A 57,052-nucleotide genomic window follows, 5' to 3' on the forward strand; every position below is an offset into this window, starting at 1 on the left:
AAGGAGTTTGGCGTCCGCCTGCACTCCCTTGGCGACGCCGAGCAGGGGATCGTGCACGTGGTCGGTCCGCAGCTGGGCCTCACCCAGCCGGGCATGACCGTGGTCTGCGGCGACTCGCACACCTCCACGCACGGCGCCTTCGGCGCGCTCGCGATGGGCATCGGCACCTCCGAGGTGGAGCACGTCATGGCCACCCAGACGCTCTCGCTCAAGCCCTTCAAGACCATGGCGATCAACGTCGAGGGCACGTTGCGCCCCGGTGTTTCGGCCAAGGACATCATCCTGGCCGTGATCGCTAAAATCGGCACCGGCGGCGGCCAGGGCTACGTCCTCGAGTACCGCGGCTCCGCCATCAGGGCGCTGTCCATGGAAGCCCGGATGACGATCTGCAACATGTCCATTGAGGCCGGCGCCCGGGCCGGTCTGGTCGCCCCCGACCAGACTACCTTCGACTACATGCACGGCCGCCCGCACGCACCCCAGGGAGCGGACTGGGACGCCGCCGTCGAGTACTGGAACACCCTCCGCACCGACGACGGCGCCGTTTTCGACGCCGAGGTGGACCTCGACGCCGACACCCTGGAACCGTTCGTGACATGGGGAACCAATCCCGGACAGGGTGTGTCCCTGTCCGCGAAAGTGCCTTCCCCCGCGGACTTCGGCGACGAAAACGCCAAGGCCGCCGCGGAAAGAGCGCTGCAGTACATGGGGCTCGAGCCCGGCACGCCGATGAAGGACATCCGCGTCGACACGGTGTTCCTGGGCTCCTGCACCAACTCCCGGATGGAGGACCTCCGGGCCGCCGCGGACATCATCCGCGGCCGCACCAAGGACCCCACCATCCGGATGCTGGTGGTGCCCGGGTCCGCCCGGGTCCGGCTGGAGGCCGAGGCCGAGGGCCTGGACAAGGTCTTCACCGACTTCGGCGCCGAATGGCGCTTCGCAGGCTGCTCGATGTGCCTGGGCATGAACCCCGACCAGCTGGAGGTGGGGGAGCGCTGCGCCTCTACGTCCAACCGAAACTTCGAGGGCCGGCAGGGCAAGGGCGGCCGCACGCACCTCGTCTCGCCCGTTGTGGCAGCGGCGACGGCGGTGCGCGGCACGCTGAGTTCGCCGTCGGACCTGGAATCCGAGCCCGCGTCCGCCGGCCACCGCGCCGGCGCCGCATAGCGCCCGCCCGCACCGGTCCCCACAGCCAACGAAGGATCCGCCATGGAAAAGTTCACCACCCACACCGGCATCGGTGTCCCGCTGCGCCAGAGCAACGTCGACACCGACCAGATCATCCCGGCCGTCTACCTCAAGCGCATCACCCGGACCGGGTTCGAGGACGCGCTCTTCTCGGCCTGGCGCAAGGACCCGGCCTTCATCCTGAACCAGGACCCGTTCAGCGCCGGCTCCGTGCTGGTCGCCGGACCGGACTTCGGCACAGGATCCTCCCGCGAGCACGCCGTCTGGGCGTTGAAGGACTACGGCTTCAAGGCCGTGCTGTCCTCCCGTTTCGCGGACATCTTCCGGGGTAACTCGGGCAAGCAGGGCCTGCTGGCCGCCGAGCTGGCCCAGGACGACATTGAACTCATTTGGAAGGTGCTGGAAAACGCCCCGGGCACCGAGGTCAAGGTGGACCTCGTCTCCAAAACGGTCGAATGTGGCAACGTCGTCGCGCCGTTCGAGATTGACGACTACACCCGCTGGCGCCTGCTGGAAGGCCTGGACGATATTGGTCTGACCCTCCAGCACGAGGAAGACATCACGGCGTACGAGGCCACCCGGCCCGCCTTCAAGCCCACGACGCTGCCGGCCAAGCTCTCCTAGCTGTACTGCCCAGGCTGAAGGTCCAGAGCGCCGCCATCGAGTCGAAAGGCTCGACGGCGGCACTCTTTGTTTAGACGGCGGCCGATGGCGGAGCCATCCGACTCGACTATGCAGCGGGACAAGTCGAGGGTCCGGAGACCGTGACGGCCTTGGCCCTGTGTGTGAGTTTTCTAGTCTGCAACGGAGGCTTCGCGGTATCGCTGTTCCCACCGGAGCGCTGTTGTGGCCGCCGGGTGAGGCCCGTTCCGGGCAAGGGTGGGGCGGTGGAGTGGTAGGTGTGGCCGGTTGGCGTTGTGAGTTGGAGGGTGTGTCGGGGTCCGGGGCGGGGTTGGGCGTTCCAGCCGGGGGTTTCTTTGGTGTGGTTGCAGGCTTCGCAGAGTCCGGCGCCGTTGCCGAGGCTGGTGGTGCCGCCGTCGTGCCAGGGGATGATGTGGTCCAGGTGGCGGATGGGGGCGTCGCAGTACGGGGTGCGGCAGGTGTCGTCGCGGGCCTGGATGAACCGGCGCAGTGCGGGCGGGAAGAGCCGGGCGCGGGAGTCCATGGCGACGAGTTCGCCGGTGGCGGGGGCGGTGTAGAGCCGGCGGAGCCAGGTGGCGAAGGCTTGCTGGCCGGTCGCGCCGGAAGCGGTGTTGTTGCCGGCGTCGTGAAGCAGGGATCGCGCCCACCCCGCGGGCACGATCCCGTAGCCGGAGAGCCGGGCGGGTTCGCTGTCGCCCTGGAAGAGGGTGCGGTCGGTCATGACGAGTTGGATTTCGACGCCGCTGATCCCGCCGGCCTTGCCGGTGGTGCGTTCGACGAGGGCGTCGGCCATCAGCTGGCCGCGGGAGCGGGGATCGCCGTCGGCGCGGAGGGCGTCCGCGGCCCGTGTCAGGGCCGCGTGCACGGCAACACCCTGGGCGACGGGGAGCAGGGCGGTCAGGTAGCACATGGTGTCCGGTGCGGGGCGGAGGCTGACGTGGCGTTCGGTCTCAGCGTGTGCGGCGCGGTCGGTGGCGGAGCGGGGATCGCGCCGGTAGGCGGCGGCACGGGCCGCGGCGACGATGGCCCGGTCGCCGGCGCCTTCGAAGGCTCCGGTGTCGGGGGCGAGCTCCTCGTCCACGGCGGCCCGGTCGGCTGCGGGCAGGCAGGCGGTCTCACGGACCAGGAGGGTGGCGCGCCATTCGTTGAGCCGGCCGGTTTCGAGGGCGGCGAGGGTGTGTGGCATTTCGGTGACGAGGGCCTTGGCGAGGCCGAGGAGCCGGCCGCCCTTGGCGGGGGATTCGCGCCGTGCGAGGGCGATCTGAGCCCCGACGCCGGCGCCGAGCTGGTCGGCCGGCACGCCGGCGGCGGCTTGTTCGCGGCGCTGGAGCAGGTCGAACGTGACGGACAAGCGGGCTTGACGGGCGGCCAGGGCTGACTTTAGGTCCTCCAGCTTGCGTGTTTCGTCGATGAGCGCCGCGGCACTGGCCGGGGCCGGGATTCCGGCCAGGATCCGCGCAAGGTCCGCGACCGTCACGCTTTCCGTCAGAGCCACGTCGGGCCCTTGCTTGCCGTCCATGGAACCCAGTCAACCAGGCACCTACGACAATTTAGGGTCCGGCTGCGAACATCGCCCCATCAGGGTGTTCCTTCGGATCTTCTACAGGGTCCGGACGACCAAGAAGGCGGCCCGGATGGGCATTCCATTGCAACGGTCGGCTTGCGAGGATGTAATCAGCGTTCCGGTCGTCCCGGAACGGCGACCACCGGCAGCCAGAGGAGCAGTTATGAAAATCATGACCGTGGCGTGGACAGCGGCTGCGACGGCGGCTACAGCGGCGGCTGGTGGAGTGGCCACCGATCCCGACAGCAGATGGTACCGGGGGCTGCGCAAACCCGACTGGCAACCGCCTGCCATCGCATTTCCCGTGGTCTGGACCGCGCTGTACGCGGACCTGGCGGTGAGCTCCGCCGTCGCGCTTGACAGTGGCGCGGGGACAGACGCCGGCAGTAAGACGCGGCAGCAGGAATTAGCCGACTATCGGTCCGCCTTGGCAGCGAACCTCGTGCTCAATGCGTCGTGGAGCTGGCTTTTCTGGCGCGCCCGCCGGCCGTGGTTGGCCGCGGCCGAATGCGCCGTACTGACCGCGAGCAGCGCAGATCTGGTGCGGCGGACTTACAGACTCAACCGCCGTGCCGGGGTGGCCCTTGCCCCTTATGCCGCGTGGTGCGCTTTCGCCACCGCGTTGTCGACCGCGGTGGCGAGGCTGAACGGCGGCACGACGGCGAACTGAGCTTCAGGGAACGGACGATTCACAACGCCCCGCACCGCGCCGTATTTCAGATCGGTAACGCTAGCTCCTATGCTTAGCTGGAGCCTTTGTAAGGATTTGGGGGCGAGTAGTCGTGAGGAAACTGGTAAATGAGTAGTGTTCTGACAATCCGCGGAGGCGTCCCGCTGACCGGCCGCGTCACCGTTCGGGGGGCCAAGAATCTTGTCCCCAAGGCGATGGTTGCTGCCCTGCTGGGTAACGAGCCGTCCGTGTTGCGCAACGTCCCCGAAATCAAGGACGTTGAGGTTGTCACCAGCCTGCTCCAGCTCCACGGCGTCACGGTGGACAAGGACCCTGTCACCGGCGACCTCACGCTGGACCCGACCAACGCCAAGACGGCCTCGCACACGGCCATCGACGCGCACGCCGGGGACTCGCGCATCCCGATCCTGCTCTGCGGACCCCTGATCCACGCCATCGGCGAGGCCTTCATCCCGGACCTCGGCGGCTGCAAGATCGGCGACCGCCCGATCGACTACCACCTGAACGTGCTGCGCCAGTTCGGCGCCGTCGTCGAGAAGCGCCCTGGCGGCATCCACATTTCCGCCCCCAGCGGGCTCAAGGGCGCCAAGATCGCGCTGCCCTACCCGTCTGTCGGGGCAACCGAGCAGGTCCTGCTCAGCGCCACCCGCGCCGAGGGCATCACCGAACTGTCCGGCGCAGCCACCGAACCCGAGATCGTCGACCTCATCGCCGTGCTGCAGAAGATGGGCGCGATCATCAGCGTCCAGACCGACCGCACCATCCGGATCGAGGGCGTCCAGGATCTGGGCGGCTACAACCACCGGGCCCTGTCCGACCGCAACGAATCCGCGTCCTGGGCCTCCGCAGCTTTGGTGACACGCGGCGATATCTTCGTCGAGGGCGCCACGCAGCGCGACATGATGACGTTCCTGAACACATACCGCAAGGTGGGCGGCGGCATGGACATCGGCGACGACGGCATCCGCTTCTACCACCCCGGCGGCAAGCTCAGCCCGCTGGTGCTCGAAACCGATGTGCACCCCGGATTCATGACCGACTGGCAGCAGCCGCTCATCGTGGCCCTGACCCAGGCGGAGGGCGTCTCGATCGTGCACGAGACCGTCTACGAAAACCGCTTCGGCTTCACCGATGCCCTGGTCCGGATGGGCGCCAACATCCAGGTCCACCGCGAGTGCCTCGGCAGCGTTCCGTGCCGCTTCGGCCAGCGGAACTTCCTGCACTCGGCCGTCATCTCCGGCCCGACGCAGCTCAAGGGGACCGACATTGACGTGCCGGACCTGCGCGGCGGCTTCAGCCACCTCATCGCCGCCCTGGCGGCCACCGGTACGTCCCGGGTCACCGGCATCGACATCATCAACCGCGGCTACGAGCGCTTTACCGAGAAGCTCGCCGGCCTGGGTGCCGATTTCGACATCACGTCGGCCCGGTAGAGGGACGAAGTGAAGGAAACGGCCAAGAGCCACATCACCTTTGTCATCGTGGCCGGGATCGTCCGGCCGGTCATGAACCTGCTGATGAACAAGAAGTGGGAGGGACTGGAAAAACTCCCTGCCGGCGGGTTCATTGCCGTGCCCAACCACTGCACCGAGATCGATCCCCTGGTGATCGGGCACATGCTCTACAACCAGAAGCGGATGCCGCACTTCCTCGCCAAGGGCAGCCTCTTCAAGGTTCCCTTGCTGGGCTCGGTGTTGCGCAACACCAAGCAGGTCCCGGTGGAACGCTCGACGGCGGGTGCCAACCGCTCGCTTCAGGTCGCCAGGGAAGTGGTGGATGAGGGCGGCGCCATCATTATCTATCCCGAGGGAACGCTGACCCGCGACCCCGAGCTCTGGCCGATGAAGGGCCACACCGGCGCGGCGAGGATGGCGCTGGAAAGCGGCATCCCGGTTGTCCCGATGGCGCACTGGGGGGCGCATGAGGTCTTCCCGCGCTACGCCAAGCGGTTCCACGTCTTCCCGCGGAAAACGTCCAGGGTCCTCGTAGGCGACCCGGTGGACCTGAGCGCGTTCGCTGGCCGGCCGCTGGACAAGGCGACGCTGACCGAGGCGACGAACGTGATCATGGACGCCATCACCGAACTGCTGGCCAGCCTGCGCGGCGGGCAGCCGCCGCTGGTGCGCTGGGACCCCTCGGCGCACAACCAGTCCACCCACGGGCGCTTCGTCGAACGCGGCGGCGACCCCGGCACCGCCGCTGACAGTGGCACCGCCGCAGACCCCGGCAGCGCCACGGACGGTGTCCAGTGACGGCTGAGCCCCGCGGCACGGATTCCGCCGGCTCGGCCCTGCGCGTTGCCGTGCTCGGCGCCGGCTCCTGGGGGACCACGTTCGCCAAAATCCTCGCCGACGCGGCCACCGCCTCCGGCGTGGACCGCAGCATCCGGCTCTGGGGACGCCGCGCCGCCGTGGTGGACCAGATCAACACCGAGCACCGCAACGAGCAGTACCTCAAAGGGATCGCCCTGCCCGCCAGCATCACAGCCTCCACCGACGTCGCCGAGGTCCTCGACGGCGCAGATCTGGTGGTCCTGGCCGTCCCCGCCCAGACACTGCGGCCCCAGCTGCGCGAGTGGAAGCACCTGATCGGGCACGGCGCCCTCGTCGTGTCCCTGATGAAGGGCCTGGAACTGCACTCCGACGCCCGGATGAGCGAAGTGATCCGCGAGGAGCTGGCGCTCCCCGCCGAGCGCGTTGCCGTGGTTTCCGGCCCCAACCTGGCCATGGAGATCGCCCGCGAGGAGCCGACAGCCTCGGTTGTCGCCTGCTCCGACGCCGCCGCGGCCGGCTGGGTGGCCCGCAGCTGCACGGCACCCTACTTCCGGCCGTACACGACGGCGGACGTGGTGGGCGTCGAAATCGGCGGCATCGTCAAGAACATCATTGCCCTTGCCGTTGGTATCTGCGAGGGCAAGCAGATGGGGGACAACACCAAGGCCTCCGTCATCACCCGAGGCCTCGCCGAGACCTCGCGGCTGACCCTGGCGCTGGGCGGCGAGGCCCGGACCATGGCGGGGCTGGCCGGCCTGGGCGACCTCGTCGCCACCTGTTCCTCCGCGCTCTCGCGGAACCACACCGCGGGGCGGCTGCTCGGCACCGGCCTGAGCCTGGACCAGGTCACCGCCGAGATGACGCAGACCGCCGAAGGCATCAAATCGGCGCAGGCCGTGCACGAACTGGCCGGCAAGCTGGGCGTTGAGATGCCCATCACCGCCGCCGTCGTCGCGGTCCTGGCCGGAAAACTGTCCGTAGACGAACTGGGACCGTTACTGCTGTCCCGGGACCTGAAATCCGAAGGCGATTACTAACTGTGTCGGAAAAGAATGTGACTCCAGAGGCCCAGCCCGGCCGCAAGCCCCGGGTGGCGGTGCTCTTCGGCGGCCGCTCGAGCGAACACGCCGTCAGCTGCGTCACCGCGGCCGGCGTGCTCGGCGCCATCGACCGGGCCAAGTACGAGGTGATCCCGATCGGGATCGCCAAGACCGGCCAGTGGGTGCTGGCCTCCGGCGACACCAAACAATGGTCGCTGTCCGCCTCCTCCCTGCCCGAGGTCGCGCCGTCGAACCAGACCGTGACCCTGGCCGAGATCGGCGGCGAACACCAGCTGATCGTGGCCGCGCCCAACCAGGTCCCGCGGGAGCTGGGTTCCGTGGACGTAGTCTTCCCGCTGCTGCACGGGCCCTTCGGCGAGGACGGCACCATCCAAGGTCTGCTGGAGCTCTCCGACACGCGCTACGTGGGCGCCGGCGTCCTCGCGTCGGCAGTCGGCATGGACAAGCACTACATGAAGGTGGTCTTCGAAGCAGCCGGGCTGCGCGTGGGTCCCTACATCGCGGTGACGGACCGGCAGTGGCTCACCGACCCGGAGCTCGTGCGCAAGCGGGTGGACGCACTCGGTTTCCCGGTCTTCGTCAAGCCGGCCCGGGCGGGCTCCTCGATGGGCATCTCCAAGGTGGATTCGCTCGAGGACCTGGACGCCGCGATCGAGGCGGCCCGGGAACACGATCCCAAACTCGTGATCGAGGCCGGCATCGTCGGCCGGGAGATCGAATGCGCCGTGCTAGAAGGCCGCGGGACCGACGCGCCGCGGACCTCGATGCCGGGCGAGATCTCGGTGGCCGGCGGCGCCCACGACTTCTATGACTTCAACGCCAAGTACGTGGAGGACGACGCCGCCGCGCTCAGCTGCCCGGCCGACCTCCCCGAAGAGGCCATCGCCCGGGTCCGTGAGCTCGCGGCGGTCGCGTTCGACGCCGTGGGCGCCGAGGGCCTGAGCCGGGTGGACTTCTTCTACACGCCCGAGGGCGACCTGATTATCAATGAGATCAACACCATGCCAGGCTTCACGCCCAAGAGCATGTACCCGCAGATGTGGAAGGCCTCCGGGCTGGGCTACGCGGAGCTGATTGATGAACTGATCCACCTGGCCCTGCACCGCAGGACCGGCCTGCGCTGACCCCACCGGCACCCTAACCTCGCTCCGCTTCGGCCAGGGAACCCTGCCGGCGTGGGCCCACCCACCGGCACCCTAACCTCGCTCCGCTTCGGCCAGGGAACCCTGCCGGCGTGGGCCCTGCCTACTTGCCGGTGGGCAGGTTCTGCAGGTCGGCCTGGCCCACGCAGTTCCGCGTCGCTTTCACCTTGGCGGCGGCGTTGGCAAGTTCGGCCAGGACCGTCGCCGAGCTGATCTTGTCCGGATCCATCAGGATCTCCGTGGCGGGTTCACGCCCGAAAGTGGTGAGCGTCCACACCGGGTTGCCCTCCTTGATCACCCAATCGACGCCGTTCACGCTGACGCAGCGGTCCGTGGTGGGGCCGGGGACATTAACCCCGCAACGCAGGACCACAAGCGACGGATCGCCCCAAGCGGCCGTCGCCTGGCTGTTGGTCTTGCGCAGCTTCGCCTCGCCCAGGCTGTCCGGCAGAGCCAGCATCATGGGGGCACACGCGGCGTTCGCCGCATCCTTGGCCGGGGCGACGTCGACGACCGGGGAGCAGGCACTGAGCACGAGCGTGGCAGCGGCAGCAGCGGCCAGAAGGCGGAGCGGAGGAAGGGGGCCGGACGGGCGGAGCTGGGGCATCCATCCAGCCTATCCCGACCCGGGACCAGGAGCAGTCGGCGGCCAGGACGTCCCGGCTACGGTTCCAGCAGGCCCAGCGGCCCGGGTGTAACCGCCGTTGTCGGCCCCACGCGGTAGCGTAGGGCTGTGCCTGAACAGCTGACCCAACCGCCCCCGTCATCGCCGCTGACCGTGGCCGAGCTCTCCGAATCGGAACTCCTCGCCCGCATCTTCCCGCGGCTGCACGGCGGCGACTCCACCCCGGGCACCGGCACCCTGCTGCTGGGCCCCGGGGACGACGCCGCGATCGTGGCGGCGCCGGACGGCCGGACCGTCGTCAGCATCGACACCCAGGTGGCGGACCAGGACTTCCGGCTTGAATGGAACAACGGCTACCGGACGTCCGGCTACGACGTCGGCTGGAAGGCCGCCGCCCAGAACCTCAGCGACATCAACGCCATGGGAGCCCGGGCCACCTCGATGGTGGTGAGCCTGACCATGCCCCCGGAAACCCTCGTGTGCTGGGTGGAGGACTTCGCCGACGGGCTGAGCGCCGGGATCCGCGAACTGGGCGCCCCTGACTGCGCGGTGGCCGGCGGGGACCTGGGCCGCGGAAAGGAACTGGCCGTCAGCGTCGCCATCCTCGGCACCCTGGACGGACATGCTCCGGTGTTGCGCTCGGGCGCCCGCCCGGGCGACACCCTGGCGCTTGCCGGCAGCGTCGGACGGGCTGCCGCCGGCCTGGCCCTGCTGGAATCCGCGACCCCCGTGCAGGCGCTCACCCACGAACAGCGGGCCCTGATGGACACCCAGTGCCGCCCCCGGCCGCCCCTCGCAGCCGGGCCGCTGGCACGGGCAACCGGCGCCAGCGCCCTGATGGACATCTCCGACGGGCTCGTCCGGGACGGGCAGCGGATGGCTGCCGCCAGCCACGCCGTCCTGAACCTTGATCCGGCGGCGCTCCGGGAGCTGGCCCTACCCCTGGAGCCGGCCGCGGCCCTGCTGGACGCGGACGCGATGGGCTGGGTCCTGGGCGGCGGCGAAGACCACGGCCTGCTGGCAGCCTTCCCGGCGGGCGTTCAGCTGCCTCACTGTTTCACTGCGATAGGCTCGGTAGAGGCCCCTGCACCAACAGACAGCACGGGCGTGACGATAGCGGGCCGGCCCGCTGACACTGTGGGATGGGATCACTTTGCAGACTAAAATTGCCGCCAACGCGCAAGCGATGAAGCGGTGGTTGGGCAAGGCGGAAACAACGCTTGGAAACCACAGCGACCGCCTGAACGCCATCAACATCTTCCCCGTCGCCGACGGCGACACCGGAACCAACCTCTACCTCACGGTGCGCGCCGCCGCCCGGGCGCTCCACGATGTCGCCACCGACACCGCAGCCCTGCCGCAACTGGGCGCCGACAGCCAGGTGCACGCTGTGGGCGCACCAGACCCCGCCCAGAACGACGTCGGCGCGGTCCTGGCCAGGGCCGGCCAGGCCGCGATCGAGCAGGCGCGGGGAAACTCCGGCACTCTCTTCGCCGTCTTCCTGTGCGCCGCGGCCGAACCACTGGCCGGGCACTCCCGGCTCAGCTCACCGCTGCTGGCCGCCGCGCTCAACCGCGCCCAGATCCGGGCCTGGTCCGCGCTCAGCGACCCGGTCCCGGGCACCATGCTTTCCGTGATGGAGGCCGCGGCCCGCGCCGCCGCCGCCGTCGACGCCGAGCACGACGGCGACGACAGCAACCACACCCTCGGCCTGGCCCTCGACGCAGCCGTCGAAGCCGCCTTGGCGGCCGTGGTGCACACCGAGGACCAGCTCGAGGCCCTGCACACCGCCCACGTGGTGGACGCCGGCGGCGTCGGAATGCTCCTGGTGCTGGACTGCCTGCGCTCCGCCGTGCTCGGCGAGGAGCTCCAGGACCAGCTGCTGGACGGCCTGCACGGCTACGACGTCCAGGATCCCCACATCCACGCGGACATGCCGCGGGACGACGGCGTGGAGGTCATGTGCACCATCACGCTCTCGCCGCTGGACGCCGCCACCATGCGGCAGCGCCTCGACGAGATGGGCGAGTCCGTGATCATGAGCCAGGTGGGCGGCGACGCCAACGTGGAGGGCGCCTACCGCTGGCGGGTCCACGTCCACGTGCCTGACCCCGCCCCGGCCGTCGCCCTGATCCGCTCCCTCGGCGAGCCCTCGGACATCAGCGTCAGCGACCTGGCCCTGCCGCGCGACCCCGATTCCCTTTCGCTGGAAGCAGTTCCCGACGCAGGCCCACGCATCGCGGACCACGACGGACATGAACACTGAGCTTGACCTCGGCCTGGAACGCCGGATCGGGAAGCGCTCCGCGGCCGTCATCGAGAAACACCTCGGTATCACCACCGTCGGGGGGCTGCTGAACTACTTTCCGCGCCGCTACATGAGCCGCGGCGAGTTGACCCCCATCAGCGAGGTCCCGCTGGACGAGGAGGTCACGCTGATCGCCCGGGTGGTCTCCAGCAGCACCCGGCAGATGCGCGCCCGGCGCGGCTCGCTCACCGACGTCGTGATTACCGACGACGCCGGTTCCGCCGGCGCGGGGAGCGTCCCGGGCGGTGTGCCCGGGACGCTCAAGGTGAGCTTCTTCAACGGCTTCCGCGCCAAGGCAGAGCTGCAGCCGGGCCGACGTGCCCTGTTCTCCGGAAAGATCACCCGCTACGGCGGCGCGCTGGGGCTCACCAACCCCGAATTCCAGTTGCTGGATGAGGACCCGGATGTCCCGGGCATGGATCCGGAAAAGCTCGCGGCCATGCCCATCCCGGTCTATCCGGCCACCGCCAAGCTGACCAGCTGGTCCATCCAGAAGGTGATCTCCACGCTGCTGGACACCGCGGACCTCGACGCACTCCCGGACCCGCTGCCGGCGGACATCGCCGCCCGGGAGAAGTTCCTGCCGGTCGCGGCTGCGTACCGGCTGATCCACGTACCGGAGACCCCGGCCGACTGGCAGCGGGCCCGGGACCGCTTCCGCTACCAGGAGGCCCTGGTGCTGCAGTCCGCCCTGGCCCGGCGCCGCGCCCAATTGGCCGCCGAGGAGGCGACCGCCCGCCGGCCGGTGGCGGGCGGCCTGCTGGCGGCCTTTGACCGGCAGCTGCCCTTCACCCTGACCGCCGGGCAGGCCGCCGTCGGCAAGACCCTCGCCGAAGAACTGGCGCTGGACTCACCGATGAACCGGCTGCTGCAAGGCGAGGTCGGCTCGGGCAAAACGATTGTGGCCCTGCGCGCGATGCTGCAGGTGGTCGACGCCGGGGGACAGGCGGCGCTGCTGGCCCCCACCGAGGTGCTCGCGGCGCAGCACTTCGACTCCATCCGCCGCACCCTCGGCCCGCTCTCCCGGGACGGGCTGCTCGGCGGCCTCGGCCCCGACTCCGTGCAGGTCACGCTGCTGACCGGCTCGATGCCCACCGCCGCCCGGAAACAGGCCATGCTCGACGCCGCGTCCGGCACCGCCGGGATCGTGATCGGCACCCACGCGCTGCTCAGCGAAAACGTCTCTTTCTACGACCTCGGCCTGATCGTGGTGGACGAACAGCACCGCTTCGGCGTCGAACAGCGTGACGCGCTCCGGTCCAAGGCCAGCAAACCGCCGCACCTGCTGGTCATGACCGCCACCCCCATCCCGCGGACCGTGGCCATGACAGTGTTCGGCGACCTGGAAACCTCGGTCCTCGACGAACTGCCGGCCGGCCGCGCGCCGATCACCACCCATGTAGTGGGTCTGGCCGAACACCCCGCCTGGGCGTCCCGGATCTGGTCCCGCTCGCGGGAGGAGATCGACGCCGGCCACCAGGTCTATGTCGTCTGCCCCAAGATCGGCACCGACGACGACGGCGACTTCAGCCCCGGGGAGGCCGAGCCCACCGATGCCGACCTGGCGGAGGCCGGCACCCGGGAGCTCGCCTCCGTCACCGGAGTCGTCGAACTCCTGCGGGACGAGCCGGCGCTGGCCGGTGTGCCCGTGGCGCCGCTGCACGGCCGCCAGGACCCCGTCCTGAAGTCCGAGACCATGGCCGCCTTCACCGCCAACCGGACGAAGCTGCTGGTCTCCACCACCGTCATCGAGGTCGGCGTGGACGTGCACAACGCCACGCTCATGGTGATCCTCGACGCGGACCGTTTCGGCATTTCCCAGCTCCACCAGCTCCGCGGCCGGGTGGGCCGCGGAGGCCTGCCGGGAACCTGCCTGCTCGTGACGGCCCTGGAACCGGGGCATCCCAGCCGGCGCCGGCTGGACGCTGTGGCGGCCACCACCGACGGCTTCGAACTCTCGCAGGAGGACCTCAAGCTGCGCCGCGAAGGCGACATCCTGGGTGCCTCGCAGTCCGGCGGCCGCTCGACGCTGAAGCTGCTGCGCGTCCTCGAACACGAGCACGTGATCGCCCGCGCCCGGCAGGACGCCCAGGCGATCGTCGGCGCGGATCCGGACCTGGCCCGGCACACGAGCCTCGCCGCGGCAATCGACGACTACCTCAACCCGGAGAAGGAGGCGTTCCTTGAACGCGGCTAGCCCACGAAGCGCAGCGAGTGAGACCACAGGGTCCGCCACGGCCGGACGGGTGCGCCGGCGGTGAGCCGGATCATCGCCGGCGCCGCTGGCGGGACGCCGCTGGTGAGTGTGCCCGGCTCCCTGACCCGCCCCACCACGGACCGGGTCAAGGAGGCGCTGTTCTCCCGGCTGGACGCCTTCGAGGTCATCGCCGACGCCCGGGTCCTGGACCTCTACGCCGGTTCGGGCTCGCTCGGGGTGGAAAGTGCCAGCCGCGGCGCGCGTACCGTGGACTTGGTGGAATTCGACGGCAAGGCCAGCGAGGTCTGCCAGCGCAACGCGGACCTCGTCAATACCGTAACGCGGGAGAAGACGGTCTCCGTGCACCGTTCGAAAGTCGAATCGTTCCTCGACCGGGCCGCGGAAGCGACCCGCTGGGACCTGGTGTTCCTGGACCCCCCGTACCCGCTGGACGAGGTGGCCCTGGCCGCGGTGCTCGCGAAGCTGCTCCCGCACCTGGCCGTGGGCGCCGTCGTCGTCGTCGAACGCTCGGCCCGGACCCCGGAGCCGAGCTGGCCGGAGGGGATGGAACGGTTCGCGGAGAAGAAGTACGGCGAAACCCGGCTTTGGTTCGCCGAGCCCGGCGTGGCGGCAGCGGAAGACGCCGCCGACCAGGTTTGAGGCGACGGGGACGACGGCGGAGCCTCCCGCCGTCGTCCCCGTCGCAGCATCGCGGAGCCGCTATTTCAGGATCGTGCCCGCCACGTCCGGGGCCGAGGGGACGATCCCGTACCTGGCCATCAGCTCGCCCAGTTTGCCCAGGACGGTCTCATCGAGCTTGCCGTCGAAGGACTCCAGGCGCAGGCCCTTGGCCACGGCCTCGGGCATCTTCATGAACGCAGGCAGCAGTGCCCGGACCTTGTCGGGGTTGGCTTGCGCGAGGGCCAGGGTCTCCGTCATCGCCGCCTTGAAGTCGGCAACCACCTGCGGGTTCTGCTGCGCGTAGCTGCCGCTGGTGAAAGTGACCATAGTGGGCAGGCCCGGCAGCGCTTCCTGGTTGTTGTAGGTCACCAGCTTGTTGCCCTCGCCCAGGAGCTTGGAGAGGAACGGTTCGGGAACCCAGACCGCGTCCACGTTGCCCTGGGCCAACTGGGCGCCCATGTCCTGGAACGGCAGCTCGAGGAACTGGACCGCGCCCGGGTCGCCCCCCTGCTTGGACACGACCTCCTTGATGGTCAGGTCCCCCTGCGCATTGATGGTGTTGACTGCGACCTTCTTCCCAGCAAGGTCCTTGGCCGACGCAATGCCGGAGGCCGCCTTGGCGACGACGCCGTTGATGTCATTGCCGGTGGCGAGGGAGTTCGAGTACCCGGAGACGATCTTCATGTCCAGGCCCTTGTTCTTGGCCAGGAGCACGGACAGCGGGTTCCCCACGGAGAAGTTCATCGTTCCCGTGGAAACGGCGGGCAGCATTGCCGCGCCGCCCTGCCCGCTCTGCAATTCGACCTTCAGCTTGTGCTTGGCGAAGATCCCCTCGTCGATGCCCAGCTGGACGGCGGCGGACGGGGCGATCGAGATGACCCCAACGCTGATGCTGCGGACACCGTCGCCGCCGGCGGCCGGGGCGGTCGAGGTGGACCCGGACGGCGAGCCGCCGCCGCAGCCGGTCAGCAGCAGCGCCGCGGCAACTCCAACGGCGGCAAAGGTGAGTCTCTTCATAACAGTCCACATCCTTGGGGTGAGTTATCAGACGATCGGGACGGGCGCCGGAAAACGACTGCCAGCCCGAGGTACATAAATGACAACCCACATTATTGACATTGTCAATAATAATTTTCTCAACGATGATGCCGGTGCGCGGCTGGGCCGAGGGTATCGTTGAGGCTGTCAAGCATTCCAGGCGCCAACCAGAAGCTGCGAGGATCTGTGGCCGAACCAACCCTGCACGGCGAAGACCCTTGGCAAGCCGCCCAGCCTCCGGACGTTCCCGAGCGCCTTCTCGGCAGCGATTTGGTGGACGAGATTGAATTTCTGGCGGCGCGTGCGCGTTCCCTGGGCAGCGCCCACGCCAACGCCATGCTGGCCCCGCTGGACCTGAAAGTTCGTTCGTACTCGGTCCTGGCGATGGCCTGCAGCGGCACCGAGCCATCGCAGCGCGAGCTGGCCGATTTCCTGCGCCTGGACCCCAGCCAGATTGTTTCCCTGGTCGACGCGCTGGAACAGCGAGGACTGGTCCTTCGCGCGGCCGATTCCCGCGACCGGCGGTCCAAGGTCATCCGCCCGACGGCCGCCGGCATGGAACTGTATGAACGTGCCACGGCGTCTGTCCGGGCGGCCGAAAACACGTCCCTGGCGGCCCTCGACGGGCCCGAACGGGACCAGCTCCGCGTCCTGCTGCGGAAGATCGCCTTCGGCTAACGCCCTGATTCGGCGGAGAGCACGTCCAGCTCCACACCGGAGAGCACCTTCGCCGGGTGCGGCCCGCGGGCGGTAAGGGCCGCGGTCCAGACGGCGGGCCACGGGCCCTGGGTGCCCGTCAGGATGATGTTGCCGGGATAGCGGCCGCTGAACATGCCTGTCTCGGCAAACGCTGCCACGTCCGCCATGGCCCGGCGAAGCGCCGCCACCTGGCTCCGCACCAGGGTCAGGCCCGGTTCGTCGCCGACATTGACGATCAGCACGCCGCGCTCGGTCAGCCGCACTGCGGCTTCCTGGTAGAACTCCATGCAGGCAAGGTGTGCAGGCGCCTCCGGGCCGGAGAAGATGTCCAGGATCACGACGTCGAACCGCAGTTCCGCGGGGAGCGCGCCCAGCGACTCGCGGGCGTCGCCGATCACGGTCTGCAGCGACGTCCCCTCCGGCAGGGGCAGCTGCTGGAGCACGAAGTCCAGCAGTTCCCGTTCGAGTTCCACCGCGTACTGCACGGACCCCGGCCGGGTCGCCTGGATGTAGCGTGCCAGCGTCAGGGCACCGGCTCCGAGATGGAGGGCCGTGATGGGTTCACCCCAGGGCGCCGCGAGATCCACCACATGGCCGATCCGGCGCAGGTACTCGTAGAAGATGTCGGCCGGATCGGCCAGGTTGACGTGGGACTGCTCGGCGCCGCCGATGCTCAGCACGAAGCCGCCCTCGGTGAACTCATCGGCCTCGATCACGGCATGCTGGCCCGTGGTCCGCAGGAAGCGCGTGGCCGCCGGTGTTCCGTCCGCGCTCACAGCCTGTCCCGGAGCGTGGAGAGCCGCTCGGCGGCTTCTTCCAGGATGTAGGTCTTCTTGCAGAACGCGAAGCGGAGCAGGCTGCGCGTCCGCTCGGCCCCCTCGGCGTGGCAGAACACCGGCACCGGGATGGCGGCGACGCCCACCAGTTCCGGGAGCCGGCGGGCGAGGTCCACGGAATCGGAGATTCCCAGCGGGGCGGTGTCCACATTCACAAAGTAGGTCCCCTGCGGCGTGAAGACCTCCAGCCCCGCCGCGCGGAGCCCTTCGCTGAGGATGTCGCGCTTGAGCCGCAGTGTGTCCGCGATGCCGGCGTAGAACTCGTCGGGCAGGCCCAGGCCCACCGCGATGGCGCTTTGGAAGGGCGTTCCGGAGCTGTAGCTGAGGAACTGCTTGACCGTCCGGGCAGCGGCCACGAGGTGTTCGGGGCCGCTGAGCCAGCCGATCTTCCAGCCGGTGAAGGAAAACGTCTTGCCGGCCGAGGAAATGGTCAGGGTGCGTTCGGCGGCGCCGGGCAGCGTCGCGATCGGCAGGTGCCGGGCGCCGAAGGTGAGGTGTTCGTAGACCTCGTCGGTGATGATCACGGCGTCGTGCCGGACGGCGAGCTCGACGACGCGTTCGAGCACTTCGCGCGGGAATACCGCTCCCGTGGGGTTGTGCGGGTTGTTGACCAGCACCACCTTGGTACGGTCGCTGAACGCCGCGGCGAGGGCGTCGAGGTCCGGCATAAAGTCGGGCGCCAGCAGCGGCGCGGTCACGTGCCGGCCGCCGGAGAGCCCGATGATCGCGCCATAGGAGTCATAGAACGGCTCGAACGTGAGGACCTCGTCGCCGGGCCCCACCAGGGCCAGCAGCGCGGCGGCGATGGCCTCGGTGGCGCCCGTGGTGACGATGATTTCCGTCTGCGGATCCGGAGTGAGCCCGTAGAAACGCTCCTGGTGCAGCGAAATCGCCTCCCGCAGTTCCAGGATGCCCTTGCCCGGGGCGTACTGGTTGGCGCCGGCGGCGATAGCGGCCTGGGCGGCGTCTTTGATCTCCGCCGGTCCGTCCTCGTCCGGGAAGCCCTGGCCGAGGTTGATGGCCCCGGTCCGGAGGGCCAAGGTGGTCATCTCCTCAAAGATCGTGACGCCCAGGTCCCCGCCGGGGGAGAGCAGATTGGCGCCGGTGGCCGCACGCTGCCACGGGGAGAGCGGCTGGGTGCTCACGGGGTTCCCGCCTTGTCCGTCCGTCCGGTGAACTTGTCCATCGTGGTGTAGATGCCGAAGACTTTCCCGCCAACGAAGTCCCAGGCCCGGACCGGCAGCAGGCCGCGCAGCACCTTGCCCAGCTGCGCGGTCGCCGGGGCAATCAACTGCGGCTGGCCGGCAACCGTCGCGCGCCAGGCCCGGTTGACGGCGTCGTCCGGCGTCATCAGGGGCGTGAACAGCGGGCCCCGGGCGCCGGCGAACATGCCCGTGGAGATGTAGCTGGGGCAGAACGTAGTCACCGTGAGGTGGTCATGGCCCTGCTGCTCGAGTTCCAGCCGCAGCGAGTCGCTCCAGCCGATGACCGCCCATTTGGAGGCGGCGTAGACGCTCATGCGCGGGTTGGAGACGGTCCCGGCGGCGGAAGCGATGTTCAGGATCCGCCGCGGACGGCCGGCGTCGGCCATCATCGCCGGCAGGAAGGCGTGCGTGACGTACATCGGGGCCAGGGCGTTGATGTCCATGGTCAGGGCGATGTCCCGCGCCGGATCGTGGTCCCAGAACAAGGCGCCGCGCACGATGCCGGCATTGTTGATGAGCAGGGTCAGCGGACCCTCGGTCTGCGCTTCCGCGGCGGCTTCCGCGATCGCCTCCCGGCTGGCCAGGTCCACCCGGCGGACGACGGCGCGCGCGCCGAGTGCCTTGACCTCGCCAGCGGTTTGGGCCAGGCCGTCGGCGTCGACGTCCCAGAGCACAACAACGGCGGCACCCTCACGGGCAGCGCGCAGGGCATAGAGGCGCCCCATGCCCATCGCGGCCCCCGTCACAAGGACGACGCCGCCGGCGACGGTGAACGGTTCGCGCATGGACTCGGCGGAAGAACTCTTAGATGCTGACATTCCGCCATGCTATCCCGGCCCGCGCAGCCGATGGGGTAGGTTCGGAGCATGAGACGCGCCGTATGCCCTGGCTCCTTTGACCCGATCCACAACGGCCACCTGGAAGTCATCGCCCGGGCGGCCAGCCTATTCGACGAGGTCATTGTGGCGGTGTCCACCAACTACGCCAAGAAGTACCGTTTTGGGCTCGAGGAACGGCTCGACATGGCGCGGGAGACCCTGGCCTCGTTGCGCGGCATCGTGGTGGAGCCCGTGGGGCAAGGCCTGCTGGCCGACTACTGCCGGCAGCGCGGGGCCTCCGCCATCGTCAAGGGGCTGCGCTCCTCCTCGGACTTCGACTACGAGCTGCCGATGGCCACCATGAACCGGCAGCTCACCGGCGTGGAGACCGTGTTCATTCCGGCCGAGGGCCATTATCTGCACCTGTCGTCCACCCTGATCAAGGAGGTCTTCACCCTCGGCGGGGATGTGTCCGAGTTTGTGCCGAAGTCCGTGCTGAAGCGGCTGGGGTCCGGCGAGCCGGGTCGGGGACCCGCCGCCTAGAGGGTAAGCTAGATCGGTACTCGGCGGCCTGCTGCCGGTTGCGCGGCCCTACCGGGCCCGGGGTGCGGTGCTGAGCCGCGCGCTGCCCTCCGGTTTGAGTCCGTCCGGAAGTTCAGGCTAAGATGGTACGTCGGTCATATGTTCAACAGGAGTTCTCATTAAACGAGATGCTAGTTCGCCCCTGGCGTTCGACGTCAAGGACCTCGGACGCAGTCCGGGAAGCATGCGGACACTGACGGAACATGTACCCGCGCCAAGTGATCTTGGTGTGGCGCTCATTGGCGTGCAGGAAGGCTCGGATGTCGAGCTGGATCTGCGCCTGGAGGCCGTACACGAAGGAATTCTGGTATCGGGCACCGCAAACGTCGAAGTAACCGGCGAGTGCGGTCGATGCCTGGATCCCCTTGCGTATGACCTTGAGGTCAATGTGCAAGAACTTTTCTTCTACGGGGATGCTGAATTCCCGGATGAAGAAGACGAACAAGAGCAACGTCGAGTCGAGCACGATCTGATCGATCTTGAGCCGGTGTTGCGGGACGCAGTTGTCACTATGCTGCCGTTCCAGCCGGTGTGCCGGGAAGACTGCCAGGGCCTTTGCTCCGAATGCGGAGTTCGCCTGGAAGACGAGCCGGGGCACCACCACGAGGTCGTAGATCCTCGCTGGGCTGCCCTAGCTGATCTGGCTAAGCCTGACCGGCAAAACTGATTTGTAAGTGTTGGACTAGAGAGAAATGAGTTAGCCGTGGCTGTCCCGAAGCGGAAAATGTCTCGCTCGAATACCCGCGCCCGCCGCTCCCAGTGGAAGGCAACTGCCCCCCACCTGGTGAAGACCGTGGAAAACGGACAGGTTGTTTACAGCCTGCCGCACCAGGCAAAGGTCGTTACCGACTCGGCTGGCACCGCGCTGTTCCTTGAGTACAAGGGCCGCAAGGTCGCAGACGTCTAATCCGCCAACAGGCTGACTAAGATGTCTTCAACTGAAGAGCTTCTGAAGCGTCTCGGTGTCTCTATTGACGCCGGGACGCTTCGTCTTGCTCTGACACACCGTTCCTACGCCTACGAAAACGGCGGCATCCCCACCAACGAACGGCTCGAGTTCCTGGGCGACTCCATCCTGGGCTTCTCCGTGACCGACGCGTTGTACCGCGACAACCCGGACCTGCCCGAGGGGGACCTGGCCAAGCGCCGCTCCGCCGTCGTGAGCACCCGGGCGCTGGCCGGCATCGGCCGCAGCATCGGGCTGGGGGAGTACATCTACCTCGGCCAGGGCGAGAAACTCACCGAGGGCAAGAACAAGGCCTCCATTCTGGCGGACACCATGGAGGCGCTGATCGGTGCCACCTACCTGTCCAACGACCTCGAGACTGCACGCCAGCTCGTGATGCGCCTGATCGGGCCGCTGCTCCAGGACGCCGCCGCGCTGGGAGCCGGCACCGACTGGAAGACCAGCATCCAGGAGCTGGCTGCCAGCCGCCAGCTCGGAACGATCAACTATCTCGTCGAGGGCTCCGGCCCGGACCACGCGCGTTCATTCGAAGCTGTGCTGCGGATCGGCGGCACCGATTACGGCACCGGCTCGGGAAATTCCAAGAAGGAAGCCGAGCAGGAAGCCGCTGCGGACGCCTGGCGCAGACTCTCCGCACCTGCCCGCACCCCGGACACTGCGCCGACCGAGGCTGCCCCGGCGGAGTCCCCGAAGCTCAAGTCCCAGACCGGCAGCTAGGCGCCGCCTTGCCTGAACTGCCCGAGGTGGAGGTCGTCCGGCGCGGCCTGGTGAACTGGGTGCGGGGCCGGACCATCACCGCCGTGGAGGTGCTGGATCCCCGCTCCATCCGCCGCCACGCGCTGGGCACCGAGGACTTCGCCGGAAACCTGGAAGGCGCCCGCGTCCTCGACGTGGTGCGCCGTGGAAAATTCCTCTGGCTCCCGCTCGCGGACACGCCTGACAGCGCAGGCGCCCCAGCCGCCCCGGTGGCGCTGATGGCCCACCTCGGCATGTCCGGCCAGCTGCTGATGCAGGACGCCGCCGTCGCGGATGAAAAGCACCTGAAGATCCGGCTGCGGCTGAGCCCGGCGGCGGGCATGCCCGAACAGCTGCGCTTCGTGGACCAGCGCATCTTCGGCGGGCTATTCCTCACGTCACTGATCCCCACGCCTGACGGCGGTCCCGGCGGCCTCGCGGAAACGCCGTTGCCGCTGATCGCGGAGGAAGCCGCGCACATCGCCCGGGACCCGCTGGACCCGCACTTTTCCTTCGAGGAGTTCTACCGCCGGCTGCGGGCGCGGAAAACCGGCCTCAAGCGGGCCCTCCTGGACCAGGGGCTGGTCTCGGGCATCGGCAATATCTACGCGGACGAGGCACTCTGGCTCGCCAAACTCCACTACGCCCGGCCCACCGATACGCTCCGCCGCTCCGAGGCGCTGCGGGTCCTCGACGCCGCCCGCGAGGTCATGACGGACGCCCTCGCAGCGGGGGGTACCAGCTTCGATTCCCTCTACGTCAACGTCAACGGTGCCTCCGGCTACTTTGAGAGGTCCCTCAACGCCTACGGCCGCGAGGGCCTGGAATGCCGCCGCTGCGCCGGTGCCGGGATCGTGAGCCTGATGAAGCGCGAGCAGTTCATGAACCGCTCCTCCTACACCTGCCCCGTCTGCCAGCCGCGGCCGCGGAACGGCCGCTGGTGATCCGCGCTGCGGGTGCCGCAAATCCGCGGGATTCCGCCGCGAACCCAGTAGATTTAGGGCAGCATACGCCCCCGCTGCCGCCACCCAGGAGACCCGAAACACCTTGCACCTCAAAAGTCTGACCGTCAGAGGGTTCAAGTCGTTCGCTTCCGCGACGACTTTCGAATTCGAACCCGGCGTCACCGCCGTGGTGGGCCCCAACGGCTCGGGCAAGTCCAACGTGGTGGACGCGCTGTCCTGGGTGATGGGCGAACAGGGCGCCAAGACCCTCCGCGGCGGAAAGATGGAGGACGTCATCTTCGCCGGAACCTCCGGCCGCCCGCCGCTGGGCCGGGCCCACGTCTCGCTGACCATCGACAACAGCGACGGCGCCCTGCCGATCGACTACAGCGAAGTCACGATCTCCCGCACCTTGTTCCGCGCCGGCGGCTCCGAATACGCCATCAACGGCGCCGGCTGCCGGCTGCTGGATATCCAGGAGCTGCTCTCCGACTCCGGCCTGGGCCGGGAAATGCACGTCATCGTCGGGCAGGGCCAGCTGGACAAGGTCCTGCACGCCACCCCGGAGGACCGGCGCGGTTTCATCGAGGAGGCCGCCGGCATCCTCAAGCACCGCCGCCGCAAGGAAAAGACGGTCCGCAAGCTCGAGGCCATGCAGGCCAACCTCGCCCGCCTCAGCGACCTCACCGGAGAAATCCGGCGCCAGCTCACCCCGCTGGGCAAGCAGGCCGAGGTGGCGCGCCGTGCCCAGATGGTGCAGTTCGAGGTCCGCGACGCCCGCTCACGGCTTCTGGCCGACGACCTGGTCCAGCTTCAATCCGTGCTGGAGCAGGACGTCGCGGACGAGACCGCGCTCAAGGCCCGCCGCGGCGTCGTCGAACGCGAGCTCGAAAGCGGCCGCCAGCGCCAGGCCGGGCTGGAACAGCTCGCCGCGGAGGCCACCCCGAAGCTCAACGCCGCGCGGGACAACTGGTACCAACTCTCCTCAGGACGGGAACGGCTGCGCTCCCTCGGCTCGCTCGCAGAGGAACGCCGACGCCTGCTCGGTGCGGCCGACGCGGCCCCCGACGCCGGCCGGGACCCCGAGCAGCTGGAGAAGCAGGCGGCCCGGGTCCGGGCCGACCAGGCCGGGCTGGAAGCGGGCATTATCGAGCGGCGCGCCGCGCTGGACGCGGCCACCGCCGCCAAGCAGGAGGCCGAAAGCGCGGCCGCCGCCGAAGACAGGCGCCTCGCCACCTTGCTGCGGGCCGCCGCGGACCGCCGGGAGGGCCTTGCCCGGCTCGCGGGCCAGGTGGGCGCCGCGAGGTCCCGGGTCGAATCCGCCCAGGCCGAGCTTGGCCGGCTGAGGGAGTCGCAAAAGGCCGGCGAGGAACGGCGCCGCCACGCCCAAAGCGAGTTCACCGCGCTCGAGTCCCAGGTTGCGGGCGTCGAGGACGGCGAGGAAACCCTCGACGCCGAATACGAGGCGGCCACCGAGGCACTGGACGCCGTCGTGGCGGAAATCGACGCCCTCAGGGCGGCCGAACGGGACGGTGAGCGGGAACGCGATGCCCTCGTGGCCCGCCGCGACGCCCTGCAGCTTGGCCTCAACCGCAAGGACGGCTCGGAGCATGTACTGGCCGCGGAGCTGCCCGGCGTGCTCGGGCCGCTGGCGGGCATGCTGACCGTGGAGGCCGGCTACGAGGCCGCCATCGCCGCCGCGCTGGGCAGCAGCTCGGACGCCGTCGTGGTCCGCGATGCCGCCACCGCCGCCACCGCGGTGCAGCTCCTGAAGGACGACGACGCCGGCCGGGCGTCGCTGCTGCTGGCCGGCGCGCCCGCGGCACCTGCCCAGGGCCGGGACGGCGGGCTTCCCGCCGGCGCCCGCTGGGCCGCCGCGCTCGTGACCCCCGCCGGGGACAACTCTGCCGGGAACAAGTCCGCCGGGAACAAGTCCGCCGGAGACACGTCCGCCGGGAACAAGTCCGCCGGAGACACGTCCGCCGGGGGCACGTCCGGCGGAGACACAGTCGGCGGCGAGGTGCCGCTTGCTCAGCTGCTGGCTGAGCTGCTCGACGGCGCCGCCGTCGTCGAGGACCTCGATGCCGCGGCGCGGCTGATCGCCGCCCGGCCGGAACTGACCGCCGTAACCCGGACCGGTGACGTGTTCACCGCGTTCACCGTCAGCGGCGGCTCCGCCTCGGCGCCGTCGCTGCTCGAGGTTCAGGCCGCCGTCGACGACGCCGCCGCCCGGATCGCCCGCGTCGGCGCGGAACTGGAACGCAACCGCTTCGCCCTGTCCGCCGCGGAATCCCGGCGCGCCGCCGCCCAAGACCGCGCGGATGCCGCCCTGGAAAGACTGCACGACTCCGACGCCCGGCTCGCCGCCGTGGCGGAACGGCTGGGCCACCTGAACTCGGTGCTGCGCAGCGCCGTTGGGGAAAGTGAGCGGCTCGCCGCGTCGCTGGCCCGGGCGGAAGCGAACATCCAGGCGGAACAGGAGGCCCTGGAGGCTGTCGCCGCCAGGCTCGCCGCCGCCCAGGAGGCCCCCGCCGAGGAAGAACCCTCGCCGGAGCACCGGGACGCCCTCGCCCAGGCGGCATCCGCGGCGCGGTCGGCCGAGATGGAGGCCCGCCTCTCGCTGCGCAGCGCGGAGGAACAGCTGACCGCCATCCGCAACCGGGCTTCCTCCCTGGAACGGGCCGCGGCCACCGAGCGCCGCGCCCGCGAGGAGGCCGCCGAACGGGCCCGCCGCCGCCGGCTCCAGGCCGGCCGCGCCGCCGCCGTGTCCGCGGCCGTGGAGCAGGTGATCGGCTTCATTGACGTCTCGGTCGAACTGGCCCGCCGCCAACGCGACCTGGCGGAGGAACGCCGCGAGCAGATGGAGCGCGAACTGGCCGAGGTGCGCACCGGCAACGACGCGCTCGCCCGCGAACTGGCCGAGCTGACCGATTCCGTGCACCGCGACGAACTGGCCCGCGCGCAGCAGCGCCTCCGGATTGAGGCCCTCGAACTGCGCAGCGTTGAGGAACTCGGACTCACCGCGGACCAGCTCGTCGCCGACTTCGGCCCCGACCGGCCCGTGCCGGTGCCGGCCGGCGAATCCGGGGACAAATGGGCGGCGCTCCGCGCCCCGGTGGACGAGGACGGGCAGGACATTGTCGAAGGCAAACCGTTCGTCCGCGAAGAACAGGAAAAGCGGCTCCGCAAGGCCGAACGCGACCTCTCCGCGCTGGGCCGGGTCAACCCGCTGGCGCTGGAGGAATTCGCTGCCCTTGAGGAACGCCACCAGTTCCTGAGCACGCAGCTGGAGGACCTCAAGTCCAGCCGCAAGGACCTGCTGGACATCATCAAGGAAGTCGATGAGCGTGTGCAGACGGTCTTCGCCGAGGCCTTCGAGGACACCGCCGCCCAGTTCGTCCGGGTCTTCGCCCGGCTCTTCCCGGGCGGCGAGGGCCGGCTGGTCCTGACCGACCCCTCGGACATGCTCACCACCGGCATTGAGGTGGAGGCGCGCCCGGCGGGGAAGAAGATCAAGCGGCTCTCCCTGCTCTCCGGCGGCGAAAGGTCGCTGACGGCGGTGGCCCTGCTGGTGGCGATCTTCAAGGCCCGGCCCTCGCCGTTCTACGTGATGGACGAGGTCGAGGCCGCCCTGGACGACACCAACCTGGGCCGCCTCATCACGATCTTCGAGGAACTGCGCGAGTCTAGCCAGCTGATCGTCATCACGCACCAGAAGCGCACCATGGAAGTCGCTGATGCGCTCTACGGCGTGACCATGCGCGGCGACGGCGTCTCCACCGTGATCAGCCAGCGGCTGGGTGCCGAGGTCTGAGAGCTTTGGCTTCTCGGCCATCCCGGGCAGGAGGCAGGGCCGCCCGGGGCATTTGGGGTTTATGAGAAGCTAGGGGAGTGAACGACATCCTCCCCATCATCCTGCCCATCCTCGTTGCCCTGGTGGTCCTCGGTGCGCTGATTCCGGTGCTCATGAAGACCCGGAAGAACATCACCAACTACCCCTCGCAGCGCGACGCGAACGACCCCGTGCAGGGTTCCGGCGGGGGCACGCTGCTGGAGGACCGCCCGGCCCCGCCCCGCGGGCGCACGCCGTCGGAAACCGGTGAGCTCGAAGGGCTCGAAACCGTCGAGGTGCCGGACAACGTCGCCGGCCTCGAGACCGTTCCGGTCGAGACCCCGCTGCCGGTGGCGGGCCGCCTGACCCGGCTGCGCGAACGCCTGGTCAAGTCCAACAACATCTTTGGCAAGGGCCTGCTCACCCTGCTCTCGGCGGACAAGATCGACGAGAACGTCTGGGACGAAGTCGAGGAGACCCTGCTGCTGGCTGACCTCGGCACCGAACCGACGATGCAGCTCGTGGACGCCCTCCGGGAGCGCGTGAAGGTGCTCGGCACCCGCTCGCCCGAGCAGGTCAAGGAGCTGCTGCGCGAGGAACTGATCAAGCTAGTGGATCCCAGCATGGACCGGAGCCTGAATGTCGAGCGGCACGCGGACAAGCCGGCGGTGATGATGGTTGTGGGCGTAAACGGCGTCGGCAAGACCACCACGGTGGGCAAACTCGCCCGCGTGCTTGTCGCCGAGGACAAGGACGTGCTGCTGGGCGCCGCGGACACCTTCCGCGCCGCCGCGGCCGAACAGCTTGCCACCTGGGGCCAGCGCGTCGGCGTGCCCACGGTCAAGTCCGACGTCGACGGGGCGGACCCGGCGTCCGTCGCCTATGAGGCGGTCAAGGCCGGCATCGACCAGGAAGTCGACGTCGTGATGATCGACACCGCCGGCCGGCTGCAGAACAAGGTCGGCCTGATGGACGAGCTCGGCAAAGTCAAGCGCGTCATCGAAAAGCTCGCCGAGGTGGACGAGGTGCTGCTGGTCCTGGACGCGACCACCGGCCAGAACGGTCTGAACCAGGCCCGCGTCTTCGCCGAGGTCGTCAACATCACCGGCATCGTGCTGACCAAGCTGGACGGCACCGCCAAGGGCGGCATCGTCGTCGCGATCCAGAAGTCGCTCGGCGTCCCGGTCAAGCTGGTCGGGCTCGGTGAAGGGGCGGACGACCTGGCGCCCTTCGACCCCGAGAGCTTCGTGGACGCGCTGCTGAACTAGACCCGTCCCGGCTTAACCCGGAAGGTCTCCCGGGCCAGCAGCCAGCCGACGGCCGCGGCGAGGAGTACCCCGCCGGTGACGCCAAACGCCCAGCCGTAGCCCAGCCGGTCCGCCAGCAGCCCCGCGATGACCGGGCCCACGATCGCGCCGCTGTCCTGGGTCATCTGGAACACGGCCAGCACCTTGCCACCGGAGCGTTCGTTGCCCACGACGTCGGCGATGGCCGCCTGCTGGGCAGGCCCGAGCAGCCCGGACCCGATGCCCGCGATAGTCGAGGCGAGGAGAAACAGGGGCAGGTCGTGGGTCAGGCCGATGGAGGCGGTGGCGAGGCCGGTGACGAGCAGTCCGGCCAGCATCATTGGCTTGCGGCCTGCGCTGTCGGCCAGCCGCCCCGAAAAGGTCAGTGCGATGGCGTTGCCGGCGGCGAAGACCGCCAGCGCCCAGCCGGCGGAGGAGGAACCTGCGCCCAGCGCGGCGACGGCAAAGAGCGGCACCGTGGCCATCCGGACACCGAAGGTGGCCCAGCCGTTGGCAAAGCTGGACGCCAGGCCGGCCCGATACGCGCTGTCCTGCAGCGCGTCACGGAGCAGCATCGGCGGGGCGGCGGCACCCGCGTCGCGGGAGCCCGCGGGGACGTGGCTGAGCTGGGTCTGCACGACGGCGGCCGCCAGCACCAGCGCGGCCGCGTACGCCAGGAACGGCACCCGGAGACCGAAGCTGGCCAGCAGCCCGCCCACGATCGGCCCGCACACATTGCCGATCAGGAAGGCCGACGCGTACGCGCCGGAGACGCGCCCGCGGCTCTCCGGCGGCGCCAGCCGCACCACGAGGGCCATCGACGCCACCGTAAACATCACCGAACCGGCGCCGCCGAGGCCGCGGAACACCAGCAACTGCCAGTAGTCCTGGGCAAAAGCACAGGCGGCCGTGGACGCCGCCACGATCAGCAGCCCGGCCACGTACACCGGGCGTTCGCCCAGCCGCACGATCAGCGCCCCGCCGGCGGGTGCAAACACAAGCCGCATGAACGCGAAGATGCTGACAATCACCGCCGCCGCCGTCGCCCCGACGTCGAACGTGGTGGCGAACTGCGGGAGTACCGGCGCCACGAGGCCGAAGCCCAGCGCAATCAGGAAGGCCGCGACCAACATCACCTTGATGTCCCGGGGCAGGCGGGGGCCGGCGGGCTGCCGGAGCCAGGCCGGGCGCCGGGTTCCGGCGACGGAACGGGTTGATTTGCTCATGGTGCTGCTTTCGGTGTTACTTCTGGTGCCTCGCGGCAGGGAGGGGCGTGATTGAAGGCGTGAAACATAACCGTAACAAGCGCGAGACGCACCATTTACTTCCGGGAGGTTCTTGTAACAGCCCGGCAATGTAAATCCTCCGCCGGTGAAACACTGCACCAGCAAACTCTTCTTAGAACGCAAAAATGCGTTGGACTGGCGGACTGGTTCCGCACCTAAGAGCAAGAGAGGACGTAGACCATGGAACTCACCGCGGGTCTCGTTTGGCTCCTGGTCGCATCAGCCCTCGTGCTGTTCATGACCCCGGGCCTGGCATTCTTCTATGGCGGCATGACGCGCGCCAAGTCAGCCTTGAACATGATGATGATGAGCTTCGTCGCCATCGGCACCGTGGGCATCATGTGGGTCCTGTGGGGCGCGTCCATGGCCACCAGCAACGAAGACAACTTCTTCCAGATCTTCGCAAACCCGTTCAGCCACTTCGGGCTGCACAACTTCACCGACCCGGCGGACCTGCTCAAGGTCGGTTACGCCGCCACCTTCGCGATCATCACCGTCGCCCTCATCTCCGGCGCCGTGGCGGACCGCGCGAAGTTCTCCGCGTGGGTCATCTTCACGCCGATCTGGGCCACCCTCGTCTACGCACCCCTGGCCTTCATGGTCTGGGGCGGCGGCCTGTTCTCCAAGGACGGCTGGTTCGGCCAGACGTTCGCCCCGGTGATCGACTTCGCAGGCGGCACCGTGGTCCACATCAACGCCGGCATCGCCGGCCTGATCCTGGTCCTGGTGATCGGCAACCGCCGGGGCTTCGGCAAGGACCCGAACCACCGCCCGCACAACATCCCGTTCGTGATGCTCGGTGCCGCCATCCTGTGGTTCGGCTGGTTCGGCTTCAACGCCGGTGCCGCCGCAACCGTGGAGCAGGCGGGGCTCATCTGGATCAACACCCTTGCCGCCCCGGCCGCGGCGATGCTCGGCTGGCTCGCGGTGGAGCGCTTCCGTGACGGCCACCCGACCTCCCTCGGTGCAGCCTCCGGCGTGGTGGCCGGCCTGGTCGCCATCACCCCGGCCTGCGCCAACGTCTCCCCGCTGGGCGCCATCGCCCTCGGCGCCGTCGCCGGAGTCGCCTCGGCCCTCGCCGTCGGCTTGAAGTTCAAGTTCGGTTACGACGACTCGCTCGACGTCGTCGGCGTTCACCTGGTCTCCGGTGTCGTCGGCACGGTGGCCATCGGCTTCCTGGCCACCCCGTCCCAGGGCCCCGCCGGCCTGTTCTACGGCGGCGGGAGCACCCAGCTCGTCGCCCAGGTCCTCGCCGCGGTCTTCTCCATCATTTTCACCGCGGTCATGACCTTCATCATCGCCTTCCCAATCCACAAGCTGATGGGCTTCCGGGTCTCCCAGGAGCAGGAAGTGGTGGGCGTGGACCTCAGCCTGCACGCCGAAACCGCCTACGAGTTCGGCCTCAGCGGCCGGGGCGGAAGCTTCCAGCCGTTGCACGAACTGATCACCGGCAAGCAGATGGGCGAAACCGTGCAGGTTCCGGCCGGGGACGCCGTGAGCGTCCCGACCCTGGATAAGAAGACCGCAGCAGGCAAAGAAAGCGTGGAAGCATGAAACTGATCACGGCCATCGTCCGTCCGGAAAAACTCGACGCCATCCGCGAAGGCCTGGAAGCCTACGGGGTGCAGGGCCTGACGGTCAGCGCAGCGAGCGGCTACGGCCGGCAGCGCGGCTACACCGAGGTGTACCGCGGCGCCGAGTACAACGTGGACCTGCTGCCCAAGATCCGGGTCGAGGTGCTCGCCACCGACGAACAGGCGGACGACATCCTGGATGTCATCATCGCCAGCTCGAACACGGGCCGCGCCGGTGACGGAAAGGTCTGGACGATGGATGTGTTCGAGGCCGTGCGTGTCCGCACCGGAGAACGCGGCGCGGCCGCCATCTAGGCTGCAGCCCTCCAGCCGCACCGCGCCAGCGGATCGCGATCGGGGGTTGCGACAGCGGGCCGGATACCTGAAAAGGTGTCCGGCCCGCTTTTTGTTTACCGCTACGCCGGCCAGCCCTCCGGCCCGGGCGAGCCGGCGGCGTATTCCTCCAGCGGCACGCTGTCCCGGGCCCAGGCCTTCAGCACGGGCTCGACGATACGCCAGCAGTCTTCGGCGGTGTCCCCGCGCACGGACAGCAGCGGGTCGCCGTTAAGCACCCCTTCGAGGACTTCACCATAGGGCAGCAACTCTGAAGCGCTGAGTTCGGCCTTGAGCGTGGCCCGGTCCAGGCTCAGGATGTTGCCGGGGCCGTTGACATCGACGTCGAACTGCAGCGTGTCCGGGCCAAAGCCGATCCGCAGCTGGTTGGGGGAGTCCACGCCGGTGAAGCCGTTGGGCAAGTGCGGCACCGGCCGGAAGGTCACCACGGCCTCCTTGCGCATGGCGCCCAGCGCCTTGCCCGAGCGGAGGATGAACGGCACGCCCTGCCAGCGCCAGTTCTCGATGTCCACCTGCACCTCGGCAAGGGTCTCGGTGTTCCGGGACGCGTCCACGCCCTCTTCCTTGGCGTAGTCGGGGACCTTGCGGCCGTCGATGGAGCCGGCGGTGTACCGCGCCCGGCGCGTGTTCTTGGCATACGGGGCCTTAATGCTGCTGGCACGCAGCAGCGTGGCAACGGCGTCCCGGAGGTCCCGCTCGTCCACCGAGGCGGGAGGTTCGATCGCCATCAGGGCCATGATCTGCAACAGGTGGCTCTGGATCATGTCGCGCAGGGCGCCGGCGCCGTCGTAGTAGCGGGCCCGGCCCTCCAGCGCCAGGTCTTCGTCGAAGATGATCTCCACCTTCTCGATGTGCTGCCGGTTCCACACCGGCTCCAGGAAGGTGTTCGCGAAACGCAGGCCCAGGATGTTCAGCACCGTGGCCTTGCCCAGGAAGTGGTCCACCCGGTGGATGTGGTCCTCCGGGACCAGGGCGGCGAGTGTCCTGTTCAGGTCCCGTGCGGACTCCTCGCTGGACCCGAAGGGTTTTTCCATCACCAACCGGGTCCCGGCGGGAACCTGCTCCGGAGTCAGGGCCTCGCAGGCCAGCTGGCTGATCCGGGGCGGCAGCGCGAAGTACACGGCCACGGGACCCTCCAGGGTGGCCAGCAGCCCGGCGAGCTGGCCCTCGGCGGTGACGTCCAGCCGGTGGTAGCTGGTGTTCTCGCGGATCCGCTTCAACTCCCGCTTGCCGGCGGAGTTGGCCTGCGAATTAGCGTCGGCGAAGGAGGATTCCAGCCGCTCCAGCCACTGCTCCGGGGTCCAGTCGTCCGAGCCGGCACCCACCAGGGTGAGCCCGGGCGTGTGGCCGCGCGCCACCAGCCGGGCCAGGCCGGGGAGCAGCAGCCTGCCGGTCAGGTCGCCGGACGCGCCGAGGATGAGCAGGGTCTTTACCGTTGTTTGACTGGTCACCTACGCCAGCATGCCACCTTGAAGGCGCGTCTTGGTACCCTAGATAGTCGAGTCCCGTTGTCGAGGCAGTTCGTTCCGGCGAAACAGTCACGACTCTGGCGCGCCGCTCCGGCCGCCAGCTGTAGATCCACTGAAAGAAGTGCACGGCGCGTGTTCAATTCACTCTCTGACCGGTTGACAGCAACCTTCAAGAACCTCCGTGGCAAGGGCCGCCTCACCGAGGCGGACGTTGACGCCACGGTCCGCGAGATCCGGCGTGCCCTGCTGGACGCCGACGTTGCCGTCCCGGTGGTCCGGGAGTTCACCGCCCGCGTACGCGAGCGTGCGCTCGGCGCCGAGGTCTCCGGCGCGCTGAACCCGAGCCAGCAGATCGTGAAGATCGTCAACGAGGAACTCGTCGAGATCCTCGGCGGCGAAACCCGCCGCATCCGGCTGGCCAAGACCGGGCCCACCATCATCATGCTCGCCGGCCTCCAGGGCGCCGGTAAGACCACCCTCGCCGGCAAGCTCTCCCGCTACCTCAAGGCGCAGGGCCACAGCCCCATGCTGGTGGCCTGCGACCTGCAGCGCCCCAACGCCGTGACGCAGCTGCAGGTCGTCGGCCAGCGCGCCGGCGTCCCCGTCTTCGCCCCGCACCCGGGCGCCACCTCCACCGAGCTGGACCACCCGGCCGGGGACCCGGTCGCCGTCGCCCGTGCCGGCGTCGAGGAAGCCAAGCGCACCCTGCACGACGTCGTGATCGTGGACACCGCCGGCCGACTCGGCGTCGACGCGGAAATGATGGACCAGGCCCGCCAGATCCGCCGGGCCATCGTCCCCAACGAAGTCCTCTTCGTGATCGACTCGATGATCGGCCAGGATGCCGTCAACACGGCAATGGCCTTCGACGAGGGCGTCAACTTCACCGGCATCGTGCTCTCCAAGCTCGACGGCGACGCCCGCGGCGGTGCCGCGCTGTCCGTCGCGTCGGTCACCGGCAAGCCCGTCATGTTCGCGTCCACCGGCGAAGGCCTGGACGACTTCGAACTGTTCCACCCGGACCGGATGGCCTCGCGCATCCTCGACATGGGCGACGTGCTCACCCTGATCGAACAGGCCGAAAAGTCCTGGGACAAGGACGAAGCCGCCCGGATGGCGAAGAAGTTCGCCGACCAGGAAGACTTCACCCTCGAGGACTTCCTCGCCCAGATGCAGCAGATCCGCAACATGGGCTCGATGAAGAAAATGCTCATGATGATGCCCGGCGCGCAGAACATCCGCCAGCAGCTGGAGCAGTTCGACGAGCGCGAGATCGACCGCGTCGAAGCGATCGTCCGGTCCATGACCCCGCACGAGCGCGTGGCCCCGAAGATCATCAACGGCTCCCGCAGGGCCCGCATCGCCCGCGGTTCCGGCGTGCACGTCTCCGAGGTCAACGGCCTGCTGGAACGTTTTGCGCAGGCACAGAAGATGATGAAGAAGATGGCTGCCGGCGGCGGTATGCCCGGAATGCCGGGGATGCCCGGAATGGGTGGCGGCGGAGCCCGCAAGGGTGCCAAGAGCGCGCCGAAGAAGAAGGCCCGCTCCGGCAACCCTGCCAAGGCCGCACAGGAACTCAAGGACGCGGAGGCACGGCGTGCCGCCGGGGCCAAGGCCGTGCCCACCGGCGCAGCCTTCGGCCAGCCGGGCGGCGAGTTCGACCCGTCCCAGTTGAACCTGCCCAAGGGCTTCGACAAGTTCCTCGGCGGGAGCAAGTAGCGGAAGCCGCGGTGCCTCCGACAGGATGCCGGCGGTGAGGATGTCGTCAGCCCCGATGACGGGGCCGTGCCATAGGCTTAGGACATGTTCAAGCAGCGCGTAGTTTTCGTCCACGGGGCTGGCAGTTTTGGCGCCGCAGCGTGGCCGAAGCAGCATGGCATGGCCTTGAGCTACGACGCCCTGTTCCTGCGGCGGCACGGTTTCGACCGCGTGGCCGAACCGCTGGAAACGGACTTCGCGGCTGACTCCGGCATTGTGTTGCGGGCCCTGGCCGACGACGGCCGCGGCGAGGCCGGCGGGCACGTGGTGGCTCACTCGCAGGGCGCCATCGCGGCCATGATGGCCGCCGTCGAACGTCCCGACCTGGTGCAGTCCCTCACCCTGGTGGAACCCGCCTGCTTCTCACTGACCGCCGAATTGCCGGCGACGGCGGCGCACCGGGCCCTCATGCAGCCGCTCTTCGACGTCCGGCACCAACTTGGCGACGAGGACTTCCACCGCGAGTTCGTGCGCCGGGTCTTTGCCGCGCACGCCCCGGTCCGCGGAACCGTTGGCGCACCCGCAGCCGAGGACCGGCGGGAACAGCGCCGGCTCCGTTTGCAGGCCCCGCCGTGGGACGCGCCGCTGCAGATTGTCCCGGGGGTCCCCACCCTGGTCCTCACCGGCGGCTGGGAACCGCTGTACGAGGAAATCGCCGGTTACCTGAGGGAGACCGGGGCCCTGCACCGCACCGCCCCGGGAGGGCACCGGCCGCAGGATTCGAAGGAAGGCGACCGTGTCATCCGATCCTTCATCGCCGACGTCAACCGCAGCCGGCACGACCAGGCCTCTTAGGGTGCCGGGGCCGCGCATCGGGCCGGCGACGCCGGACGACCTCCGCGGCCTGCCGGCGCTCGAGGCCGCGGCCGACCGGCTGCTCGAGGCCGCGCTTGGGTACCAGCCGCTTCCCGCCGCCGAATCGCCGACGCCGGTTGGACTGGTCCTCTACCTCGTGGCCGGAACCCCTCCCGTGGGGTTCGCCCGTATCGATGAAGTCGAGGGCCAGGCCCATCTGGAGCAGCTCTCGGTTCATCCGGAATTCGCCGGGCGGGGGCTAGGGAGATCCCTGGTGGAGGCAGCCCTCGACGCGGCCCGCTGCCGGGGCTATGAATCCATGACGCTGTGCACGTTTGCCGACGTTCCGTTCAATGCGCCGTTTTACGCGAGCTGCGGTTTCCGCGAGGTCACCGAACCTTCAGGGGAACTGGCGGCCCTGCGTGCCCACGAGGCGCAGTTGGGGCTGGACGTTTTGGGGCGGCGGACTGCCATGCGGATTAGGCTATAAGCCGTGAGCAGCATCATTGAGTTCAGCGGCCCGGTACTCACCGCGGCGGACCAGGAGCGGCACGGGCTGTGGGCCGTGAACGGCAGGCTCACCTTCGAGCGTCCCGCGGCCGCGCCCGACCGTGTGCTGGAGGGGTGGGTCATCCCGGGCCTCGTCGACGCGCACTGCCACATCGGTCTGGGTCCCGGCGGCGATGTCACGGAGGACGTTGCGGAGCAGCAGGCGCTGACCGACCGTGACGCGGGTACCCTGCTGGTCCGCGACGCCGGCGCGGTGCACGACACCCGCTGGCTGCAGCAGCGAAGGGAGCTGCCGCGCCTCGTCCGCTCGGGCCGGCACATCGCGCGGACGCGCCGCTACCTGCACGGCTTCGCTGTCGAAGTGGAACCCGAGGGCCTCGTGGAGGCGGTCCGCAAGCAGGCCCGGGCCGGGGACGGCTGGTTCAAGCTGGTGGGGGACTGGATCGACCGCGGCGCCGGCGACCTCGCTGCGAGCTTCCCTGCCCGGGTTGTCAAGGACGCGGTCCGGGCCGCCCACGACGAAGGCGCCCGGGTTACGGCGCATTGCTTCGCGGAGGACACCCTCGATGACATGCTCGACGCCGGCATCGACTGCATCGAACACGGGACCGGGCTGCTTCCCCGGCACCTGCCCCGCTTCGTCGAACAGGGCGTCCCGATTGTTCCCACGCTGATCAACATCGCCACCTTCCCGGACATCGCCGCCCAGGCCGAGGCAAAGTTCCCCCGCTACGCGGCCCACATGCTCGGGCTCTGGGAACGCCGCGAAGAACGGATCCTCGAAGCGTACGAGGCCGGGGTGGCCATCTACGCGGGAACAGACGCCGGCAGCGTCATCAAGCACGGACGTATCGCGGATGAGGTCGAGGCGTTGCACGCCGCCGGGCTCCCCGCCGGTGCCGCCCTCGACGCCGCAACCTGGGCCGCGCGGGACTGGCTCGGGGCCGACGCCATCGCGGAAGGTGCCGGTGCTGACGTGCTGCTCTGCGCCGAGGACCCCCGCAGGAACCTCGCCACCCTGCAAACGCCCCTAGGCATCGTGCTGCGCGGCGAACTGATCCGCCACGTGGGTATCCCGCTCTAGGAATAAATTGAAGCTTCAAGTAATTTAACTCTATGTAAGGTCGCCGAAGGTCGGCGGCCACAGAACCACCGGAGCGTTTCGATGACCGCAGAAGCCAGCACCCAGGATCTCCTTCCTGCCGAACTCACCATGGGCACCGTGATGCTCAAGGTCGGCGACATGAAGCTCATGACGGACTACTACCAGCGCGCTCTCGGCCTCGACGTCGTCGCCGAGCAGGACGGGGGACTCTACCTCGGGCGCAAGGCAAAGCCGCTGGTCCACCTCGCCCCGGCCCCCGGGCTAAATCTGCCCTCCCGCCGGGAGGCCGGCCTCTTTCACACCGCCCTGCTGTTCGAGGACCAGCCCGCCCTGGCCGCCACCGTCGCCTCTGCCGCGCAGTACGAGCCGCAGTCCTTCACCGGCAGCGCCGACCACCTCGTCAGCGAGGCCTTCTACTTCAACGACCCCGAGGGCAACGGCATCGAGCTCTACTGGGACCGGCCCCGCGAAGCCTGGTCCTGGGAGGGCACGAACGTCGTCATGGATAGCCTTGCCCTGCCACCGCAGCGGTACCTGCAGCAGCACCTCACCGAAGCGTCGCTTGCCGGGCAGCGGGAGTCGGACGCCGGCGTCGGGCACGTCCACCTGCAAGTCGGCGACGTGCAGTCGGCCCATGACTTCTACGTCGGCACGCTCGGCTTCGAGAAGACCGCCGGATGGCACGGCCAGGCACTCTTCGTCTCCGCCGGAGGCTACCACCACCACATGGCGATGAACGTCTGGAACAGCCGCGGCGCCGGCCCGCGCCGCGACACGCTGGGCCTCGGCGAGGTGCTGATCGAAGTGCCCTCCGGCGACGACGTCGGCGCCCTGGCCGACCGGCTCAAGACGGCCGGTGTCCAGTCCCACCACACGGGGGCCGAACTGCGCTTCGAGGATCCGTGGCGCAACCGGATCCGCGTCGCCGTCCGCTAGCAGGTCCGGACATGCCCGTCGCTGACTGCCTGCAACGAGCATGCCCATCGCTCGGCTCCACCAATGGGCATGTCCATCCGAGCGGCGCTCCGCAGGATGAGCATGTCCATCCCCGGGCGCGGCCAAGGCGCATGTCGATCCGGTGGCGCCGCCGCTGAGCATGCTCATAATGTGCCAGCTCGGTCCGATGGGCATGTCCGGCGGGCGAACCCAGCGATGGACATAATCTGGTTATGTCCATTGCTCCACGTCAGCGAAGGGCATGCCCGTCCGTGGGCTCAAACCCCGGAAGTGCATGTCCACGCCTGGGTGCCAGCGATGGGCATGTCCCTCCATGAGGTGCCGCAGGCGATGGGCATGTCCATCCGTGAGCTAGAGCCAGCGATGCGCATGTCCCGTTCCGGGTGGCCAGGCTCAAGCGGCTAGGCTGAAAGCGACGCCCAAACCGCGGCCCAGCGCCGCCAACCCTCATGAGGAGCACTTCCTTGGGATTTACTGAAATCTTCGTCGCCACCCATGATGCCGCCCTCAAGCGCGCGGCCGCCCTCGACGGCGGCGCCGCTGCCGGTCCCGGCGCCGTCCGCATTCCGGAGATCAGCGACTTCGAAGTGGAGCGGCTGGGCGACCTTGCCGGCGCCGCCGTGCACGCCAAGGGCGCCGACTATGAACTGGCCATGGTGGACGTGGCCAGCGACTCGCTCCTGGGCGCGCCGGCCGCCATGGTCCGGGCCCTGGCCGAGCTGCTCAGCTACGAGACGGAAGGCGAGGGCGACGTCCTGGCCGACGTCGCCGAGAGCTGGGCTGCCGAGGAGGACATGCCCTTCGGAGCCGAGCAGGCTGCCGTCTACGTCCGGCAGCTCGCCGAGCTTGCCGCCGGCATCGACCCCGCCACGAAGGCCGGACTCTACGTCTGGACGTCCTGACACCGGGGCCTACGGCGCCCAAACACACCGGCAGCGGGTGCCAAGTCGAAATCCGCGCGGTGATCTGGCACAATGAACAGGTACTCGATCTGCGTGGCCCCTCTCTCCGCGTCCGGATCCTGTCCTTTAGAACCCCCTAGTACGGCCCGCCCCACGGGTGCAGAACGCCGGGCTCGACCCCGTTTCAGAAACAGGAGTGACCACAAAAGTGGCCGTAAAGATTCGCCTTAAGCGCTTCGGTAAGATGCGCGCACCGTACTACCGCATCGTCGTCATGGACGCACGCTCCAAGCGTGATGGCCGTGCCATCGAAGAGATCGGCAAGTACCACCCCACCGAAGAGCCCTCGTACATCGAGGTCGACACGGACCGTGCCCAGTACTGGCTCGGCGTCGGCGCTCAGCCGTCCGAGCAGGTTGCCGCGATCCTCAAGATCACCGGTGACTGGCAGAAGTTCAAGGGTCTCCCGGGCCAGGAGGGCACCTTGAAGACCAAGGCTCCCAAGGAAGCCTTCGTCACCCCGGAAAAGGGTTCCGTGATCATCCCGGAAGCCATCACCAAGAAGGCCAAGAAGGACGACGCAGCCGAGGCCCCCGCCGACGCCGAAGCAGAGACCACCGAGGCTGAGTAAATTGCTGGCAGAAGCGCTCGAACACCTGGTCCGCGGGATTGTTGACAGTCCCGAGGACGTCAAGGTCAGTGCGAAGAACAACCGCCGCGGGGACACCCTCGAGGTGCGCGTTCATCAGGACGACCTCGGACGGGTGATCGGACGCCAGGGCCGCACCGCACGCGCACTGCGCACCGTGGTGGCGGCACTGGCCGACGGCGAACCGGTCAGGGTCGACGTCGTCGACACCGACCGCCGCCGGTAGCGCGACCAGCATTACTTGATCTTTAGTCCGGCCCCTCCACCAGCTTATGGTGGAGGGGCCGGACTGTTTTGCGCAGCAAACGCACCAACAACCCCAAGACTTCAAGAGAACCCGAACAGAGGAACAGATGCAGCTTCAGGTGGCACGAATCGGCAAGCCCCACGGCATCCGCGGCGAAGTGACCGTCCAGGTGCTCACGGATGCGCCCGGTGACCGCTTTGTTCCCGGCACGCAGTTCGTGGTGGAGCCGGCCTCGGCCGGGCCGCTGACCGTGGAGAGCGCCCGCTGGAACAAGGACATCCTGCTGCTGGCCTTCGAGGAAGTGGAGACCCGCAACGAGGCGGAAGCCCTCCGCGGCGCGAAGCTCTTCATCGAGACCGAGGAACTGGACGAGGACGACGACGAGGGCTGGTACGAGCACGAGCTCGTGGGCCTGGAGGTCCGGGTCGGCGACGCGGTGGTCGGCAAGGTATCCGGGCTGCACACCATGCCAGTCCAGGACCTGCTGGTGGTGACCGACCAGGCCGGCAAGGAAATCCTGATTCCGTTCGTGGAACAGATCGTCCCCGAGGTCAACGTTGCCGAAAAGTACGTCCTCGTCACCCCGCCGGCCGGCCTCTTCGAGGTCAATACGGACGCCGGCGAAACCCCGGACGTCGGCGACGCCGACGCCGACGATGACAAGAACGCGGCACCCGGCGCGGCGGACCGCGCCTGAGATGCGGATCGACGTCGTCAGCATCTTCCCCGAGTACCTGGCACCGCTGGAGCTGTCCCTGATCGGGAAAGCGCGCCAGGACGGGCTGCTGGAACTCAACGTCCATGACCTCCGTGACTTCACCACGGACCGGCACCGCACGGTGGACGACACCCCGTACGGCGGCGGCGCCGGCATGGTGATGAAGCCGGAGCCCTGGGCCCAAGCCCTGACCGCGGTGGCCGAGGCTGGCCCGAAAGCACCTAGGGCGGACGCTGCCCGCAAGCCCGTGCTGATTGTGCCGTCCCCGGCGGGGGAGCGCTTCAGCCAGGCGATCGCCCACGAACTCGCGGAAGAGGACCAGCTGGTCTTTGCCTGCGGACGCTACGAGGGCATCGACGAGCGCGTCCTGGAATGGGCCGCGGAGCACTTCACCGTCCGGCCCATGAGCCTCGGCGACTACGTGCTGAACGGCGGCGAGGTGGCAGTGCTGGCCATGGTCGAGGCCGTCGGGCGGCTGCTGCCCGGCGTTGTCGGCAACCCCGAATCGCTCGTGGAAGAATCCCACTCCGACGGCCTGCTCGAGTACCCCGTGTACACGAAACCCTCCCGCTGGCGGGAACGGGAGGTTCCCGCGGTGCTGCTGAGCGGCAACCACGGCAAGATTGCGCAGTGGCGGCGGCACGAACAGTACCGGCGCACCGCCGAACGCCGCCCGGACCTGCTGGAGGCGTTCGACGCCGGGAAGCTGCCCCGCGCGGACCGCACTGCTTTCGGGGAACTCGGGTACGACGTCGTCGACGGACGGCTCCGGCGCCGCCCGGACGCCTGAGCCGGACCGCGCCGCCGGTCCCGCCCGGCGGATTCACCAAAACGAACCGGAATGTGGCAAAATTAGTCCTTGTGCCTGCTGGGTGCGAACCTGCCACAGGGGGAGCGTCACCAACAGTGCGGCACCCCGGCGCCGTCAAGTCCTGACGGAGCCGGAACGACAATACTTTCGGCGGGAATTTCCGGTGCACTGCATCCGGGCTTGGCCGCCGTGACCCAACGTGGATGACCTGTGGCGTTCACCAGGAGTGGATCAATGCATATCCTCGATTCCGTAGACGCAGCCTCGCTGCGCAGCGATGTTCCCGAGTTCCGCGCGGGTGACACCATCAAGGTGCACGTGAACATCATCGAAGGCAAGAACTCCCGTGTCCAGGTCTTCCAGGGCTTCGTCCTGGGCCGCCAGGGCGACGGCGTCCGCGAAACCTTCACCGTCCGCAAGGTCTCCTTCGGCGTCGGCGTGGAGCGTACCTTCCCGGTGCACTCCCCGATCATCGACAAGATCGAGCTCGTCTCCAAGGGTGACGTGCGCCGCGCCAAGCTTTACTACATGCGTGCACTGCGCGGTAAGGCTGCGAAGATCAAGGAAAAGCGCGACTTCCAGACCGCCAAGTAAGTCCTCCGGACTTCCCAGCGGATCCACGGAGGATCCAGGCACGCGCCCGGATTATCCGCCACTGCGCCGTTCACCTGAGAAAAGCGTTAGAGGACACGGAGCATGGAACAGACAAAACGCCAGCCCAGGAAACTGGGCTGGCGTTTTGTGCTTCTGGGCCTGGTCCTCGCGGTCGCCATCAGCGGACTGGTCCGTTCGCTCTGGCTTGACGTCTATTTCATCCCGTCGGCGTCGATGGAGCCGCTCCTCCGTGACGGGGACCGGATTGTGGTTTCCCGAACCGGCTTCGCGGCCGAACCCGTGCGGCGCGGAGACGTCGTGGTCTTTGACGGCCGGGGCTCCTTCGCCCCGCTGAGCAGCGGCAAAGGCCCGGCCGCCGACTTCCTCGCCGCGGCCGGCCACTGGCTCGGCCTGACCGGCAGCGACACCACCTACGTTAAACGCGTCATCGGGCTGGCCGGTGATCACGTGGTGTGCTGCGACGCGAAGGGCAGGCTCACAGTAAACGGCCAGCCAGTTGAGGAACCCTATGTGTATGAGGGCGACGCCCCGAGCCAGCTGAAGTTCAGCGTGCTGGTCCCGGATGGCAGGCTCTGGCTGATGGGGGACCACCGCTCCAAGTCGGCCGATTCCCGCAGCCTGCTGGGTGCTCCCGGCGGCGGAATGGTCCCGCTGGACCGCGTGATCGGCCGGCCGGTACAGATCCTCTGGCCGCTTGATAGATTTGCAGCAATACCGCGGCCCACCGAGGCCGCCACAACGATGAAGAACGGACAGTAGATGCCCGAGACCGGACCCCGGACACCTGATCAGGGGAACGACGAGCCCCGGGTGACCTCTTCGCCCATCCCGGGCGCCGACCACCCGACGACGCAGCTACCGGCCGCGCCGCGGCCCCAGCACGCCCCGAAGCCGGTGCTGCCCGAGCGTGCCGAGGACCTCCCGCAGACGGGCCCCTCGCACGCGGGCCCGTCGTCGGCCCGCGCCCGGCGCGCAAAGGCCCGGGAAGGCCGCAGCCCCGCGTTCCTCTGGCTCAAGGAAGTTGCCACCGTAGTGGTGATCGCCGTCGTGCTGTCCTTCCTGATCAAGACCTTCCTGTTCCGGGCTTTCTACATCCCGTCCGAATCGATGATGAACACCCTGGATGTCAACGACCGGATCTTCGTCAACCTGCTGGTGCCGGAGCCGATCGCCATGCAGCGCGGCGACGTCGTCGTCTTCCGGGACACCAAGGGCTGGCTGGTACCGACGTCGACCAAGCCGGCCGGTCCGTTCACCGGCGTGCAGGACGCGCTGACCTTCGTGGGCCTGCTGCCGGACAACTCCGAACAGCACCTCGTCAAGCGCGTCATCGGCCTTCCCGGCGACCACGTCGTCTGCTGCGACGGCAGCGGCCGCCTCAGCGTCAATGGCCAGCCGCTGGACGAGAAGTACATCAACAGCGCCGAGGTCCCGCAGGTGCGCGACTTCGACGTTGTGGTGCCCGCGGGCAAAGTCTGGGTGATGGGAGACAACCGGAACCACTCCGCCGACTCCCGCGCCCACATGGAAAGCAACGGCGGCTTCATCGACGTGGCCGACATTGAGGGCAAGGCCGCCGTGATCGCCTGGCCGCTGAACCGGATCACGGCCCTGGACAACTACCCGGACGTTTTCCGCGGCGTCCCGGCGGCGGGGAAGTAAGGGCGGCAGCCGTGTCCGAAGCCCCAACCCTTGACTACGAGCGCCGCTTCCGGGGCTCCGGCGGGCGGCTGCTCGCCGGGATCGACGAGGTGGGCCGTGGCGCCCTGGCCGGGCCGGTGAGCGTCGGGATCGCCGTCGTGGACCTGGACCAGCAGGAGCTGCTCGCCGATGTGCGGGACAGCAAGCTGCTCAAGGTGGCGGACCGGGAGCGGCTGGAGCCGTTGGTGCGCAGCTGGAGCGTCGCCTCAGCGGTGGGGCACGCCTCCGCCGCCGAAATCGACGCGCTCGGGATCATCGGCGCGCTCCGGCTGGCCGGAAACCGTGCCTGGTTCTCGGTGCTGGCCGCCGGTGTGAGGCCGGACGTGGTGCTGCTGGACGGCAGCCACAACTGGCTCTCGCCCGTGGCACAGGCCTCGCTGTTCGACCCCGACCCCGACGACGCCGGCCCGGAGGGTCCCGGTTGCGACGCGCCGGTCCACACCCTGGTCAAGGCGGACATGCAGTGCCTCAGTGTGGCCGCGGCATCGGTCCTAGCCAAAGTCGAACGCGACCGCCAGATGACGGCCCTGCACACCGAGTACCCGGCCTTCGGCTGGAACGAAAACAAGGGCTACGGCACCGCCGCGCACAAAGACGCGCTCCGCGCCGCGGGTCCCACGCCGTACCACCGGGTGAGCTGGCAGCTGCTCGGCGACTGAGCCGTGGCGCGCGCCCGGCGCCCAATGGTGCAAGATGGAACCATGAGTGCCGAGGACCTTGAAAACTATGAAACCGACATGGAGCTGCAGCTCTACCGCGAATACCGCGACGTCGTCGGGCTGTTCAGCTATGTGGTCGAGACCGAGCGGCGTTTCTACCTGGCCAACCACGTGGACCTGCAGGCGCGCAGCGCCGACGGCGAGGTCTACTTCGACCTGACCCTGCAGGACGCCTGGGTCTGGGACGTGTACCGCTCCGCCCGGTTCGTCAAGAGCGTCCGCGTCATCACCTTCAAAGACGTCAACGTCGAGGAACTCCCGCGCAACGAGGAGCTCGCCCTGCCCAAGGTGGAGGGCCTGGGCAACTAGGATTCCGGGCCTTGAGCCGCCCGGATTCCGGAAAGTTACCCACATAGCCAAAGTTCCGTCCGCGTCCTGGCCGCCCTGCGTTCCACGCTGGAGGCATGAGAGCTAAGGACGTGCTGGGCCGCCGCGGTGAGGACCTCGCCGCGGGCTTCCTCGAGGCCCAGGGCATGCGGATCGTGGACCGGAACTGGCGCTGCCCCGAGGGCGAGATCGATATTGTGGCACTCGACGGCGACGCCCTGGTCATCGCCGAGGTCAAGACCCGCAAATCCCTCGCCTACGGACACCCCTTTGAAGCCGTGGGCGCGGACAAGCTGGCCCGGCTGCACCGGCTGGCCTCCGCGTGGTGCCGGGACCATGAGCTGCGGATGCCGCTGCGCCGTGTGGACGTCATCGCCGTGCTCGACGACGGCACCGGCGGCCCGGCCATCGAACACCTCAAAGGGGTGGGGTAGATGGCGCTGGGACGGACCTATTCGGTGGCGCTGGTGGGGCTGAACGGCTACATCGTCGAGGTCGAGGCGGACATCGGCCAGACCCTTCCCGCCTTTGTCATCCTCGGGCTGCCGGATGCCTCGCTCAACGAGGCCAGGGAACGGATCCGCTCGGCCGCGCAGAACTCCGGCATCCCGCTCAGCCGCCGCAAAATCACCGCCAACCTGATCCCGGCTTCCCTCCCAAAGCGCGGGTCCGGCTTCGACCTGTCGATCGCCATGGCCGTGCTGCTGGCCGCCAACGACATCCGCCCCACCGGCCGGCACGTCTTCATCGCGGAACTGGGCCTGGACGGCCGGCTGCGGCCCGTCCGCGGCATCCTTCCCGCCGTTATGGCCGCCGTCCAAGCCGGGTACCCCGATGTGGTGGTGGCCCAGGCCAACGCCGCCGAAGCCGAACTGGTGCCCGGCGCCCAGGTCCGGGGCTACCGGACCCTGGCCCGGCTGGCCTTCGACTTCGGCGCCGACCCGCAGGATCTGGCGCTCGACTTCGAGCCGATGGACGAGGAGCCGGACGGCTCCGGAGGGACCTCGGCGGCACCTCTGGCGCCGGACATGTGCGACGTCTCGGGCCAGGGGGAGGGCCGCCGGGCACTGGAAGTGGCGGCCGCCGGAGCACACCACGTGTTGCTGACCGGGCCGCCGGGGGCAGGTAAGACGATGCTCGCGGAGCGTCTGCCGGGCCTGCTCCCGGACCTTGGCGACCGGGAGGCCATGGAGGTGACAGCCATCCATTCGCTGAGTTCGCTCACGTCCGCGTCTGTCACGCTGCTGCGCCGGCCGCCCTACGAAAACCCGCACCACACCGCTACCGCAGCCGCCATCATCGGCGGCGGCTCGGGACTGCCCCGACCGGGCGCGGCTTCCAGGGCGCACCGTGGCGTACTCTTCCTCGACGAAGCCCCCGAGTACGAGCGACGGGTCCTCGACGCGCTCCGGCAGCCGCTGGAAAGCGGTGAACTAGTCATCCACCGCTCCGCCGGCACGGCCGCCTACCCTGCCCGCTTCCAGCTGGTCCTCGCTGCCAACCCGTGCCCCTGCGGCAAAGCCTCCGGCAAGGGGGTGGACTGCACCTGCACGCCGATGATGCGCCGCCGCTACCTCGCCCGTATGTCGGGGCCGCTGCTGGACCGGGTCGACATCCAGCTGGAGGTTGAACGCGTAGCGCTGGCGGACTTCGGGCACGCCCGTGCCGAGGAGGGAACGGCTTCCATCGCCGCCCGGGTGCGGTCCGCCCGGGAGCGCCAGCTGGAGCGGCTGCGTCCGCTCGGGCTGGAAACCAACTCGCAGGTCCCGGGACGGGTGCTCCGTGGCCTGCTGCGCCTGCCCGGGCCGACAACCCGGATCCTCGACCACGCGCTAGAACGCGGCACCCTGACGGCCCGTGGCTACGACCGCGTGCTGCGCCTCGCCTGGACCCTGACGGACCTCGCGGGCCGCGACGGCCCCGACGCGGACGACATCGGCCAGGCGCTGGGCCTCCGTCAGGCCGCAGCAGCAGCCGCGGCTTGACCGCCCCGGCTCCGTCCCGGCGTAGACCCGACCCCGTCCCGTGCAGGGAACCACAGCGTGAAGAGAAGGCAGCACCATGACAGAGAACGAACGGACGGCACGGGCCGCCCTGTCCCGGCTCCTTGAACCCCAGGACGCAGCCGGGCTGGCGCTGGTCCAGGTCGCCGGGGCGGAGGACGCCCTGAGGATCGCCACCGGACAGCTTGCAGCCGGGCCGGGGTTGGAACAGGAACTGTCCGGGGTGCTGGAGGAGAACGGCGCCGGAGGCGGTTGGACGGGCCTGGGCATGGCCCTCAAGCGCTGGGCGCCCCGGGTTCCCGACCTGGCACCGGAACGTGACCTGGCGACGCTGCAGCGCCTTGGCGGCCGTCTGCTCATCCCGGCGGATGAACTGTGGCCCCGCCAGCTCGCCGACCTGGGGCTGCAGGAACCACTCTGCCTCTGGTGGCGCGGCGTGGAACAAGAACTGCCGGCGCTGAACAAGGCCGTCGCGCTGGTGGGATCCCGGGACAGCACCTCATACGGTTCCGCCGTCACGGGCGACCTCGCCTATGCCCTCGCCCAACGCGGATTCACGATCGTCTCCGGGGGAGCCTACGGCATCGACGCCCACGCCCACCGGGCCGCGCTGGCCGGCGCCGCCGGGGGACTGCCAACCATCGCCGTCATGGCCGGGGGAGTGGACCGTTTCTATCCTGCGGGCAACGAGGACCTGCTCCGGACGGTCGCCAACCAGGGAGCGGTGTTGGCCGAGGTCCCGCCGGGCTCGGCGCCCACACGCTACCGCTTCCTGCAGCGCAACAGGCTCATAGCCGCGCTGGCCGCCGTCACGGTGGTGGTGGAGGCGCGGTGGAGGTCCGGCGCGCTCAACACCGCCCACCATGCCGAAACGCTGGGACGGGCCGTCGGGGCCGTTCCCGGTTCGGTTCACAGTGCCAACTCGGCCGGCTGCCACCGCCTGCTGCGCGAGGGCGGGGCGGTCTGCGTCACTGACGCCGCAGAGATCGCGGAACTCGCCGCACCCAGCGGCGACTTCCTGCCGGAGCCGCAGTCCGGCCGGGTAGCGGCCCACGACGGGCTCACCCTCGAAGACCTGATCCTGCTGGATGCCCTCCCGCTGCGGATCACAAGCACCGTCGAAAAGCTCGCCACGGTCGCCGGGCTCAGCCCGGAATCAGTGCGGGCGGGCCTCGGCCGGCTCGGACTCCTGGGCCTGGCGGAAACCCGCCACGGCGGCTGGAAACGCACCCCCGCAGCGGGATGAGGGACGGTACAAGCGCTGCGGCGCAGGGATACGGGAGCGGCCGCCGATTGGTCACGGCACACCCCCCAACAAACTCCAGGTCCGCCGCACCCTCAGCGGCGCGCCGCCGGGCTCCGCCGGTACCGGACCAATTGCTGGGAGAGTTGGAGGGTGTCATCCCAGCAACTTCCCGCAGCGCTCGCCGAAGCCGCCCACGGTTTCGGCCGGTACCTGGAAGCGGAACGTGGTCGCTCGGCCCACACCGTGCGCGCCTACCTCTCAGACGTCGGCAGCCTGCTCGCGCACGCGGTCTCGGAAAACGCGGAGGACCTCGCCGATCTCGAACTCGGTACCCTGCGCCGCTGGCTCGGTGCCCAGAGCGAGTCGGGCATGTCCCGCGCCACGCTGGCCCGGCGCGCCGCCACAGCCCGGGCCTTTACCGCCTGGGCCGTCCGCGAGGAACTCATCACGGCGGACCCCGCCCTGCGGCTGAAGGCCCCGAAGCGGGAAAAGTCGCTGCCCGGCGTGCTGCAGCAGGGGCAGGTCCAGCGGCTCGTGGCCGGGGCGGAATCGGCAGCCGCTGAGGGTGAGCCGTTGGCCCTGCGCAACCGCGCGATGCTGGAACTGCTCTATGCCACCGGTGTCCGGGTGGGGGAGCTCGCCGGCCTGGACGTCGACGACCTGGACCCTGACCGTCGAACACTGCGCGTGCTCGGCAAGGGCAACAAGGAACGGACCGTCCCCTACGGCCTCCCGGCGGCGCTCGCCGTGGATGACTGGCTGCGCCGCGGACGCCCGGCCCTGGCCGCGGCCGAATCGGGACCCGCACTCTTCCTGGGCGCGCGCGGCAAGCGGGTGGACCAGCGGCAGGTCCGCAGCGTCGTGAAGGGCCTGCTCGACGGCCTGGGCGACACCTCGGCGACGGGCCCGCACGCGCTGCGGCACTCGGCAGCGACGCACCTGCTCGACGGCGGCGCGGACCTCCGTGCCGTGCAGGAAATCCTCGGTCACAGCAGCCTGGCGACCACCCAGATCTATACCCATGTCTCGGTCGACAGGCTCCGGCAAAGCTACCAACAGGCCCATCCGCGCGCCTGAACGGGCCGCCGGATACGCCGCGCCGGGCGCGGGCCGGGGTAGCATTCCGGCACCCGTCCCGGCACGCCCGCAGAACCCCGACAGGCCAAAACGGCGCGCCGGAAACGACGCGCGGAATTGCACTGGCGTAATTAGGCGGGGTACGGCAGAATAAGACTCACGCCCGGCAACTTTCAAGTGGTGCTTGAAGCTCTTGAGCATCGTTCCACCACCTGAGGTCCGGACCTATTTTTTGCATCGTGTGGTTTTGAAGAAACTGAATAGTCTGGCAGGGGCAGCCGCCCCGAACGCGGATTCACGCAGCAGACAGGCATCCAGGCAGAGGTCGTTGGGGAAGACGTACCTATAGCTATGGAGGATGGAATGTCTGTTGCACTAACCCGCGGTGTCCTGTTCGTTCACTCGGCCCCGACCGCCCTGTGCCCCCACGTTGAGTGGGCCATTGGGTCTGTCGTGGACAAGCGGACGGACCTTGAGTGGACTGCCCAGCCCGCCGCGCCCGGAATGTTCCGGGCCGAGCTGTCGTGGACCGGAACGCCGGGCACGGGGGCTCAATTGGCGTCTGCGCTCCGCGGCTGGGCGCACCTGCGCTACGAGGTCACCGAAGAGCCCAGCCAGGGCGTCGACGGCGGCCGCTGGTCGCACACCCCCGAGCTCGGCATCTTCCACGCCGTCACGGACGTGCACGGCAACATCATGGTCTCCGAGGACCGCATCCGCTACGCCTACGAATCAGGCGCCGGCGACCCTTCCGCGGTCTACCACGAGCTCTCCCTGGCACTCGGCGAGGCCTGGGACGAGGAACTCGAACCCTTCCGGCACGCCGCCGAAGGCGCCCCCGTGCGCTGGCTCCACCAGGTCGGCTAATCCTCCCCGCTGATCCTCCAGCGCAGGAGCGAACTACACTCCATAGCAACGCCAAATGACAGATGGCGGCAATGTTCACGAGGAACATTGCCGCCATCTGTCATTTGGCGTGCGGACCCATAGGCCCGGGTGGCGTTAGATGCTGCGGACGGCGATGACGGCGTTGTGGCCGCCGAAGCCGAAGGAGTTGCTCAGCGCCACGATGCTTCCGCCTGGCAGCGCGCGCTCGGAGGTGACGACATCGAGCGGGATCTCGGGATCCTGGTTCTCGAGGTTGATCGTCACGGGCGCCTTGCGCTCATGTACGGCCAGCACGGTCAGCACGGCCTCCACAGCACCGGAGGCGCCAAGCAGGTGCCCCATCTGGGATTTGGTGGCGGAGACCGCCACGTCATCCACGTGCTTGCCGAGGGCGGCCTTGAGGGCGGTGTACTCGGGCTTGTCGCCGACCGGGGTGGACGTGGCGTGGGCATTGACGTGCACTACGTCCTCGGCCTGGATCCGGCCGTCGAACATGGCCGCCTTCAGCGCACGGGTGGCGCCGAGGCCCTCCGGGTCCGGGGCGGTGATGTGGTAGGCGTCGGCGGTCACCGAGGTGCCGGCGAGTTCGGCATAGATCCGGGCGCCGCGGGCGATCGCGTGCTCCTCGGCCTCGAGGACCAGCGCGCCGGCGCCTTCACCCATGACGAAGCCGTCACGGTCGCGGTCGTAGGGCCGTGAGGCGTGCTCGGGATCGTCGTTGCGGCGCGAGAGTGCCTGCATCGAGGAGAAGGCGGCAATCGGCATCGGGTGGATGGCAGCTTCAGCGCCGCCGCAGACGACGACGTCGGCCTTCCCGGAACGGATCAGGTCCAGTCCCATGTGCACGGCCTCGGTGCCGGAGGCGCAGGCGGAGACGGGGGTGTGGGCACCGGCGCGGGCGCCCAGGTCGAGGCTGACCGCGGCGGCAACGCCGTTGGGCATCAGCATCGGCACGGTCATCGGCAGGACGCGGCGCGGGCCCTTTTCGCGCAGGGTGTCCCAGGCGTCCAGGAGGGTCCACACGCCGCCGATGCCGGTCGCGAAGGCGACGGCGAGGCGGTCGTGGTCGACCTCGGTGATGTTGGCGTCGGCCCAGGCTTCGCGGGCGGCGATGACGCCGAACTGCGTGGACGGATCCATCCGCTTGGCCTCGACGCGGCTCAGGACCTCAAGGGCGGGGGTGGAGGCGCGCGCCGCGAAGTGTACGGGCAGCTCGTATTTGGCTACCCAGTCGTCCTCCAGCGTGTGCGCCCCGGAGACGCCCTTCAGCGCGTTCTTCCACATCGTGGGGACATCGCCGCCAATGGGTGTGGTGGCACCCAGACCGGTAATGACTACTTTGCGTGCCATGGGATCACTCTCTGTCGGTGCGCCTGCCGTGTCCGGAACCCGTGAGGGCGGCCGGGGCCTGCGTGGGGAAAACTCGGTGGTCGTGCTGTAAGGAACTCAGCGGTCATGCAAGAAAGGCGTCTAGCGGTGTGTTCCGGTCCGGGGCGCCGACAAAGGCGCCCCGGACCGGCCACAGCTCCGGCTTTCGGGCCGGAGCCAGGGCTCAGGCGGGATTAGGCCTGGGCGCTGGCGATGAAGCTGACGGCGTCGCCGACGGTCTTGAGGTTCTTGACCTCTTCGTCCGGGATGCGCACGCCGAACTTTTCCTCGGCGTTGACGACGATGGTCATCATGGAGATGGAGTCGATGTCCAGGTCTTCGGTGAAGGACTTGTCCATTTCGACGGCCTCAGGGGCCAGACCGGTCTCTTCGTTGACGATTTCAGCCAGGCCGGCCAGGATTTCTTCGTTGCTAGCCATTGATGGCTCCTTTTCTTGTTGGTGCCGTGGGCTTCCGGAGGTTATTCCGGGAGATTCTGGCGAAATGATTCAAACCGAGGGATTCGGCTTGGTTTGGGAATCCGTGCTGTCGGGGAATGCCAGCAGCTCGAGAAGTGAGGTGGCCGCCTAGGGAAGCACAATCACCTGGGCGCCGAAGACCAGTCCGGCTCCGAATCCGATCTGCAGGGCCAGCCCGCCGCTCAGTTCAGGGTTTTCCTGCAGCAATCGGTGGGTGGCCAGGGGGATGGAGGCTGCCGAGGTGTTGCCTGCTTCGGCGATATCCCGGGCGACCTTGACGGTCTCCGGAAGCTTGAGCTTCTTGGCCATCTCATCGATGATCCGCATGTTGGCTTGGTGCGGGATGAAGGCCGCGAGGTCCTCGGCCTGGATACCGGCGGCGTCGAGCGCCTGCTGGGCCACCTTGGCCATTTCCCAGACCGCCCAGCGGAACACCGTCTGGCCGTCCTGGCGCAGCGTGGGCCACAGGGCCGCTTCGGTCACGGCGGCCTCGCCCTCGCTGAGGGCGGGGTCGCGCTTGCCTGCCGCGGCGAAGTCGCGGATGTCCAGCATCGAGTGGGTCATGCCGATGGCGTCCCACTTGCTGCCGTCCGAGCCCCAGACCGACGGGCCGATGCCCGGGGTGTCGGACGGGCCGATGACGACGGCGCCGGCGCCGTCGCCGAGCAGGAAGGAGATGGTGCGCTCGGTGTTGTCGATGACGTCGGAGAGCTTCTCCGCGCCGACCACGAGCACGTACTTGGCCGCGCCCGAGCGGACCAGGGCGTCGGCCTGGGCGATGCCGTAGCAGTAGCCCGCGCAGGCCGCGGAGATATCGAACGCCGGTGCCGGGGTGGCTCCGAGGCGGTCGGCCAGGCTGGCGGCGGCCGAGGGGGTCGCGTACGGGTGCGTCACGGTGGAGACGATGACGGCGCCGAGCTCGGAGGCGTCGATGCCGGCCTTCTGCAGGGCCTCGCGGGCGGCGCCTTCGGCCATGTCGATCACGCTGACGTCGGCGGGGGCCCGGTGGCGGGTGATGATGCCGGTACGCTGTCGGATCCACTCATCGGAGGAGTCGATCCACTGGCAGACGTCCTCGTTGGTGACGATCACGCTGGGCCGGTAGGCGCCGACGCCCATCACCCGGGTGTTTTCCTGCAGGGGAGCCTGCTTCAAAGTAGGAGCGCTCATTCCCCTCCCTCCAGTTCTGCGAATAGGGCCAAGGCGGCGGAAAGGTCATCCGGGGTCTTGACGGTGACGGTCTTCACGCCGGGCATGCCGCGCTTGGCCAAGCCGGCCAGCGTCCCGGCCGGAGCCAGTTCGATCACGCCGGTCACGCCGCGGTGCACGAGGGTCTCCATGCAGCGGTCCCAGCGGACCGGACGCGACACCTGGGCGATCAGGCTGTCGACGGCGGCGCCGCCGTCGGTGACCTCGGCGCCGTCGAAGTTGGAAAGCAGGGGGACCTGCGGGTTCCGCGGGTGCAGCGTGGGCCGGAGGGCCTGCAGCGCGGCGACGGCGGGGGACATGTGCGAGGTGTGGAACGCCCCGGCGACCTTCAGCGGGATCACGCGCGCCTTGGCCGGCGGATTCTCGGCGAGGGCCTTGAGCTGCTCCAGCGTGCCGGCGGCGACGGTCTGGCCGGCGCCGTTGACGTTGGCCGGCGTGAGGCCGCAGGCCTCGATCGCGGCCAGCACCTCGGCGGGGTCACCGCCGACGACGGCGCTCATGCCGGTGGGGGTGGCCGCGGCCGCCGCGGCCATGCCGTTGGCGCGTTCGCGGACGAAGGTCATGGCCTCGGTGTCGGTCAGGACGCCGGCCAGGGCCGCGGCGGTGATCTCGCCGACGGAGTGGCCGGCCAGGATGACGGGCAGGGTGCCGAGTTCGACGTCGAAGAGGGACTTGGCGGTCACCAGGCCCGCGGCGACAATCAGGGGCTGCGCGACGGCAGTGTCCTTGATGGTTTCCTCGTCGGAGGTGGTTCCGTGGGCGGTGAGGTCGATGCCTGCGATTTCGCTAAGGGAGGCCAGCTGGCCTGCGACGGAAGGCAGTTCCAGCCAAGGGGCTAGAAAACCAGGGGTCTGGGAGCCCTGTCCAGGGCAAACGATTGCAAGCACGTATCCAGCTTTCCAAATTGCCGCGTGATTCATCGGTACTCTCATGCACCAAGCTCACTGGGTCAGTTTGTAGGAAGTCTACAACGGGTCAGGAGTTGTTACGGGCCGGCTGGCGCTCCGCGGCGGGCCTTGGCGGGGTCGAAAGCCTGCCCACCACCAGCGCCGCCTGGAGCACAAAAGCCTCCCGGGGGATCAGCGGATCCCAGCCGGTGACGTCGCAGACGCGCTTGAGCCGGTACCGGACGGTATTGGCGTGGACGAAGAGTTCGCGGGCCGTCGCCTCAAGCGAATGGCCGAGTTCGAGGTAGGTCCCGAGGGTCTCCACAAGGCCGTTGGACGCGGCGAGCAGGGGCCGGTAGATGTTCTTGACCAGGGAGCGCCGGGCGGCGTCGTCGCCGGAGATCACCCGCTCCGGAAGGAGGTCGTCGGCGGCGACGGGCCGAGGCGCGGAGGGCCAGGCCCGGGCCGCGGTCAGGCCCGCGAAGGCGGACTGGGCGGAGCTGCTGGCTTCCAGCAGCGAGCCGGCCTCGGCCCCGTAGACCACCGGTCCGGGAGCGAAGAGTTCGCTAAGTTTCTGGCAGGCCGTTTCGCGGTCCTGCACGCCGCCGAGGATCAGGATCAGCCGGTCGCCCTGGATGCCGACGAGGGCGTCCTCGGCGAAGCGGCCGGCGGTGCGGCGGAGTTCGCTGACGTAGCTGGCACTCGGTTCCGACGGGGAATTTCCCACCATGACGGTGAAGCGTTCCTGGGCTTTCCAGCCCAGCGCGGCGATCCGGGAGCGCAGCGCGTCCGTGTTTTCGCCGCGCAGGATGGCGTCGACAATGAGTGCCTCCAGCCGGGTGTCCCAGGAGCCGCGGGTCTCTGCGGCGCGGGCATAGACATCCGCCGCGGCGAAGGCGACCTCGCGTGAATAGCGCAGCACGGCTTCGCGCAGCGCGGCCTGGTCGGCCTCCGGCGCGATGATCGGCACCTGTTCCTCGACCACCTCGACAACGATCCGGATCAGCTGCAGCGCCTTCTGCAGGCTGATCGATCGGGTAAGTTCGGTCGGCGCGGTGCCGAAGACATCGGAGAGAATCCACGAAGGGGAGCTGGGCCGCTCGAACCAGGTGACGAACGCGGCGATGCCGTTCTGCGCGACCATGCCCAGTGCGGACCGCTCGTCGGAGTTCAGCCGGCTGTACCAGGGCAGCGAGGCTTCCAGCTGGCGCAGGGTCGTGGTGGACAGCTGGCCCACGCTGGACCGGAGCTTTTTCAGCGTCTCGGCCTTCTCCGGGGTGAGGGCCCGCACGGACGGCTTGCGTTTTGCGGGGGTGGTGGTGGGCTCTGCCATGCAACGAGCATACGGCGCCAGCCGTCCAAGCTCCATTTGTGCAAAGGCTACAAGTGGCTTTGCGCTGCATCACAGTGGTTAACGCCCGACGGCGGCCCCCACCTGGTGGGAACCGCCGACGGGCGCTGTTCGAGTGGCGCTGTTCGACTCGCCCTAGGAGTCGCCGCCCGCGTTGCCGGTGGTGCCGGCATTGACGTTGAGCAGGCGGTACTTCTCGATGGCCTGGGCCGGGGCCTGGGCGTCGACCTCGCCGCGGCGGGCCAGCATCTGCAGCGAACGGACCACGATCGAGTGGATGTCGTTCTTGAAGAAGCGGCGCGCTGCGGCGCGGGTGTCGGAGAAGCCGAAGCCGTCGGCGCCGAGCGAGGCGAACTCGTTCGGGATGAACTGCCGGATCTGGTCCGGAACAGCCTTCATGTAGTCCGAGACCGCCACGATCGGTCCGGTGGCTCCCGCGAGCTGTTCGGTGACGAACGGGACGCGTGCCGGCTGGCCCGGTTTGAGGAAGGCTTCTTCCTCAGCGGCCATGGCATCACGGCGCAGTTCGGTCCAGGACGTCACGGACCAGACATCAGCGGAAACGCCCCAGTCCTCGGCAAGGAGCCGCTGTGCCTCGAGGGCCCACGGCACGGACACGCCGGAGGCGAGGATCTGCGTGCGCGGGCCGTCGATCTTGGCCGGTGCCAGCAGGTAGATGCCCTTGATGATGCCCTCGGTGTCGAGCTCCGCCGGCGCCGGCGGCTGGACGATCGGCTCGTTGTAGACCGTGATGTAGTACATCACGTTCCGCGACGGGTCGTTGTCAGCAATTTCTTTCCCGGCTTCGCCCGGGCCGTACATCCGGTTGAGTCCGTCGCGCATGATGACGCCGATCTCGTAACCGTAGGCCGGGTCGTAGGTGACAACGGCCGGGTTGGTCGAGGCAAGGATCGGGGAGTGGCCGTCAGCGTGCTGCAGGCCTTCGCCGGTCAGAGTGGTCCGTCCGGCGGTGGCGCCGATGATGAACCCGCGGGTCATCTGGTCGGCGGCGGCCCAGAACGAGTCGCCGGTGCGCTGGAAACCGAACATCGAGTAGAAGACGTAAATCGGGATCAGCGGCTCGCCGTGCGTGGCGTAGGAAGTGCCCGCGGCGGTGAAGGCGGCAACCGAACCGGCCTCGTTGATGCCGGCGTGCACGATCTGGCCGGCGATGGATTCCTTGTAGGCGAGGACCAGGTCGCGGTCCACGGACAGGTAGTTCTGGCCGTTGGGGTTGTAGATCTTCGCCGTCGGGAAGAACGCGTCCATGCCGAAGGTGCGTGCCTCATCGGGGATGATCGGCACAATCCGGGTGCCGAATTCCTTGTCCCGCATCAGGTCCTTGAGCAGCCGGACGAACGCCATGGTGGTGGCGGCCTGCTGCTTGCCGGACCCGCGGTTGGCGACCTCGTACGCCTTGTCGCCCGGCAGGGTGACGTCGGTGTGCTTGGAGCGGCGTTCCGGGACGAACCCGCCGAGGGCGCGGCGGCGATCCATCAGGTACTGGATTTCCGGGGCGTCGGCGCCGGGGTGGTAGTACGGCGGCTGGTAGGGGTCGGCTTCGAGCTGCTCGTCCGTGATCGGGATGCGCAGGTGGTCGCGGAAAGCCTTCAAGTCGGCCAGCGTGAGCTTCTTCATCTGGTGGGTCGCGTTGCGGCCCTCGAAGTGGGTGCCCAGGCCGTAGCCCTTGACCGTGTGGGCCAGGATGACCGTCGGCTTGCCCTTGAACTCCGTGGCGGCCTTGTACGCGGCGTAGACCTTGTTGTAGTCGTGGCCGCCGCGCTTGAGGTTCCAGATTTCCTGGTCGGTCATGTCCGCGACCATGTCCTTGGTCTGCGGGGTCTTGCCGAAGAAGTGCTCGCGTACGAACCCGCCGGATTCGGCCTTGTACGTCTGGTAGTCCCCGTCGACCGTCTCGTTCATGATCTTCACGAGAGAGCCGTCTTCGTCCTTGGCGAGCAGGTTGTCCCACTCGCGGCCCCAGACGACCTTGATGACGTTCCAGCCGGCGCCGCGGAAGAACGCCTCGAGTTCCTGCATAATCTTGCCGTTGCCGCGGACCGGGCCGTCGAGGCGCTGCAGGTTGCAGTTGATGACGAAGTTGAGGTTGTCCAGCTTGTCGTTCGCGGCGAGCTGGAGCAGGCCGCGGGATTCCGGCTCATCCATTTCGCCGTCGCCTAGGAACGCCCAGACCTGCTGGTCGGAGGTGTCCTTGATGCCGCGGTTGTGCAGGTAGCGGTTCGACTGCGCCTGGTAGATGGCGTTCATCGGGCCGATGCCCATCGACACGGTGGGGAATTCCCAGAACTCCGGCATGAGGCGCGGGTGCGGGTAGCTGGAAAGCGCGTGGCCCTCCTTGGACTTCTCCTGGCGGAAGCCGTCCAGGTCTTCCTCGGTCAGCCGGCCTTCCATGAAGGCGCGGGCGTACATGCCGGGGGAGGCGTGGCCCTGGAAGAAGATCTGGTCTCCGCCGCCGGGGTGGTCCTTGCCGCGGAAGAAGTGGTTGAAGCCGACCTCGTAGAGGGTCGCCGCGCCGGCGTAGGTAGAGATGTGCCCGCCGACGCCGATTTCGGGGCGCTGGGAGCGGTGCACCATAACGGCGGCGTTCCAGCGCAGCCAGGCGCGGTACTTGCGTTCGATCTCCTCATCGCCGGGGAACGGGGCTTCCTGGTCCACCGGGATGGTGTTGACGTAGTCCGTGGTGGTCACCATCGGCACGCCCACGCTCTG

At 68.8% G+C, this 57,052-nt stretch carries 55 protein-coding genes (2 of these 55 running past the window's edge); 41 read left to right on the forward strand and 14 right to left on the reverse strand.

The features are described 5' to 3' along the window. A protein-coding gene (gene leuC / locus ACZ5Z0_RS15750; protein ID WP_464109225.1) for a 3-isopropylmalate dehydratase large subunit crosses the window boundary here: on the forward strand, positions 1–1,170 show its 3' portion. It extends 285 nt beyond the left edge of the window; only the last 1,170 of its 1,455 coding nucleotides appear in the window; its start codon lies beyond the left edge, outside the window; it ends in the stop codon at positions 1,168–1,170. 42 nt (positions 1,171–1,212) lie between these two features. Then, positions 1,213–1,815, forward strand: coding sequence for a 3-isopropylmalate dehydratase small subunit (leuD, locus tag ACZ5Z0_RS15755; protein WP_138768993.1), 603 nt, complete (start codon positions 1,213–1,215; stop codon positions 1,813–1,815). A gap of 106 nt (positions 1,816–1,921) precedes the next feature. On the opposite strand, the gene ACZ5Z0_RS15760 is transcribed toward leuD, so the two are convergent. Beyond that, positions 1,922–3,352 carry an HNH endonuclease gene (locus tag ACZ5Z0_RS15760; protein ID WP_464109226.1) on the reverse strand — a complete coding sequence of 477 codons (1,431 nt, stop codon included), beginning with the start codon at positions 3,350–3,352 and terminating at the stop codon, positions 1,922–1,924. Positions 3,353–3,560: 208 nt separating this feature from the next. Here ACZ5Z0_RS15760 and ACZ5Z0_RS15765 point away from each other — a divergent pair, with 208 nt between their 5' ends. The 5 genes from ACZ5Z0_RS15765 to ACZ5Z0_RS15785 all read left to right on the forward strand — a co-directional run bounded on the left by ACZ5Z0_RS15765 (position 3,561) and on the right by ACZ5Z0_RS15785 (position 8,546). Next, entirely contained in the window at positions 3,561–4,067 is a 507-nt protein-coding gene (locus ACZ5Z0_RS15765) for a TspO/MBR family protein (protein WP_464109227.1), read from the forward strand. 128 nt (positions 4,068–4,195) lie between these two features. After that, positions 4,196–5,521 (forward strand): UDP-N-acetylglucosamine 1-carboxyvinyltransferase, encoded by a 1,326-nt coding sequence (gene murA / locus ACZ5Z0_RS15770; RefSeq protein WP_464109228.1) that lies wholly within the window; start codon positions 4,196–4,198, stop codon positions 5,519–5,521. A 9-nt stretch (positions 5,522–5,530) separates the two neighbouring features. Continuing rightward, a complete protein-coding gene (locus tag ACZ5Z0_RS15775; RefSeq protein ID WP_464109229.1) occupies positions 5,531–6,340 on the forward strand; it encodes a lysophospholipid acyltransferase family protein in 810 nt (269 codons plus the stop codon). After that, positions 6,337–7,398: an NAD(P)H-dependent glycerol-3-phosphate dehydrogenase gene (locus tag ACZ5Z0_RS15780; protein WP_464109230.1), complete on the forward strand. Its 1,062-nt coding sequence runs from the start codon at positions 6,337–6,339 to the stop codon at positions 7,396–7,398. Before ACZ5Z0_RS15775 ends, ACZ5Z0_RS15780 begins: the two co-directional genes overlap by 4 nt. Positions 7,399–7,400: 2 nt before the next feature. Continuing rightward, positions 7,401–8,546 carry a D-alanine--D-alanine ligase family protein gene (locus ACZ5Z0_RS15785; protein WP_464109231.1) on the forward strand — a complete coding sequence of 382 codons (1,146 nt, stop codon included), beginning with the start codon at positions 7,401–7,403 and terminating at the stop codon, positions 8,544–8,546. Between the two features lie 121 nt (positions 8,547–8,667). Here ACZ5Z0_RS15785 and ACZ5Z0_RS15790 read toward each other — a convergent pair whose 3' ends face one another. Further along, positions 8,668–9,171, reverse strand: a complete 504-nt coding sequence (locus tag ACZ5Z0_RS15790) for a DUF3515 family protein (protein WP_464109232.1) — start codon at positions 9,169–9,171, stop codon at positions 8,668–8,670. A gap of 126 nt (positions 9,172–9,297) precedes the next feature. Between ACZ5Z0_RS15790 and thiL the strand changes: the two genes are divergently transcribed. From thiL to rsmD, 4 genes are read left to right on the forward strand one after another with little or no spacing between them, the layout of a single operon-like run. Beyond that, positions 9,298–10,353: a thiamine-phosphate kinase gene (gene thiL, locus ACZ5Z0_RS15795; protein WP_464109233.1), complete on the forward strand. Its 1,056-nt coding sequence runs from the start codon at positions 9,298–9,300 to the stop codon at positions 10,351–10,353. A gap of 22 nt (positions 10,354–10,375) precedes the next feature. Further along, a complete protein-coding gene (locus ACZ5Z0_RS15800) occupies positions 10,376–11,455 on the forward strand; it encodes a DAK2 domain-containing protein (protein ID WP_464109234.1) in 1,080 nt (359 codons plus the stop codon). Further along, positions 11,445–13,694: an ATP-dependent DNA helicase RecG gene (locus ACZ5Z0_RS15805; protein ID WP_464109235.1), complete on the forward strand. Its 2,250-nt coding sequence runs from the start codon at positions 11,445–11,447 to the stop codon at positions 13,692–13,694. The genes ACZ5Z0_RS15800 and ACZ5Z0_RS15805 overlap by 11 nt, the downstream gene beginning before the upstream one ends. Before the next feature lie 60 nt (positions 13,695–13,754). After that, positions 13,755–14,354: a 16S rRNA (guanine(966)-N(2))-methyltransferase RsmD gene (rsmD, locus tag ACZ5Z0_RS15810; protein WP_464109236.1), complete on the forward strand. Its 600-nt coding sequence runs from the start codon at positions 13,755–13,757 to the stop codon at positions 14,352–14,354. 60 nt (positions 14,355–14,414) lie between these two features. Here the strand turns inward: rsmD and ACZ5Z0_RS15815 are convergent, their stop codons facing one another. Then, complete coding sequence (locus tag ACZ5Z0_RS15815; RefSeq protein WP_464109237.1) at positions 14,415–15,392, reverse strand: ABC transporter substrate-binding protein; 978 nt, start codon at positions 15,390–15,392, stop codon at positions 14,415–14,417. A gap of 207 nt (positions 15,393–15,599) precedes the next feature. On the opposite strand from ACZ5Z0_RS15815, the gene ACZ5Z0_RS15820 reads away from it, so the two are divergent. Continuing rightward, entirely contained in the window at positions 15,600–16,091 is a 492-nt protein-coding gene (locus tag ACZ5Z0_RS15820; protein ID WP_464109238.1) for a MarR family winged helix-turn-helix transcriptional regulator, read from the forward strand. On the opposite strand, the gene ACZ5Z0_RS15825 is transcribed toward ACZ5Z0_RS15820, so the two are convergent. The 3 genes from ACZ5Z0_RS15825 to ACZ5Z0_RS15835 are packed head-to-tail and all read right to left on the reverse strand — an operon-like array spanning position 16,088 to position 18,971. Continuing rightward, a complete protein-coding gene (locus ACZ5Z0_RS15825; protein WP_464109239.1) occupies positions 16,088–16,888 on the reverse strand; it encodes a spermidine synthase in 801 nt (266 codons plus the stop codon). The two genes, ACZ5Z0_RS15820 and ACZ5Z0_RS15825, sit on opposite strands and share 4 nt — an antisense overlap. Further along, complete coding sequence (locus ACZ5Z0_RS15830; RefSeq protein WP_464109240.1) at positions 16,885–18,093, reverse strand: aminotransferase class I/II-fold pyridoxal phosphate-dependent enzyme; 1,209 nt, start codon at positions 18,091–18,093, stop codon at positions 16,885–16,887. The genes ACZ5Z0_RS15825 and ACZ5Z0_RS15830 overlap by 4 nt, the downstream gene beginning before the upstream one ends. Then, positions 18,090–18,971 (reverse strand): SDR family NAD(P)-dependent oxidoreductase, encoded by an 882-nt coding sequence (locus tag ACZ5Z0_RS15835; RefSeq protein ID WP_464109241.1) that lies wholly within the window; start codon positions 18,969–18,971, stop codon positions 18,090–18,092. The genes ACZ5Z0_RS15830 and ACZ5Z0_RS15835 overlap by 4 nt, the downstream gene beginning before the upstream one ends. Positions 18,972–19,019: 48 nt before the next feature. On the opposite strand from ACZ5Z0_RS15835, the gene coaD reads away from it, so the two are divergent. From coaD to ftsY, 7 genes are all read left to right on the forward strand, one after another. After that, positions 19,020–19,514, forward strand: coding sequence for a pantetheine-phosphate adenylyltransferase (gene coaD / locus ACZ5Z0_RS15840; RefSeq protein WP_138769009.1), 495 nt, complete (start codon positions 19,020–19,022; stop codon positions 19,512–19,514). A gap of 181 nt (positions 19,515–19,695) precedes the next feature. Then, positions 19,696–20,220: a YceD family protein gene (locus ACZ5Z0_RS15845; protein WP_146337283.1), complete on the forward strand. Its 525-nt coding sequence runs from the start codon at positions 19,696–19,698 to the stop codon at positions 20,218–20,220. Between the two features lie 36 nt (positions 20,221–20,256). Continuing rightward, a complete protein-coding gene (gene rpmF, locus ACZ5Z0_RS15850; protein ID WP_056738282.1) occupies positions 20,257–20,460 on the forward strand; it encodes a 50S ribosomal protein L32 in 204 nt (67 codons plus the stop codon). 21 nt (positions 20,461–20,481) lie between these two features. Then, on the forward strand, positions 20,482–21,237 hold the full coding sequence (gene rnc, locus ACZ5Z0_RS15855) for a ribonuclease III (protein ID WP_464109242.1): 756 nt from the start codon (positions 20,482–20,484) through the stop codon (positions 21,235–21,237). Between the two features lie 8 nt (positions 21,238–21,245). Next, entirely contained in the window at positions 21,246–22,199 is a 954-nt protein-coding gene (gene mutM, locus ACZ5Z0_RS15860; RefSeq protein ID WP_464109243.1) for a bifunctional DNA-formamidopyrimidine glycosylase/DNA-(apurinic or apyrimidinic site) lyase, read from the forward strand. Positions 22,200–22,302: 103 nt separating this feature from the next. Continuing rightward, a complete protein-coding gene (locus tag ACZ5Z0_RS15865; protein WP_464109244.1) occupies positions 22,303–26,013 on the forward strand; it encodes a chromosome segregation SMC family protein in 3,711 nt (1,236 codons plus the stop codon). Between the two features lie 77 nt (positions 26,014–26,090). Continuing rightward, positions 26,091–27,299, forward strand: a complete 1,209-nt coding sequence (ftsY, locus tag ACZ5Z0_RS15870) for a signal recognition particle-docking protein FtsY (RefSeq protein WP_464109245.1) — start codon at positions 26,091–26,093, stop codon at positions 27,297–27,299. Here ftsY and ACZ5Z0_RS15875 read toward each other — a convergent pair. After that, a complete protein-coding gene (locus tag ACZ5Z0_RS15875; RefSeq protein WP_464109246.1) occupies positions 27,296–28,543 on the reverse strand; it encodes an MFS transporter in 1,248 nt (415 codons plus the stop codon). The genes ftsY and ACZ5Z0_RS15875 overlap by 4 nt on opposite strands. A gap of 240 nt (positions 28,544–28,783) precedes the next feature. On the opposite strand from ACZ5Z0_RS15875, the gene ACZ5Z0_RS15880 reads away from it, so the two are divergent. Next, entirely contained in the window at positions 28,784–30,157 is a 1,374-nt protein-coding gene (locus tag ACZ5Z0_RS15880; protein WP_464109247.1) for an ammonium transporter, read from the forward strand. Next, positions 30,154–30,492, forward strand: a complete 339-nt coding sequence (locus ACZ5Z0_RS15885) for a P-II family nitrogen regulator (RefSeq protein ID WP_136322366.1) — start codon at positions 30,154–30,156, stop codon at positions 30,490–30,492. Before ACZ5Z0_RS15880 ends, ACZ5Z0_RS15885 begins: the two co-directional genes overlap by 4 nt. 101 nt (positions 30,493–30,593) lie before the next feature. Here the strand turns inward: ACZ5Z0_RS15885 and ACZ5Z0_RS15890 are convergent, their stop codons facing one another. Next, positions 30,594–31,982: a glucose-6-phosphate dehydrogenase gene (locus ACZ5Z0_RS15890; RefSeq protein ID WP_464109248.1), complete on the reverse strand. Its 1,389-nt coding sequence runs from the start codon at positions 31,980–31,982 to the stop codon at positions 30,594–30,596. A 150-nt stretch (positions 31,983–32,132) separates the two neighbouring features. Between ACZ5Z0_RS15890 and ffh the strand changes: the two genes are divergently transcribed. From ffh to ACZ5Z0_RS15990, 20 genes are all read left to right on the forward strand, one after another. Next, entirely contained in the window at positions 32,133–33,719 is a 1,587-nt protein-coding gene (gene ffh / locus ACZ5Z0_RS15895) for a signal recognition particle protein (protein ID WP_138769017.1), read from the forward strand. A gap of 84 nt (positions 33,720–33,803) precedes the next feature. Continuing rightward, positions 33,804–34,553, forward strand: coding sequence for an alpha/beta fold hydrolase (locus ACZ5Z0_RS15900; protein ID WP_464109249.1), 750 nt, complete (start codon positions 33,804–33,806; stop codon positions 34,551–34,553). 1 nt (position 34,554) lies between these two features. Beyond that, a complete protein-coding gene (locus tag ACZ5Z0_RS15905; RefSeq protein ID WP_464109250.1) occupies positions 34,555–35,043 on the forward strand; it encodes a GNAT family N-acetyltransferase in 489 nt (162 codons plus the stop codon). Between the two features lie 3 nt (positions 35,044–35,046). Then, the gene (locus tag ACZ5Z0_RS15910) at positions 35,047–36,147 is read left to right on the forward strand and encodes an amidohydrolase family protein (protein ID WP_464109251.1); all 1,101 of its coding nucleotides are present in this window, start codon (positions 35,047–35,049) and stop codon (positions 36,145–36,147) included. Positions 36,148–36,228: 81 nt separating this feature from the next. Beyond that, on the forward strand, positions 36,229–37,104 hold the full coding sequence (locus ACZ5Z0_RS15915) for a VOC family protein (RefSeq protein WP_464109252.1): 876 nt from the start codon (positions 36,229–36,231) through the stop codon (positions 37,102–37,104). 485 nt (positions 37,105–37,589) lie between these two features. After that, on the forward strand, positions 37,590–38,027 hold the full coding sequence (locus ACZ5Z0_RS15920) for a hypothetical protein (RefSeq protein WP_464109253.1): 438 nt from the start codon (positions 37,590–37,592) through the stop codon (positions 38,025–38,027). A 208-nt stretch (positions 38,028–38,235) separates the two neighbouring features. Next, positions 38,236–38,658 carry a 30S ribosomal protein S16 gene (gene rpsP / locus ACZ5Z0_RS15925; RefSeq protein WP_138769023.1) on the forward strand — a complete coding sequence of 141 codons (423 nt, stop codon included), beginning with the start codon at positions 38,236–38,238 and terminating at the stop codon, positions 38,656–38,658. 1 nt (position 38,659) lies between these two features. Continuing rightward, a complete protein-coding gene (locus ACZ5Z0_RS15930; protein WP_056426755.1) occupies positions 38,660–38,902 on the forward strand; it encodes an RNA-binding protein in 243 nt (80 codons plus the stop codon). Positions 38,903–39,029: 127 nt separating this feature from the next. Then, on the forward strand, positions 39,030–39,620 hold the full coding sequence (gene rimM, locus ACZ5Z0_RS15935; protein ID WP_464109254.1) for a ribosome maturation factor RimM: 591 nt from the start codon (positions 39,030–39,032) through the stop codon (positions 39,618–39,620). Between the two features lies 1 nt (position 39,621). Next, positions 39,622–40,431: a tRNA (guanosine(37)-N1)-methyltransferase TrmD gene (trmD, locus tag ACZ5Z0_RS15940; protein ID WP_464110806.1), complete on the forward strand. Its 810-nt coding sequence runs from the start codon at positions 39,622–39,624 to the stop codon at positions 40,429–40,431. A gap of 255 nt (positions 40,432–40,686) precedes the next feature. Continuing rightward, positions 40,687–41,046, forward strand: a complete 360-nt coding sequence (rplS, locus tag ACZ5Z0_RS15945) for a 50S ribosomal protein L19 (RefSeq protein ID WP_090953186.1) — start codon at positions 40,687–40,689, stop codon at positions 41,044–41,046. A 102-nt stretch (positions 41,047–41,148) separates the two neighbouring features. Further along, entirely contained in the window at positions 41,149–41,826 is a 678-nt protein-coding gene (gene lepB / locus ACZ5Z0_RS15950) for a signal peptidase I (RefSeq protein ID WP_464109255.1), read from the forward strand. Further along, positions 41,827–42,729, forward strand: a complete 903-nt coding sequence (gene lepB, locus ACZ5Z0_RS15955) for a signal peptidase I (RefSeq protein WP_464109256.1) — start codon at positions 41,827–41,829, stop codon at positions 42,727–42,729. Positions 42,730–42,740: 11 nt separating this feature from the next. Beyond that, positions 42,741–43,427: a ribonuclease HII gene (locus tag ACZ5Z0_RS15960; protein WP_464109257.1), complete on the forward strand. Its 687-nt coding sequence runs from the start codon at positions 42,741–42,743 to the stop codon at positions 43,425–43,427. A 42-nt stretch (positions 43,428–43,469) separates the two neighbouring features. Continuing rightward, positions 43,470–43,796 (forward strand): DUF2469 domain-containing protein, encoded by a 327-nt coding sequence (locus ACZ5Z0_RS15965; RefSeq protein WP_349411448.1) that lies wholly within the window; start codon positions 43,470–43,472, stop codon positions 43,794–43,796. A 95-nt stretch (positions 43,797–43,891) separates the two neighbouring features. Then, the gene (locus ACZ5Z0_RS15970; RefSeq protein WP_464109258.1) at positions 43,892–44,248 is read left to right on the forward strand and encodes a YraN family protein; all 357 of its coding nucleotides are present in this window, start codon (positions 43,892–43,894) and stop codon (positions 44,246–44,248) included. Further along, on the forward strand, positions 44,249–45,799 hold the full coding sequence (locus tag ACZ5Z0_RS15975) for a YifB family Mg chelatase-like AAA ATPase (RefSeq protein WP_464109259.1): 1,551 nt from the start codon (positions 44,249–44,251) through the stop codon (positions 45,797–45,799). A gap of 76 nt (positions 45,800–45,875) precedes the next feature. Then, complete coding sequence (gene dprA, locus ACZ5Z0_RS15980) at positions 45,876–47,063, forward strand: DNA-processing protein DprA (RefSeq protein WP_464109260.1); 1,188 nt, start codon at positions 45,876–45,878, stop codon at positions 47,061–47,063. Positions 47,064–47,213: 150 nt separating this feature from the next. Beyond that, positions 47,214–48,140, forward strand: coding sequence for a tyrosine recombinase XerC (locus ACZ5Z0_RS15985; protein WP_464109261.1), 927 nt, complete (start codon positions 47,214–47,216; stop codon positions 48,138–48,140). A gap of 363 nt (positions 48,141–48,503) precedes the next feature. Further along, entirely contained in the window at positions 48,504–49,007 is a 504-nt protein-coding gene (locus ACZ5Z0_RS15990) for a DUF3145 domain-containing protein (RefSeq protein ID WP_136322385.1), read from the forward strand. A 135-nt stretch (positions 49,008–49,142) separates the two neighbouring features. Here the strand turns inward: ACZ5Z0_RS15990 and fabF are convergent, their stop codons facing one another. The 6 genes from fabF to aceE all read right to left on the reverse strand — a co-directional run. Further along, the gene (fabF, locus tag ACZ5Z0_RS15995; RefSeq protein ID WP_464109262.1) at positions 49,143–50,378 is read right to left on the reverse strand and encodes a beta-ketoacyl-ACP synthase II; all 1,236 of its coding nucleotides are present in this window, start codon (positions 50,376–50,378) and stop codon (positions 49,143–49,145) included. A 212-nt stretch (positions 50,379–50,590) separates the two neighbouring features. Then, the gene (locus tag ACZ5Z0_RS16000; protein ID WP_138769033.1) at positions 50,591–50,836 is read right to left on the reverse strand and encodes an acyl carrier protein; all 246 of its coding nucleotides are present in this window, start codon (positions 50,834–50,836) and stop codon (positions 50,591–50,593) included. A gap of 147 nt (positions 50,837–50,983) precedes the next feature. Next, positions 50,984–52,045 carry a beta-ketoacyl-ACP synthase III gene (locus tag ACZ5Z0_RS16005; protein ID WP_464109263.1) on the reverse strand — a complete coding sequence of 354 codons (1,062 nt, stop codon included), beginning with the start codon at positions 52,043–52,045 and terminating at the stop codon, positions 50,984–50,986. Beyond that, positions 52,042–52,971 carry an ACP S-malonyltransferase gene (locus ACZ5Z0_RS16010; protein WP_464109264.1) on the reverse strand — a complete coding sequence of 310 codons (930 nt, stop codon included), beginning with the start codon at positions 52,969–52,971 and terminating at the stop codon, positions 52,042–52,044. Before ACZ5Z0_RS16010 ends, ACZ5Z0_RS16005 begins: the two co-directional genes overlap by 4 nt. Positions 52,972–53,059: 88 nt before the next feature. Continuing rightward, positions 53,060–54,304, reverse strand: coding sequence for a PucR family transcriptional regulator (locus ACZ5Z0_RS16015; protein WP_464109265.1), 1,245 nt, complete (start codon positions 54,302–54,304; stop codon positions 53,060–53,062). A gap of 153 nt (positions 54,305–54,457) precedes the next feature. Next, positions 54,458–57,052, reverse strand: the 3' portion of a protein-coding gene (aceE, locus tag ACZ5Z0_RS16020; RefSeq protein WP_464109266.1) for a pyruvate dehydrogenase (acetyl-transferring), homodimeric type. Its footprint extends 174 nt past the window's final position; 2,595 of the gene's 2,769 nt are visible here — the last part of the coding sequence; the start codon falls outside the window, past its right edge; the stop codon is at positions 54,458–54,460.

This window comes from Arthrobacter sp. T2-23, from assembly GCF_055398325.1.

Bases quoted from the DNA above. Each gene is read 5' to 3' on its own strand.
- ACZ5Z0_RS16005 (WP_464109263.1), bottom strand. From the start codon at position 52,045: ATGAGCGCTCCTACTTTGAAGCAGGCTCCCCTGCAGGAAAACACCCGG.
- ACZ5Z0_RS15815 (WP_464109237.1), bottom strand. From the start codon at position 15,392: ATGAAGAGACTCACCTTTGCCGCCGTTGGAGTTGCCGCGGCGCTGCTG.
- lepB (WP_464109256.1), top strand. From the start codon at position 41,827: ATGCCCGAGACCGGACCCCGGACACCTGATCAGGGGAACGACGAGCCC.
- ACZ5Z0_RS15790 (WP_464109232.1), bottom strand. From the start codon at position 9,171: ATGCCCCAGCTCCGCCCGTCCGGCCCCCTTCCTCCGCTCCGCCTTCTG.
- ACZ5Z0_RS15885 (WP_136322366.1), top strand. From the start codon at position 30,154: ATGAAACTGATCACGGCCATCGTCCGTCCGGAAAAACTCGACGCCATC.
- ACZ5Z0_RS15760 (WP_464109226.1), bottom strand. From the start codon at position 3,352: ATGGACGGCAAGCAAGGGCCCGACGTGGCTCTGACGGAAAGCGTGACG.
- ACZ5Z0_RS15805 (WP_464109235.1), top strand. From the start codon at position 11,445: ATGAACACTGAGCTTGACCTCGGCCTGGAACGCCGGATCGGGAAGCGC.
- ACZ5Z0_RS15835 (WP_464109241.1), bottom strand. From the start codon at position 18,971: ATGTCAGCATCTAAGAGTTCTTCCGCCGAGTCCATGCGCGAACCGTTC.
- rplS (WP_090953186.1), top strand. From the start codon at position 40,687: ATGCATATCCTCGATTCCGTAGACGCAGCCTCGCTGCGCAGCGATGTT.
- ACZ5Z0_RS15880 (WP_464109247.1), top strand. From the start codon at position 28,784: ATGGAACTCACCGCGGGTCTCGTTTGGCTCCTGGTCGCATCAGCCCTC.
- ACZ5Z0_RS15800 (WP_464109234.1), top strand. From the start codon at position 10,376: ATGAAGCGGTGGTTGGGCAAGGCGGAAACAACGCTTGGAAACCACAGC.
- rimM (WP_464109254.1), top strand. From the start codon at position 39,030: ATGCAGCTTCAGGTGGCACGAATCGGCAAGCCCCACGGCATCCGCGGC.
- ACZ5Z0_RS15765 (WP_464109227.1), top strand. From the start codon at position 3,561: ATGAAAATCATGACCGTGGCGTGGACAGCGGCTGCGACGGCGGCTACA.
- trmD (WP_464110806.1), top strand. From the start codon at position 39,622: ATGCGGATCGACGTCGTCAGCATCTTCCCCGAGTACCTGGCACCGCTG.
- ACZ5Z0_RS15965 (WP_349411448.1), top strand. From the start codon at position 43,470: ATGAGTGCCGAGGACCTTGAAAACTATGAAACCGACATGGAGCTGCAG.
- lepB (WP_464109255.1), top strand. From the start codon at position 41,149: ATGGAACAGACAAAACGCCAGCCCAGGAAACTGGGCTGGCGTTTTGTG.
- coaD (WP_138769009.1), top strand. From the start codon at position 19,020: ATGAGACGCGCCGTATGCCCTGGCTCCTTTGACCCGATCCACAACGGC.
- leuD (WP_138768993.1), top strand. From the start codon at position 1,213: ATGGAAAAGTTCACCACCCACACCGGCATCGGTGTCCCGCTGCGCCAG.
- ACZ5Z0_RS15990 (WP_136322385.1), top strand. From the start codon at position 48,504: ATGTCTGTTGCACTAACCCGCGGTGTCCTGTTCGTTCACTCGGCCCCG.
- ACZ5Z0_RS15900 (WP_464109249.1), top strand. From the start codon at position 33,804: ATGTTCAAGCAGCGCGTAGTTTTCGTCCACGGGGCTGGCAGTTTTGGC.
- ACZ5Z0_RS16000 (WP_138769033.1), bottom strand. From the start codon at position 50,836: ATGGCTAGCAACGAAGAAATCCTGGCCGGCCTGGCTGAAATCGTCAAC.
- murA (WP_464109228.1), top strand. From the start codon at position 4,196: ATGAGTAGTGTTCTGACAATCCGCGGAGGCGTCCCGCTGACCGGCCGC.
- ACZ5Z0_RS15875 (WP_464109246.1), bottom strand. From the start codon at position 28,543: ATGAGCAAATCAACCCGTTCCGTCGCCGGAACCCGGCGCCCGGCCTGG.
- ACZ5Z0_RS15915 (WP_464109252.1), top strand. From the start codon at position 36,229: ATGACCGCAGAAGCCAGCACCCAGGATCTCCTTCCTGCCGAACTCACC.
- dprA (WP_464109260.1), top strand. From the start codon at position 45,876: ATGACAGAGAACGAACGGACGGCACGGGCCGCCCTGTCCCGGCTCCTT.
- fabF (WP_464109262.1), bottom strand. From the start codon at position 50,378: ATGGCACGCAAAGTAGTCATTACCGGTCTGGGTGCCACCACACCCATT.
- rnc (WP_464109242.1), top strand. From the start codon at position 20,482: ATGTCTTCAACTGAAGAGCTTCTGAAGCGTCTCGGTGTCTCTATTGAC.
- ACZ5Z0_RS15970 (WP_464109258.1), top strand. From the start codon at position 43,892: ATGAGAGCTAAGGACGTGCTGGGCCGCCGCGGTGAGGACCTCGCCGCG.
- ACZ5Z0_RS16015 (WP_464109265.1), bottom strand. From the start codon at position 54,304: ATGGCAGAGCCCACCACCACCCCCGCAAAACGCAAGCCGTCCGTGCGG.
- ACZ5Z0_RS15975 (WP_464109259.1), top strand. From the start codon at position 44,249: ATGGCGCTGGGACGGACCTATTCGGTGGCGCTGGTGGGGCTGAACGGC.